This is a genomic window from Oryzibacillus soli (assembly GCF_051594765.1).
Taxonomy (GTDB): Bacteria; Bacillota; Bacilli; order Paenibacillales; family NBRC-103111; genus Paenibacillus_AR.
This window is the reverse complement of the sequence record NZ_JBPPGJ010000002.1, coordinates 230,687-288,357: the sequence shown is the minus strand read 5'-3', so window position 1 is coordinate 288,357 and position 57,671 is coordinate 230,687. Positions and strand designations below refer to the sequence as shown.

49 protein-coding genes and 3 tRNA genes (2 of these 52 running past the window's edge) are annotated in these 57,671 nt (G+C 59.8%); 40 read left to right on the top strand and 12 right to left on the bottom strand.

Annotated elements, in window-relative coordinates; genetic code table 11:
- Nucleotides 1–544: the 5' portion of a magnesium/cobalt transporter CorA gene (gene corA, locus ACSEXW_RS03235; RefSeq protein WP_438444656.1), read on the bottom strand. 389 nt of this gene lie to the left of the window's left edge; only the first 544 of its 933 coding nucleotides appear in the window; it begins with the start codon at nt 542–544; the stop codon falls past the left edge of the window.
- A gap of 134 nt (nt 545–678) precedes the next feature.
- Between corA and ACSEXW_RS03230 the strand changes: the two genes are divergently transcribed.
- The 13 genes from ACSEXW_RS03230 (at nt 679) to ACSEXW_RS03170 (ending at nt 10,273) form a co-directional block, all read left to right on the top strand.
- Nucleotides 679–750 (top strand) — tRNA-Glu (locus tag ACSEXW_RS03230).
- A 16-nt stretch (nt 751–766) separates the two neighbouring features.
- Nucleotides 767–839 (top strand) — tRNA-Lys (locus tag ACSEXW_RS03225).
- A gap of 17 nt (nt 840–856) precedes the next feature.
- Nucleotides 857–939, top strand: a tRNA-Leu gene (locus ACSEXW_RS03220).
- A 290-nt stretch (nt 940–1,229) separates the two neighbouring features.
- Nucleotides 1,230–2,795 carry a spore germination protein gene (locus ACSEXW_RS03215; RefSeq protein WP_438444837.1) on the top strand — a complete coding sequence of 522 codons (1,566 nt, stop codon included), beginning with the start codon at nt 1,230–1,232 and terminating at the stop codon, nt 2,793–2,795.
- Complete coding sequence (locus ACSEXW_RS03210) at nt 2,792–3,979, top strand: Ger(x)C family spore germination protein (RefSeq protein ID WP_438444655.1); 1,188 nt, start codon at nt 2,792–2,794, stop codon at nt 3,977–3,979. The genes ACSEXW_RS03215 and ACSEXW_RS03210 overlap by 4 nt, the downstream gene beginning before the upstream one ends.
- Entirely contained in the window at nt 3,976–4,194 is a 219-nt protein-coding gene (locus ACSEXW_RS03205; RefSeq protein WP_438444654.1) for a hypothetical protein, read from the top strand. Before ACSEXW_RS03210 ends, ACSEXW_RS03205 begins: the two co-directional genes overlap by 4 nt.
- 67 nt (nt 4,195–4,261) lie before the next feature.
- Nucleotides 4,262–5,335: a GerAB/ArcD/ProY family transporter gene (locus tag ACSEXW_RS03200; protein WP_438444653.1), complete on the top strand. Its 1,074-nt coding sequence runs from the start codon at nt 4,262–4,264 to the stop codon at nt 5,333–5,335.
- 77 nt (nt 5,336–5,412) lie between these two features.
- On the top strand, nt 5,413–6,165 hold the full coding sequence (locus tag ACSEXW_RS03195) for a hypothetical protein (RefSeq protein ID WP_438444652.1): 753 nt from the start codon (nt 5,413–5,415) through the stop codon (nt 6,163–6,165).
- Nucleotides 6,166–6,249: 84 nt separating this feature from the next.
- On the top strand, nt 6,250–6,801 hold the full coding sequence (locus ACSEXW_RS03190; protein ID WP_438444651.1) for a superoxide dismutase family protein: 552 nt from the start codon (nt 6,250–6,252) through the stop codon (nt 6,799–6,801).
- Between the two features lie 128 nt (nt 6,802–6,929).
- Nucleotides 6,930–7,571, top strand: coding sequence for a chromate transporter (locus ACSEXW_RS03185; protein WP_438444650.1), 642 nt, complete (start codon nt 6,930–6,932; stop codon nt 7,569–7,571).
- 15 nt (nt 7,572–7,586) lie between these two features.
- Nucleotides 7,587–8,126, top strand: coding sequence for a chromate transporter (locus ACSEXW_RS03180; RefSeq protein WP_438444649.1), 540 nt, complete (start codon nt 7,587–7,589; stop codon nt 8,124–8,126).
- A 49-nt stretch (nt 8,127–8,175) separates the two neighbouring features.
- The gene (locus tag ACSEXW_RS03175) at nt 8,176–9,339 is read left to right on the top strand and encodes an ROK family protein (RefSeq protein ID WP_438444648.1); all 1,164 of its coding nucleotides are present in this window, start codon (nt 8,176–8,178) and stop codon (nt 9,337–9,339) included.
- Nucleotides 9,340–9,544: 205 nt separating this feature from the next.
- On the top strand, nt 9,545–10,273 hold the full coding sequence (locus ACSEXW_RS03170; RefSeq protein WP_438444647.1) for a glycoside hydrolase family 73 protein: 729 nt from the start codon (nt 9,545–9,547) through the stop codon (nt 10,271–10,273).
- Nucleotides 10,274–10,380: 107 nt separating this feature from the next.
- On the opposite strand, the gene ACSEXW_RS03165 is transcribed toward ACSEXW_RS03170, so the two are convergent.
- Nucleotides 10,381–10,803, bottom strand: a complete 423-nt coding sequence (locus ACSEXW_RS03165) for a DUF2621 family protein (protein WP_438444646.1) — start codon at nt 10,801–10,803, stop codon at nt 10,381–10,383.
- A gap of 146 nt (nt 10,804–10,949) precedes the next feature.
- On the opposite strand from ACSEXW_RS03165, the gene ACSEXW_RS03160 reads away from it, so the two are divergent.
- Both ACSEXW_RS03160 and purU read left to right on the top strand, forming a co-directional pair.
- Nucleotides 10,950–12,077 carry a deoxyribonuclease IV gene (locus ACSEXW_RS03160; protein ID WP_438444645.1) on the top strand — a complete coding sequence of 376 codons (1,128 nt, stop codon included), beginning with the start codon at nt 10,950–10,952 and terminating at the stop codon, nt 12,075–12,077.
- A 128-nt stretch (nt 12,078–12,205) separates the two neighbouring features.
- The gene (gene purU, locus ACSEXW_RS03155; RefSeq protein WP_438444644.1) at nt 12,206–13,111 is read left to right on the top strand and encodes a formyltetrahydrofolate deformylase; all 906 of its coding nucleotides are present in this window, start codon (nt 12,206–12,208) and stop codon (nt 13,109–13,111) included.
- A 105-nt stretch (nt 13,112–13,216) separates the two neighbouring features.
- Here the strand turns inward: purU and ACSEXW_RS03150 are convergent, their stop codons facing one another.
- On the bottom strand, nt 13,217–14,329 hold the full coding sequence (locus tag ACSEXW_RS03150) for a GGDEF domain-containing protein (protein WP_438444643.1): 1,113 nt from the start codon (nt 14,327–14,329) through the stop codon (nt 13,217–13,219).
- A 252-nt stretch (nt 14,330–14,581) separates the two neighbouring features.
- On the opposite strand from ACSEXW_RS03150, the gene tkt reads away from it, so the two are divergent.
- From tkt to ACSEXW_RS03095, 11 genes are all read left to right on the top strand, one after another.
- Nucleotides 14,582–16,603 (top strand): transketolase, encoded by a 2,022-nt coding sequence (gene tkt / locus ACSEXW_RS03145; protein WP_438444642.1) that lies wholly within the window; start codon nt 14,582–14,584, stop codon nt 16,601–16,603.
- A 51-nt stretch (nt 16,604–16,654) separates the two neighbouring features.
- Nucleotides 16,655–16,972: a pyrimidine/purine nucleoside phosphorylase gene (gene ppnP, locus ACSEXW_RS03140; RefSeq protein WP_438444641.1), complete on the top strand. Its 318-nt coding sequence runs from the start codon at nt 16,655–16,657 to the stop codon at nt 16,970–16,972.
- 320 nt (nt 16,973–17,292) lie between these two features.
- Complete coding sequence (locus ACSEXW_RS03135) at nt 17,293–18,249, top strand: ABC transporter permease (protein WP_438444640.1); 957 nt, start codon at nt 17,293–17,295, stop codon at nt 18,247–18,249.
- 28 nt (nt 18,250–18,277) lie between these two features.
- Nucleotides 18,278–19,162 (top strand): carbohydrate ABC transporter permease, encoded by an 885-nt coding sequence (locus tag ACSEXW_RS03130; protein WP_438444639.1) that lies wholly within the window; start codon nt 18,278–18,280, stop codon nt 19,160–19,162.
- 66 nt (nt 19,163–19,228) lie between these two features.
- Entirely contained in the window at nt 19,229–20,773 is a 1,545-nt protein-coding gene (locus ACSEXW_RS03125) for an extracellular solute-binding protein (RefSeq protein ID WP_438444638.1), read from the top strand.
- A gap of 100 nt (nt 20,774–20,873) precedes the next feature.
- Complete coding sequence (locus ACSEXW_RS03120; protein WP_438444637.1) at nt 20,874–23,159, top strand: helix-turn-helix domain-containing protein; 2,286 nt, start codon at nt 20,874–20,876, stop codon at nt 23,157–23,159.
- Between the two features lie 35 nt (nt 23,160–23,194).
- Nucleotides 23,195–25,501 (top strand): GH36-type glycosyl hydrolase domain-containing protein, encoded by a 2,307-nt coding sequence (locus ACSEXW_RS03115; RefSeq protein WP_438444636.1) that lies wholly within the window; start codon nt 23,195–23,197, stop codon nt 25,499–25,501.
- A gap of 97 nt (nt 25,502–25,598) precedes the next feature.
- Entirely contained in the window at nt 25,599–27,218 is a 1,620-nt protein-coding gene (locus ACSEXW_RS03110) for an S-layer homology domain-containing protein (RefSeq protein ID WP_438444635.1), read from the top strand.
- Nucleotides 27,219–27,234: 16 nt separating this feature from the next.
- Complete coding sequence (gene uidA, locus ACSEXW_RS03105; protein ID WP_438444634.1) at nt 27,235–29,031, top strand: beta-glucuronidase; 1,797 nt, start codon at nt 27,235–27,237, stop codon at nt 29,029–29,031.
- Between the two features lie 79 nt (nt 29,032–29,110).
- Nucleotides 29,111–29,497 (top strand): hypothetical protein, encoded by a 387-nt coding sequence (locus ACSEXW_RS03100; RefSeq protein ID WP_438444633.1) that lies wholly within the window; start codon nt 29,111–29,113, stop codon nt 29,495–29,497.
- Nucleotides 29,498–29,570: 73 nt separating this feature from the next.
- The gene (locus ACSEXW_RS03095; protein WP_438444632.1) at nt 29,571–34,262 is read left to right on the top strand and encodes an immunoglobulin-like domain-containing protein; all 4,692 of its coding nucleotides are present in this window, start codon (nt 29,571–29,573) and stop codon (nt 34,260–34,262) included.
- Nucleotides 34,263–34,333: 71 nt separating this feature from the next.
- On the opposite strand, the gene ACSEXW_RS03090 is transcribed toward ACSEXW_RS03095, so the two are convergent.
- On the bottom strand, nt 34,334–35,590 hold the full coding sequence (locus ACSEXW_RS03090) for an NAD(P)-binding domain-containing protein (RefSeq protein ID WP_438444631.1): 1,257 nt from the start codon (nt 35,588–35,590) through the stop codon (nt 34,334–34,336).
- 155 nt (nt 35,591–35,745) lie between these two features.
- Here ACSEXW_RS03090 and ACSEXW_RS03085 point away from each other — a divergent pair, with 155 nt between their 5' ends.
- The 3 genes from ACSEXW_RS03085 (at nt 35,746) to ACSEXW_RS03075 (ending at nt 38,575) form a co-directional block, all read left to right on the top strand.
- Nucleotides 35,746–37,095: a glucose-6-phosphate isomerase gene (locus ACSEXW_RS03085; protein WP_438444630.1), complete on the top strand. Its 1,350-nt coding sequence runs from the start codon at nt 35,746–35,748 to the stop codon at nt 37,093–37,095.
- A 204-nt stretch (nt 37,096–37,299) separates the two neighbouring features.
- Nucleotides 37,300–37,932 (top strand): YigZ family protein, encoded by a 633-nt coding sequence (locus ACSEXW_RS03080; RefSeq protein ID WP_438444629.1) that lies wholly within the window; start codon nt 37,300–37,302, stop codon nt 37,930–37,932.
- 40 nt (nt 37,933–37,972) lie between these two features.
- The gene (locus tag ACSEXW_RS03075) at nt 37,973–38,575 is read left to right on the top strand and encodes a TetR/AcrR family transcriptional regulator (protein ID WP_438444628.1); all 603 of its coding nucleotides are present in this window, start codon (nt 37,973–37,975) and stop codon (nt 38,573–38,575) included.
- 140 nt (nt 38,576–38,715) lie between these two features.
- Here ACSEXW_RS03075 and ACSEXW_RS03070 read toward each other — a convergent pair whose 3' ends face one another.
- On the bottom strand, nt 38,716–39,864 hold the full coding sequence (locus ACSEXW_RS03070; protein ID WP_438444627.1) for a TIGR04053 family radical SAM/SPASM domain-containing protein: 1,149 nt from the start codon (nt 39,862–39,864) through the stop codon (nt 38,716–38,718).
- 179 nt (nt 39,865–40,043) lie between these two features.
- Between ACSEXW_RS03070 and ACSEXW_RS03065 the strand changes: the two genes are divergently transcribed.
- The gene (locus ACSEXW_RS03065) at nt 40,044–41,234 is read left to right on the top strand and encodes a radical SAM protein (RefSeq protein WP_438444626.1); all 1,191 of its coding nucleotides are present in this window, start codon (nt 40,044–40,046) and stop codon (nt 41,232–41,234) included.
- Nucleotides 41,235–41,335: 101 nt separating this feature from the next.
- Here ACSEXW_RS03065 and ACSEXW_RS03060 read toward each other — a convergent pair whose 3' ends face one another.
- Entirely contained in the window at nt 41,336–42,469 is a 1,134-nt protein-coding gene (locus tag ACSEXW_RS03060; protein WP_438444625.1) for an alcohol dehydrogenase catalytic domain-containing protein, read from the bottom strand.
- 25 nt (nt 42,470–42,494) lie between these two features.
- Nucleotides 42,495–44,354 carry an electron transport protein gene (locus tag ACSEXW_RS03055; RefSeq protein ID WP_438444624.1) on the bottom strand — a complete coding sequence of 620 codons (1,860 nt, stop codon included), beginning with the start codon at nt 44,352–44,354 and terminating at the stop codon, nt 42,495–42,497.
- Nucleotides 44,355–44,520: 166 nt separating this feature from the next.
- Between ACSEXW_RS03055 and ACSEXW_RS03050 the strand changes: the two genes are divergently transcribed.
- The 5 genes from ACSEXW_RS03050 to ACSEXW_RS03030 are packed head-to-tail and all read left to right on the top strand — an operon-like array spanning nt 44,521 to nt 48,738.
- Nucleotides 44,521–45,888: a spore germination protein gene (locus tag ACSEXW_RS03050; RefSeq protein ID WP_438444623.1), complete on the top strand. Its 1,368-nt coding sequence runs from the start codon at nt 44,521–44,523 to the stop codon at nt 45,886–45,888.
- Entirely contained in the window at nt 45,889–46,977 is a 1,089-nt protein-coding gene (locus tag ACSEXW_RS03045) for a hypothetical protein (protein ID WP_438444622.1), read from the top strand. It begins immediately after the preceding gene.
- The gene (locus tag ACSEXW_RS03040) at nt 46,974–48,098 is read left to right on the top strand and encodes a Ger(x)C family spore germination protein (RefSeq protein WP_438444621.1); all 1,125 of its coding nucleotides are present in this window, start codon (nt 46,974–46,976) and stop codon (nt 48,096–48,098) included. The genes ACSEXW_RS03045 and ACSEXW_RS03040 overlap by 4 nt, the downstream gene beginning before the upstream one ends.
- Nucleotides 48,099–48,148: 50 nt before the next feature.
- Nucleotides 48,149–48,403, top strand: coding sequence for a DUF1128 domain-containing protein (locus tag ACSEXW_RS03035; RefSeq protein WP_438444620.1), 255 nt, complete (start codon nt 48,149–48,151; stop codon nt 48,401–48,403).
- A 23-nt stretch (nt 48,404–48,426) separates the two neighbouring features.
- The gene (locus tag ACSEXW_RS03030; protein WP_438444619.1) at nt 48,427–48,738 is read left to right on the top strand and encodes a hypothetical protein; all 312 of its coding nucleotides are present in this window, start codon (nt 48,427–48,429) and stop codon (nt 48,736–48,738) included.
- Nucleotides 48,739–48,843: 105 nt separating this feature from the next.
- Here the strand turns inward: ACSEXW_RS03030 and ACSEXW_RS03025 are convergent, their stop codons facing one another.
- A complete protein-coding gene (locus ACSEXW_RS03025) occupies nt 48,844–49,980 on the bottom strand; it encodes an RluA family pseudouridine synthase (protein ID WP_438444618.1) in 1,137 nt (378 codons plus the stop codon).
- 312 nt (nt 49,981–50,292) lie between these two features.
- Between ACSEXW_RS03025 and ACSEXW_RS03020 the strand changes: the two genes are divergently transcribed.
- Complete coding sequence (locus ACSEXW_RS03020) at nt 50,293–50,481, top strand: hypothetical protein (RefSeq protein WP_438444617.1); 189 nt, start codon at nt 50,293–50,295, stop codon at nt 50,479–50,481.
- Between the two features lie 64 nt (nt 50,482–50,545).
- Here the strand turns inward: ACSEXW_RS03020 and cysK are convergent, their stop codons facing one another.
- Nucleotides 50,546–51,478 carry a cysteine synthase A gene (gene cysK, locus ACSEXW_RS03015; RefSeq protein WP_438444836.1) on the bottom strand — a complete coding sequence of 311 codons (933 nt, stop codon included), beginning with the start codon at nt 51,476–51,478 and terminating at the stop codon, nt 50,546–50,548.
- 240 nt (nt 51,479–51,718) lie between these two features.
- On the opposite strand from cysK, the gene ACSEXW_RS03010 reads away from it, so the two are divergent.
- A complete protein-coding gene (locus ACSEXW_RS03010) occupies nt 51,719–53,494 on the top strand; it encodes a B12-binding domain-containing radical SAM protein (RefSeq protein WP_438444616.1) in 1,776 nt (591 codons plus the stop codon).
- A gap of 57 nt (nt 53,495–53,551) precedes the next feature.
- On the opposite strand, the gene ACSEXW_RS03005 is transcribed toward ACSEXW_RS03010, so the two are convergent.
- The 3 genes from ACSEXW_RS03005 to mnmL form a co-directional block, all read right to left on the bottom strand.
- A complete protein-coding gene (locus tag ACSEXW_RS03005; RefSeq protein WP_438444615.1) occupies nt 53,552–54,517 on the bottom strand; it encodes a type I phosphomannose isomerase catalytic subunit in 966 nt (321 codons plus the stop codon).
- Nucleotides 54,518–54,618: 101 nt separating this feature from the next.
- Entirely contained in the window at nt 54,619–55,197 is a 579-nt protein-coding gene (mnmM, locus tag ACSEXW_RS03000) for a tRNA 5-(aminomethyl)-2-thiouridylate-methyltransferase MnmM (protein ID WP_438444614.1), read from the bottom strand.
- 32 nt (nt 55,198–55,229) lie between these two features.
- The gene (gene mnmL / locus ACSEXW_RS02995) at nt 55,230–56,192 is read right to left on the bottom strand and encodes a tRNA modification radical SAM protein MnmL/YtqA (protein WP_438444613.1); all 963 of its coding nucleotides are present in this window, start codon (nt 56,190–56,192) and stop codon (nt 55,230–55,232) included.
- A gap of 194 nt (nt 56,193–56,386) precedes the next feature.
- On the opposite strand from mnmL, the gene ACSEXW_RS02990 reads away from it, so the two are divergent.
- From ACSEXW_RS02990 to trmB, 3 genes are all read left to right on the top strand, one after another.
- The gene (locus tag ACSEXW_RS02990) at nt 56,387–56,965 is read left to right on the top strand and encodes a WGxxGxxG family protein (RefSeq protein WP_438444612.1); all 579 of its coding nucleotides are present in this window, start codon (nt 56,387–56,389) and stop codon (nt 56,963–56,965) included.
- Nucleotides 56,966–57,184: 219 nt separating this feature from the next.
- Nucleotides 57,185–57,385 carry a hypothetical protein gene (locus ACSEXW_RS02985; RefSeq protein ID WP_438444611.1) on the top strand — a complete coding sequence of 67 codons (201 nt, stop codon included), beginning with the start codon at nt 57,185–57,187 and terminating at the stop codon, nt 57,383–57,385.
- Nucleotides 57,386–57,544: 159 nt separating this feature from the next.
- Nucleotides 57,545–57,671 carry the 5' portion of a tRNA (guanosine(46)-N7)-methyltransferase TrmB gene (gene trmB / locus ACSEXW_RS02980; protein ID WP_438444610.1) on the top strand. 581 nt of this gene lie beyond the right edge of the window, so the window shows 127 of its 708 coding nt (coding positions 1–127); it begins with the start codon at nt 57,545–57,547; its stop codon lies off the right edge, out of view.

Sequence of the window (57,671 nt, the reverse complement as noted above, 5' to 3'; positions counted from 1 at the left end):
TCCGGAGATGGTGCAGGCGCCTCTTATAGCGGAAAATATCAGGCGCGACCCGGATATAAGGGTTCCGGTACACCAGCCGCTCGATCCGTTCGACCTGATCCTCGTAAAACTCGACAACCCTGCTGTATTCATCCACGCAGCGGTCGACAATGTGATAGAGGATCTCGCCGGAGTGATCCATCATATCGCCCTTGCGCTGGAATTCGTCCTCGAGCTCATGAAAGATGGGGATCTCATCCTGGGAGATGGTGATAACGTAGTTAGGCCCCAACACGATCCCGATCTCCTGCAGCTTCAGATCCTTACTCTCCACGGCGAATAGGGTAAGGAAGATATGGGTCCGGTACCGGTCCAGCTTGGGCCGCTGGTTCAGCTTGACGGCATCCTCCACGAGGAGGGGATGGCAGCCGAAGACGCCCTCCAGCACCTCCTTGACCTCCGACGGGGTGGGCTGCTTCAGCCGGATCCAGGCCACTTCCTGGTCCGCGGGCTTGCGTGTGGCGGTCTGGGTGATCGACCCGTCGCCGCTGTGATAGACGAGCATGGAGAGGAATCCGCCTCCTGAATTTACCTCATGATTTCCCTAGCATATCAGATGAAAAAGAGCTTGTCATTCTATGATCGATCTTATATAATAACCCTTGTCGCTTCAAAGTGCGGCGATTTTCGACATTATACGGCCCGTTGGTCAAGGGGTTAAGACACCTCCCTTTCACGGAGGTAACAGGGGTTCGAATCCCCTACGGGTCACTATCATTCTCCTTGCGAGCCATTAGCTCAGTCGGTAGAGCACCTGACTTTTAATCAGGGTGTCGTAGGTTCGAGTCCTACATGGCTCACTTCTTATTGCCAGTATGCGGTCGTGGTGGAATGGCAGACACGCTATCTTGAGGGGGTAGTGGGCTTACGCCCGTGGAGGTTCGAGTCCTCTCGCCCGCATCACGAAGAAATGACTATTCCGGAATTAAAAGCCTTCAGTGCCGAACGAATCGGTGCTGGAGGCTTTTTCGGTTTCCCGGATAAATGTGCATGCGGAGGTAATCCTAAGCTGGTATGGAACTGATTCGGCAAGGATTGAGGGGATCGGCGTGAGGCCTTTTACATTAAGACGGAAGCTGAAAAAGAAGAAACGGCGGCCCGATACGGAATTCGCCGAAGACCGGAAGCAGCCGGCCCAAGAGGGGAAAGGGAGCTCCGGGGAGAAGAAGCCGCAGCAGAAGCAGACGGCCATGAATAAGAATCAGCCTGCGCCTAATGCCCAAGCCCAAGGCGGCCAACAGGGAGCAGCGGGAGCTGCCGTTCCGGTCCAGCTGGAGACGGATTACCATATCAGTCTGCAAACGATGAAGAACGCCTTCAAGGATTGCTCCGACGTCATGTTCCGGGAGCTTCAGGTGTCCGGCGGGGTCAAGGGCTTCATCGTCTACATCGACGGCATGGTGAAGACGGAGGAGATCAGCGATCATCTGCTGCTGCCGCTGTTCCATTTTCCCCATCAGACCTCGGCCACCGACACGCTGAAGAGCCAGATCCTGCTGCCGCCCAAGATGTCCGACTGCACGACCTACCGGGCTGCAGCGGACGCGGTGCTGGCCGGGAACGCAGTCTTCTTCGTCCAGGGGCAGCCGAAGGCCATCGTGATCAATGCCAGAGGCGGAACCCGGCGGGGGGTGGAGGAGCCCCAGACCGAATCCGTGGTCCGCGGACCGAAGGAAGGCTTCAACGAGAATCTGCGCACCAACACGAGCCTGCTCCGGTTTAAGCTCAAGACCCAGGATCTGAAGATGAAGAGCATGACCATTGGAGAAAGAAGCCAGACCGCTGTGGCGCTCAGCTACATCGAAGGAGTGGCGGAGCCCAAGATCATCGAAGAAGCGGAGAGACGGCTGAAGGCCATCCAGATCGACGCCATCCTGGAGTCGGGCTACATCGAGGAGATGATCGAGGACCAGCCGTTGTCACCGTTTCCCCAGCTGCAGTATACCGAGCGCCCGGACACGGCGGCGGCGGCTCTCTTGGAGGGGCGCTTCGCCATCTTCGTGGACGGCACGCCGTTCGTGCTCATCGGCCCTGTTACCTTTTGGCAGTTCATGCAGGCCAGCGAGGATTATTACGAGCGTTATTTTGTCGGCAATCTGGTGCGGTGGCTCCGGATGTTCTTCATCGGGGTAGCCTTGTTCCTGCCGGCGCTCTATGTGGCCGTCACGACATACCACCAGGACATGCTGCCCACCACGCTTCTGCTGTCCATTGCGGCGGCTCGGGAGTCCATTCCCTTCCCCGCCTTGGTGGAGGCGCTAATGATGGAGATCGCGTTCGAAGCCTTGCGGGAGGCGGGCATTCGGCTGCCCAAGACGGTGGGCCAAGCCGTCAGCATCCTGGGCGCCTTGGTCATCGGGCAATCGGCGGTTCAGGCCGGGATCGTCTCGGCGCCGATGGTCATCATCGTCTCGCTGACGGGCATCGCCTCCTTCACGATCCCCCGGTTCAACATGGCCATCACCATCCGGCTGCTCCGCTTCCCTATCATGATTCTGGCGGGGGTCTTCGGACTGTTCGGCATCGTGGTGAGCCTCGTGTGGATCATGGTTCATCTCTGCACGCTGGAATCCTTCGGCGTTCCCTATCTAAGCGGCATCGCGCCCTATAAGAAGAAGGAACAGAAGGACATTATGGTCCGTGCGCCCTGGTGGGCCATGGTCTTCCGGCCCTCCACCTATTCGAGGCTCAGCCGCAGACGCTTGAACCCCGCTCCCCTGGGAAGCAAGAAGCAGCCGGGAGGGTCAACGCCATGAAGAACCTACATCGGACTGTTAAGCTTCTAGGCGCAGGAGCCGTTGGAGCCGTCCTCTTGACGGGCTGCTGGGACCGGAGGGAAATCAATGATGTCGCCATCGTGACTGGAACCGCCATGGACAAGGTAGGCGGGAAGTACCGGGCGGCGGTCCAATTTCCTCTGCCCGGCCAGCTGGGGGGGCCCGGAGGAGGGGGCGGCGGCACCAGCGGCTCCAAGGCCTCCTATGTGGATTCCGCCACGGGGGAAACCGTGCGGGACGCGAACGGTCAATTGCAGCGGTCGTTGTCGCGGCAGCTGTATTTTGCCCATCGGCGGGTGCTGGTCATCGGGGAGGAGCTGGCCAAGAGCGGGATCGCACCGGTTCTCGACGTGACGGTCCGGACCGCGCAGAACCGGATGTCCGCCTTCGTGGTCTTCGCTAAGGGAGAGGCCATCGACCTGTTGAATGCCGACGCCGTCATGGAGAAGCTGCCGTCGGAGATGCTCCGCGAGCTGACGGTGAATGCCATGAAGTCGCCTCGAACCCTTCGCAACGTAGTGGACACCCTGCTGTCGGACGGGCTGGATCTGGCAGTCCCCTATTACATCTCAGAGAAGAACCGGGTTGGCGAGAAGGGCCAGCCCAAGACGACCATCACCCAAGAGGGGATCGCCGTGTTCCAAGGGGACAAGCTGACGGGACTGATGAAGGGGGAGGCCGCCAAGGGGGTCCTCTGGGCCATGAACCAGGCGAAGCGTCCGTCGGTGACGGTTGCTGTTCCCAAGGGGGAGGGCAACATTACGGTTCAATTCTCGGAAAATCAGGTGGACCTGAAGCCCTCCGTCCAAGGGGATGAGGTGTCGATGGAGGTCCGCATCCGGGCTGTCGGGAATATCTTCGAGAATACCTCAACCTTTAAATCCAGCTCGGATAATCTGGTGACCGTCCGCGGGCTTGCCTCCGATAAGGTAAGGAGCGAGGTAGAGAAGGGCGTGAAGCAGCTGCAGGAGTACGGCTCCGATGCCTGCGGCTTCGGGGATACGATCTTCCGGGAGAAGCCGGGAGAGTGGAAGCGGCTGAAGGAACGGTGGCGGGAGCTGTATCCCCAAGTGAAGGTCAGCGTCCATGTGGAGCTCCAGATCGAGCACTCCGGCAATCTGCTGGAGCCCGCCGCGCGGAAGAGGGAGAATCTGGTCCAATGATCATGATCTTGAGCGTGACATTCTTATTCTTGCTGGTCCTATACCTGTTGCAGAGACCGGCATTGAAAAAAACGAACCGGCTGACCCATTGGATGTCCATCCTCCTGCTTCTGGGCAGCGGGGCCTTGTGGGTCTACCTTCGGCTGACCATCGAGATTCCCCGTCCAGTCGATTGGCTGAGCCAGGCGCTGTCGCCGTTCGTCCCCGTCCCCTAAAATAACGTTGCCGATTCTACCGCTTTCGTCAGATTCGACAGGTACAAGTAAAGAGGAGTGAAGGTCCATGGATTCCGTATCCAAACGCCAGGTGGTCATCCTGGGCATCGCCTTGGTGTTGGAGGCCAATCTGGTCAGCCTGCCCAATCAGATTATCGGCGCGGCGCGAATGGACGCCTGGTTGTCATACCTTATCGGCATGGGCTGCATCCTGGTCCCCCTGTGGCTGGCATCCAAGGTTCTGGCCAGCCACCCGGGCCAGGATCTCTTCGCCATTCTCGTGGGGCGACACCCCATGCTCGGGAGAGCGGCCGCCGTGGTGGTTCTGTTGTTCATCTTCATCCTCCTGGTCCGGGACATCCGGGTGCTGACGGAGTTCGTCAGTATTGCCCTGCTGCCCGCCACTCCCTTGGTGATGATCAGCCTCCTGATCGTCATCAGCATCGTGTTGACGACCCGGGGCGGCATACAGGTCATCGCTCGGATGATGGAGATCTGGGTCCCGCTCTTCATTCTCTTCCTGCTGTTCCTTGCCGTGCTCCTGTACACCGAGTTTGAGCCCCGGAACCTGCTCCCGCTGTTCAACCGGGGGCTCGGTCCGCCTTTCGCGGGCAGCTGGTACGCGGTGGCTTATATCGGCGAGATCATGCTGTTGCCCTTTCTGTTCGGGGCGGGTCCACTGCGCTTCCGTGAAGGTCTGCTGGGACTGGCCATCGGGACTGGGCTGCTGCTCCTCGTCAACTTCTATCTGCTCTTGACCTTAGGCGCCAATCTGTCGGGCAAGATACTGTTTCCCTTGTATGAGATCGTGCGGATCGTCCGGGTGACGGACTTCCTGGACCGCTTCGATCTGCCGTACATCCTGATCTATCTGCCGATGATGATTACGAAGGTCGGCCTGCTCTTGTATGCCCTATGCCACGGCTTGAAGCGGGTTCTGCCGGCCTTGTCGATCCGGGAGTTCATGCTGCCATTAGGGGTCTGGTGCTTCGTCTCCTCCTTCTGGTTCTTCCAGAATTCCGTTCAGCTCTATAGCATGAACCGGAGCTGGCCGGTATTCGCCCTCCTGTGCGAGGTGGCGCTGCCCGTGCTGTTCTTCCTGCTGCTGTACAGGAGGAAAAAAGAAAATCGCGCTGCCTGAACCGCGCATGTATAAACCTTCTAGAATCCGTCTACCCTGTTACTAGATTCATAGGAACGGTAAAGGGGTGTTGGGGGATGAGACGGAAGACAGGATGGGGATGGATGGTGCTGGCGGTAGCGGTGGCGTTCGGCGGAATCTGGGCAGGACGTGCGGATGCCACAGAAGCGCGGACCGCCGGAGTCCCGACGGCCGAGTCCCAAGCCGGGACGGTTCTGGACTATGCCTCCGGTATCCTGTCGGACGATTATAGGTTTACCCTGCAGCATTATGGGGAGATCCGGGGACAGGCAGCCGTAGGGCTGGTCCGCGAGATCGCTTCTTCCACCGCAATGGTGAAGCTGGAGACTCGGGCACCGGAGCTGCAGGAGGCGTACCGGTTGGAAGAGGCATCCGGTACGCTGACCTTGATCCGGGAGCCGAATACGGATCGCATCTCAACGCTGCTGGTGCTGGAGGGGACGAAGGATTCCCGGGAATCCGTGCTTACGCTTCGCGATCGGCTCGATGCCGCATTGGAGAAGGCATCCGCCGGCGGCCGCTGGAGCACCAAGGTCACCGGGAGCCTGAACCGTCCGGCCGGAGAAGCCGTCAGCGGGCAGGCAGCGGAGACGGCAGTCACGTCGGCGGCCAGCCGGTTGCTGGAGGCCCGGTCCAACGGGGTCTACCGGGACCGGGGCCTCGTCAACCTGACCTTCGCCAGTGGACTGCTTCCGGAGAAAGCCTCCGGACGGGATGATACGGCGCTCCAGATCGCACTCCGGCTGGATACGGAGAGCGGCTCCTGGAAGGCGGCCGTCGGGGCTCCGATGCTGACGGGAGAATTTTGACGGAATCGGGTTTAAATCGGAGGCTTCGGGAACAAACTGTTGGTTAGTATGGAAGAGTCAGCTTAACCAACAGGAGGAAGGATCATGAGGAAGCAAGTATGGACGGCGGCTGCGGCGGCCGTTCTGGTGCTGACGGGCACCGCCTGCCAGGCGAAGGAAGATGCAGTGAATGCGAGTGCGGCGGTGGGAGCCAAGCGGATCGTCGAGCTGGCGGGACCGAATGGAGAGAAGATCGGCAAGGCCGAGCTGACCCAGATGTCCAAGGGAGTCCACATTCATGTGGAAGCCTCCAATCTGGTGCCGGGCAAGCACGGCTTCCATATCCATGAGACGGGCCTGTGCGAAGGCCCGGACTTCAAATCGGCGGGGGGGCACTACAACCCGACGAACAAGAAGCATGGCTTCGAGAATCCCAAGGGTCCCCACAGCGGAGACCTGCCCAATCTGTCCGTCAGCACGGACGGAACGGTAACGGCGGACATGGTGGCCAAGTACGTGACGCTGGAGGAGGGCAAGCCGGGCTCGCTGTTGAAGCCGAGCGGGACCTCGCTCATCATCCATGCGGGACCGGACGACTACAAGACGGATCCGGCGGGAAACTCCGGAGGCCGGGTGGCCTGCGGGCGGATCCAGTAAGGAAGGAACGGCATCGTTTTTAGGGCGATGTCGTTTTTTTGTGCGAAAAGTTTATTCCAAAATGGTAAAAAGTCGAGTATAATAGTCTTTGCAGGGCAAAACCGCGATCTATGGAAGGGGAGATGAGGATGGGAAAGAAGGGGCGTATACCGTGGAAACTGCTCGGGCAGATCTTCTGGTCGTTCTTCAAGATCGGGCCCATCACCTTCGGCGGGGGATACGCCATGATCCCCGTCTTCCACAAGGAAGCGGTAGAGCGCCGCCGATGGCTCCAGGAGGAGGACGTGGCGGATATTCTCGCCATCGCCCAATCCACTCCGGGGGCGGTGGGAGTCAATGCCTCCACCTTCGTAGGCTACCGGGTCGCCGGCGTCTGCGGAGCGCTGGCCGCCTTAACGGGCATGCTGCTGCCGACCTTCCTGATCGTGCTCACGCTGTGCGTCTCCTACCTGTTCGTGAAGGACCAGGAGAAGATCCAGGCGGCATTCCTGGGCATCCGACCGGCGGTGGCGGCTCTGATCGCCTATGCCGGCTACCGGATCTGGCGAACGTCCGTCAAGGATGCGGCGACCCTGATGCTGGCCGTATGCGCGCTGGGGTTCCTGCTCCTGACCGGAGTGAATCCGGCTTACGCCATTGCCGCCGGCATCGTAGCGGGCATCACGCTGGCCTCCGTCCAGCTCCGCTGGTTCGGACGGGACGTGCTTCGCCGGCCCTTATCGCAAGAGAGCTACAGCTGTGACGATTATTACATCGGAGATGGAATCTAGCGAGGGGGTGCCGGCATGGTTTTGTGGGAGTTGTTTCAGACCTTCTGGATGATCGGGCTCGTATCCTTCGGAGGCGGCTATGCCATGATTCCGGTGATCCAGCATCACGTGGAACGGAATTCTTGGATGACGAATACGGAATTTACGGATATGATAGCAGTAGCAGGCATGTCGCCGGGTCCGATCGGCACCAACAGCGCCATCTTCGTAGGCTACCGGGTGGCCGGGTTCCCCGGAGCGTTGGCCTCCGCCGCCGGCATGACGCTGCCGTCGCTGCTGGTCATTCTGGTCGTTGCGGCTTTTTTTATGAAGATGCATCATTACCGCCATGTCCAGGCAGCCTTCTATGGCCTTCGCCCGGTGGTGGCGGGATTGATTCTATACGGCGCAGTCCGTTTCGCAACGGGAGGGAGCTATTCCTTGCCGATGCAGGCGGCCGCGCTGATTCCGCTGGGTATATTTGCCGTGTCGCTGACGGCGCTGATCCGGTACCGCGTGCACCCCGTCCGCCTGATTCTCTTGGCGGGCCTGGTGGGGATGGCGATCTACGGATAAGCGCTGCGCAGCCGAGCCGGGCTTAGAGTCCCGGGTAGGGGGAGTAGGAATGTTGTACCGGATCGAAGACCGGATTAGCACCCGGAAATCGAAGGATATCTATGAGCTGGTCCGGCAAGAGGGAACGGTGGACAAGCTGCTGCTGCTGGAGCGGAGCGGGCTGACGCCGAGCACCTTGACCCGGATCCTGGAGGAGCTGACCGGCAAGGGGCTCCTGGAAGAGGTGGGCTTCGGCGAGTCTACGGGCGGTCGAAGGCCGATTCTTTATCGCACCAATCCCCAGTATGCCTATGCGTTCGGTCTGGAAATATCGCGGACCCGATCCATGCTGGTGCTGGCGGATCTGCACATGAACGTCATCGGCTCCACGGTCTGGCGCATGTCGGAGAGCTATACGCCGGACAACCTGCTGCGGGAGGTCATCGCTTCCGCCGCTTATATGCTGGAGACGCGGGGAATCCCGAAGGAGCGGGTGCTGGGCATGGGCGTCGGCGCCGTCGGGCCGCTGGACCCGGAGGCGGGGATCATCCACAACCCGCTGTATTTCCCCAGCTCCGGCTGGGAGAATGTGCAGGTGACGGAGCGGCTGTCCCAGGCGTTAGGGATTCCGGTGCTGTTGGACAACGGCGCCAACACCGCCTTGACCGGCGAATACCGGGCGGACCCGGTCAAGCGGAAGCACCTCTTGTATCTGCATCTGGGCGCTGGTCTGCGCTCCGCCATGATGACCAACGGCGCCTTGGTGTACGGTGCGGTGGACATGGAGGGAGCCGTGGGGCAGATGGTCATCGAGGCGGAGGGCGTCCCGCACCGGGAGCCGGGAGGCAACCGCGGAGCTCTGGAATCCTACGTCTCCATCCATGCGCTGGAGCGGGAGTGGAGCAGGGCCGGTGGGGGGAACGGCTTCGCCGGCCTGCTGGCGGGATTGGCTGATGAGCAGGAGACGGCGCTGGCCGTCATGAAGGAGGCGGGCCGCTTCTTCGGCATCGGCCTGGCCAACCTGCTGAACGTGCTGCATCCCGAGAAGGTGGTGCTGGGCGGCCCCGTGGCGGAGGCCCATCCGGTCTTCTTCGAGACGGCGGTGCCCGAAGCGCTGCGGAGAACCTACTATTATCCTTCGGCCTATGAAGTCGAGTTCGCCCGGGGCGAGCTTGGCGAGTCGGCCATTGCCGTCGGCGCTGCCGTCATGACCGTCAACCGCTTGACGGTATGATGAGTCGGCTTGCCGGTGAAGAGCCGGCGTCCCGGCCATTAGCCGGACGATCCCCCTCCTATATGCGCCTGGGTTCCGCATCGGAGCCCAGGCGCATATGCTGAAGGGAGGACGGTGGAGCTCCCGTTCTTGCCGCGCTTGCGGCGGAGCGGGAGCTCCTGCCGTCTGCGGGAGATACGGTGCATGAGAACGGGAGGGGAACCGGTTGGCCATCACGCAGGCGGAAATGATCGAACGGGTTGCGGCCGTCGCCATCGAGCTCCGGGTGGGAGGCTCGAAGATTTTTCCTTCGGTTCGGCTGGCCCAAGCGATTCTGGAAACAGGCGGCGCCGTGCCGCCTTGGAATAATCTCTTCGGCATCAAGGTCGGGACAGGCACACCGAATGCCTATTGGGATGGCAGGTTCGTGGACCGGACCACCCGGGAGGTGTTGGATGGACAGGTGTACGAGGACGTGGCCGTTCAATGGCGCTATTACCGGACCCTCGAGGACAGCGTGCGGGATCATGAGCAGTTCCTTCAAAAGGCGCTGTACGCGCCAGTCCGGGCGGCAGCCACCCCGTATGCCCAATGCCTGGCCCTCTATGCATCCGGTTATGCCACGGATGCGCCGACGGAGGTGGACGGGGACCCGTCCTACGGCGAGAAGCTGTGGGCGGTCATCCAGAGCCGGGGTCTGCTCCGCTATGATGCGGAAGCGGTACGGCTCGGGCAGGAGATCGAGGCCCGGCTGTCTCGCCTGGAAGCGGATGCCGGCAGCCTGGACGGACGGGTGGATGCGCTGGAGGATGAGGCCGTCCGACCGGCACCGCCGGATTGGGCCCGGGATGCGGTGAACGCCGCTGTGGCGTCGGGCTTGGTCAATACGCCGAACGGCGGCTCTTACGACTTCTACCGGATTCTGACGGTAATGAAGCGCAGGGGGCTGCTCTAAGAGCAGCGGGTCCGAAGGGTCGTAAGGAAGAACAAAAAGCGGCACAGCTGCGCTCCCTTTCATCAAGAGGGGAGCAAGGCTGTGCCGCCGTCATGCCGGGCGGGCTGTCACTTGGCCAACAGATGCTGGAACGGACGGTAATCGATCCCGTTCTTATCCAGGTGGGAGATGAGACTCTTGTAGTCGCGCCGCGGCGTCGCGAGAATATAGCCCTCGAGACAGATTTCCCGGGTGATCTCGGACACGCCCTTCTCCAGTCCCAGCTCCCCGATCCGGGCGGCGATGCTGTGCCGGGCAATGTCCCGGAATGCGGAGGGGACGGGGGAAACCAGAAGGTCCAGGAATTCCTTGGCGTCCTCGGTCCACAGGTGGCGGGAGGCTTCGATATAATGGTTCTGCCGGTCCAGCTTGGACTTGCCGTCGTCGCCCTGGGGCAGCACCTTCATAAATTTGCGGAACATGAAGAAGCCGCCGATGCTCATGAAGACGAGCAGGACAAATCCCCAAAAGACGAGAAAATACATGAACATACCGCACAACTCCCCATGTATGCCTTTGCGGCGAAATTGTGAATTCTCTCTTATTATAGCGGATAACCGTCCGGTTTTCGAGAAACCCGAACATGTGGTACAATAGGTCAGACTGTACCCCATACCAGAAAGGCGGAATTCCACATATGTTGAAGATCGGTTCCCACGTTTCGTTTTCCGACAAAGGTTTGTTGAATGCCGCCGAAGAAGCGGTAACGTACGGCTCCAGCACCTTCATGATCTATACCGGCGCTCCTCAGAACACGCGGAGAAAGCCGATCGAGAACCAATACATCGAAGAAGGCAAGGCGCTGATGGACAAGCACGGCATCGGCGAGATCATCGTGCATGCTCCCTACATCATCAACCTGGGCTCTTATAAGGAAGACACCTTCGAGCTGGCGGTCCGCTTCCTGCAGGAGGAGATCCGACGGACCCAGTACCTGGGCGTCAAGAACATCGTGCTGCATCCCGGCGCTTACACCGAGAAGGACGCGGAATACGGGCTGGCCCGGATCTCCGAGGGGCTGAACGAGGTGTTGAAGGGCACCTCCGACACCGAGGTGAACATTGCGCTTGAGACCATGGCGGGCAAGGGCACCGAGCTGGGCCGGACCTTCGAGGAGCTGGCGCGGATCATCGAGAAGGTGGAGGACAATGACCGCCTGACCGTCTGTCTCGACACCTGCCACGTTCATGATGCCGGGTATGACATCGTGAACGACCTGGACGGGGTGTTGGAGGAGTTCGACCGTCTGATCGGCCTGAACCGTCTGGCCGTCGTGCATCTGAACGACAGCAAGAACCACCGCGGCGCGGGCAAGGACCGTCATGCTCCCGTCGGCGGCGGACTCATCGGCTTCAAGGCCATGCACAACATCGTGCACCATGAGAAAATCAAGCATCTCCCGCTGATCCTGGAGACCCCGTGGATCGGCAAGACGGACGGCTCCGAGCGTCCGATGTACGAGGCCGAGATCGCGCTGCTCCGCGGAGATGCGGCGGAGCGCTTCGGTGCCGAGTTCGTGGACCATGTGGAGCGACTGGACCACTTCTTCAAGAAGAGCGACGTCCACCACCGGGACTTCGTCGTCAGCATCTGGGATCTCTTGAAGAACGATCCCAAGGCGAAGAAGGCCGACAAGCGCGAGCCTATGGAGCGCTTGTACGACATGATCGCCGAGGAGGCGCTGTTCCCGGAATTGACCGAGGAACAGGTCAACCACCGCCTGACAGCCTGGCTGTCGGGAGCGGAAGCGCTGATTACGGCTTAAGGGCCGGAATAATCTTTGGATAAGTTACCGTTAATACGTGAAGTTCGACTTCCGGGTAAACGCACGGCGTCATCAGGACCCCGTGAGGCGTTTGTCCTTGGTTCATCTGAATGGAGGCAAATAGAGGTATGAATCGTATGGTTTCCCAAGCAGGGCGCAGCTGGTCCGAAGGTAAGAAGGACCGGGCCTGCATGCTGATTTCTTGTCCCGACCAGCCCGGCATCGTGGCGGCGGTATCCCGTTTCCTGCATGAGCATGGGGCGAACATCGTCCAGTCGGACCAATATACCATGGATCCGGAGGGCGGCATGTTCTTCATCCGCATCGAGTTCGACCTCTCCGAGCTGGAGCGGCGCCTCGATACGCTGGAGATGGATTTCGCCGAGGTGGTGGCGGCCAAGTTCCACATGAACTGGAGCATCTCCCAGGAGAGCCGCAAGAAGCGGCTGGCCATCTTCGTCTCCAAGGAGGACCATTGCCTCCTGGAGCTTTTATGGCAGTGGCAGGCCGGCGACCTGAACGCGGACATCGCCATGGTCATCAGCAACCATCCGGATATGAAGGACATCGTGGAATCCCTCGGCATTCCGTTCCATCATGTGCCGGTGACGGCGGACTCGAAGCAGCAGGCGGAGGAAACCCAGCTGAAGCTGGTGGCGGACGGCCGGGTCGATTGCATCGTGCTGGCCCGCTACATGCAGATCATCTCGCCGAAGTTCATCGAGCATTATCCGAACAAGATCATCAATATCCATCACTCCTTCCTGCCGGCCTTCGTCGGCGGCAAGCCCTATGCCCAGGCATACCAGCGCGGGGTGAAGATTATCGGCGCCACGGCCCACTACGTGACCGAGGAACTGGACGGAGGCCCGATCATCGAGCAGGACGTTCAGCGGGTAAGCCACCGGGACAATGTCAATGATCTGAAGCGGATCGGCCGCCACATCGAGCGGATCGTGCTGGCCCGCGCTGTCTCCTGGCACGTGGAGGACCGGATTCTGGTGCACGAGAACAAGACCGTCGTCTTTAATTAACGGTTCGACAATAATAAGAAGCCCTCCCTGGAGTAATGGATGCGTCGAGCATCCATCCCCAGAGAGGGCTTCTATTACGTACATCCAAGGCCTTCATTCCCGCAGCTAGACGGGAACCGACTCCTTGATGGCGGACATCCCTGTAGAGGAGATCTGGTTCTTGCCTCTCTTCTTGGCTGCATATAAGGAGGCGTCCGCATTTTTGAACAAGAAATCCTTGCCTGTTCCCCGCTGGTACTCCTCCAGACCGATGCTGCAGGTTACGGCCCGGAAGCCCAGCTCCTCATGGGGCAGACGCTCCATCTCCGCACGGATCCGCTCCAGCACCCCGTAGCTCTCGCCAATCGTCTTCTCCGTGAAGATAATGGCGAATTCCTCTCCGCCGTACCGGGCGACAAAATCATTGGGCGTCACGGCCTGCCGCAGCACCGTTGCGGTTCGCATCAGCACGATATCCCCCACATGGTGTCCGTAGGTATCGTTGACCTTCTTGAAATTGTCCAAGTCCAGAATCGCCAGCTGTAGCGGAAGACCGTTCCGCTCGCTCTGCTCGATGAGCTTCTCCAGATATTCGTGGAACGTCTTGTGGTTGTACAGCTCGGTTAGCGCGTCCAGCTTGAAGAGCTTATCCATGATGATGTTCTTGACGAGAAGCTCTTGGTGGGCGGAGTGAGTATTCTCCAGATGACGGAGAATCTCTTCGCCGCGGGCGACGAACCGGTACGCCATGCAGACCAGGGTAAGGAAGAACCCGCTGAAGGTGGCGAGGCTGGCGCCATGCTCCGCGATGGCCATGCCCGGCAGGAACAGCAGGGCCAGGTAGGACGGACCCGACAGGCAGAAGGAAAAGGCGATGCGGCTCTTCTTATAGGTTAGGGTCCCCAGCAGCAGCGGAACGAGAACCAGCACAGGGATCAGGATGACGTCCCGATGGATGACGATCAGAATCATCATAACCGCGTGGCATCCGGTGATCAGCGTATAATCTGTACGAAGCCTCTGGAAGAGGCTGATCAGCTCGGTCAGGACGAGGGCGGCGGCCAGCAGAGACCCTTGCTGGATCAAGTAATAGCGGTATTGCCCGGATAGGGAAAACTCTTCCGGCAGGAACTGCAGCCGAGCAGATTCCACCAGCAGAATACCGACGACGAGCAGCCAATGAACGTTTAATGTCCTCCGATACCATACCGGGGACGGGGTTAACTCCTTTGCTCCCATTTCTCTGCGACACTCCCAAAATGGAACCGAATCCGGTGTAATAAATGAAAAGAACCTGAACATAGATACTTTCGATCAAACATACCAAGATCCTCTCCTATTTGTCAAAAATCGTGGATTTTTTTAACAGCCGGTCGGAAGTTTTGGAAGCGGGGCGGTAGCGTTTCGGAGGACGGAATGATAAAATGTAAGGAATGAAAACCCGAGCTCTTCGTTTAATGGGTAAACCAACCTAAGGAGGATTCCATTCTCATGACAGCAAAAAGTCAAAATGTCGAACAATTGGCCGTCAACACGATCCGGATGCTGGCCGTTGACGCGATTGAGAAATCCAAGTCCGGCCACCCGGGCATGCCGATGGGCGCCGCTCCCATGGCCCACGTGCTGTGGTCCAAGCACATGAACCATAACCCGGCCAATCCCGAGTGGTTCAACCGGGACCGCTTCGTGCTGTCCGCCGGTCACGGCTCCATGCTGCTGTACAGCCTGCTGCATCTGTTTGGCTACGGTCTGACCGTCGAGGATCTGAAGGAGTTCCGCCAATGGGGCAGCAAGACGCCGGGTCATCCGGAATTCGGACACACCGCTGGCGTTGACGCGACGACCGGACCTCTGGGTCAAGGCGTTGCGATGGCCGTAGGTATGGCCATGGCCGAAGCGCATCTGGGAGCGACCTATAATAAAGAAGGCTACGACATTGTCGATCATTATACATACGCCATCTGCGGCGACGGCGACCTGATGGAGGGCATCTCCAGCGAGGCGGCGTCCCTGGCGGCCCACCTGAAGCTGGGCAAGCTGGTCGTGCTGTACGATTCCAACGACATCTCCCTGGACGGCGAGCTGAACCTCTCCTTCTCCGAGAACGTGAAAGCCCGCTTCGAAAGCTACGGCTGGCAGTACCTGCGGGTTGACGACGAGAACGATCTGAACACCATCTCGGCGGCGCTGGCGCTGGCCAAGTCGGACAAGTCCCGCCCGACTCTGATTGAAGTGAAGACTACCATCGGCTTCGGCAGCCCCAACAAGGGCGGCAAAGGCGGACATGTAGGCCCTCACGGCTCCCCGCTGGGCACTGAGGAAGCGAAGCTGACGAAGGAAGCATTGGGCTGGCCGCAAGAGCCGGACTTCTACGTGCCGAATGAAGTGGCCGCCTTCTATGCCGAAGTGAAAGCCGCCGGACAAGCCAAGGAAGCCGCATGGAACAAGCTGGTGGAGCAGTATGGCTCCGCATACCCGGAACTGGCGAAGCAGTTCGGCCGGGCCGTCCGCGGCGAGCTGCCGGAGGGCTGGGACAAGGACATCCCGGTCTTCACCTCCGCCGAGAAAGCCTCCGCAACTCGTGCCAGCTCGGGCGCTGCGCTGAACGCCATCGCTCCGAATCTGCCGACCCTGATCGGCGGCTCCGCAGACCTGGAGTCCTCGACCAATACCCACCTGAAGGGCATCGAGAACTTCACGCCGAAGAATTATGCCGGCCGCAACGTCTACTTCGGCGTGCGGGAGTTCGCCATGGCGGCTGCCACCAACGGCATGATGCTGCATGGCGGCGTACGGGCCTACTGCGGCACCTTCTTCGTCTTCTCCGACTATCTTCGTCCGGCCGTCCGTCTGGCTGCCCTCATGAAGGTGCCGTCCGTCTATGTCCTGACCCATGATTCCATCGCCGTTGGCGAAGACGGACCGACCCACGAGCCGATCGAGCAATTGCCCGCCCTTCGGATCATTCCGGGCATGACCGTCCTCCGCCCGGCCGACGCCAACGAAACCATGGAAGCCTGGCGTTATGCCGTAGAGAACCAGGAAGGACCGGTCGCCCTGGTGCTGACCCGGCAGAACCTGCCGGTGCTGGAGAATACCGGCGAGCTGGCCCGCGAGAACGTACGCCGCGGCGCTTATGTGGTCTCCGATGCCAAGAACGGCAAGCCGCAGGCCCAGATCCTGGCCACGGGCTCCGAGGTCAGCCTGGCTGTAGAGGCTCAGAAGAAGCTGGCTGCAGAAGGCATCGAGGTTCGCGTCGTCAGCATGCCGAGCTGGGAGCTGTTCGAGAAGCAGCCGCAGGAGTACAAGGATTCCGTGCTGCTGCCGGATGTGAAGGCTCGCCTGGCCGTCGAGATGGCCTATCCCCTCGGCTGGGAGCGTTATGTCGGCGATCAAGGCTCCATCCTGGGCATCAGCATCTTCGGCGCATCCGCACCGGGACCGAAGGTCATGCAGGAATACGGCTTTACGGCAGACAATGTCGCCGCACGGGTTAAAGCGCTGTTGAAATAAGATTCCATCCGCACAGAACCATCATCCATCGTATATAGGGGGCAGGAGAACATGTCGCAGTTTGAGAATGTAACCGTGGTGAAGAAAGCGAACGTCTACTTCGACGGGAAGGTGACCAGCCGCACCGTGCTGTTCGCAGACGGAACCAAGAAGACCTTGGGCATCATGATGCCGGGCGAGTACGAATTCGGCACCGATGTGAAGGAAGTGATGGAGATTCTGGGCGGCGACTTGAAGGTGCTGCTCCCGGGCGACTCCGAATGGATCACCATCAACGGCACAGGCGAATTCACCGTGCCAGCCGGCCAGCGCTTCAAGCTGGAGGTTCAGACCGTAACCGATTACTGCTGCTCCTATATCGCGGAATAATCCTCCGCGAAGCCAAGCCCCGGATGACCGGCTCTTCATGAGCCGGTTGTCCGGGGCTTTTTGTTATGCCCGCCCGTCTATCACATGCTTCCGCCGCTTCCAGATTGCAGGAGAATGAAACCCGTCAAACAATGACTATCCCACGTTGCGAAATGAATGCCGGAGCGGCGCAAACCCTTGCGGGCTCTGGGGTTCGCATCTCGTAGCGGAATGACTATGGACGGTAACGCTCCCCCGAACTTAAGATGCAGATGTAAAGCCGGACCGGGCTGCCGTAACAGAATGCGGCGCCGACTAAACCATAGAAAAGGAGAAACCATATGGATCAACCTTCCATTGCCGTCCATGCGCCATCGTTGGGCGCCGTACACCGGAAGCAGAGGCTGAAGCGGATGGTACGCAACCGTTGGCTCTATCTGATGCTGCTGCCGGGAGTCCTCTACTTCCTGATCTTTAAGTACGTTCCGATGTACGGAGTGCTGCTGGCGTTTAAGAATTATCAGCCGTTCCTGGGCTTCATGAAGAGCGACTGGGTGGGGATGAAGCACTTCAACCGGTTCTTCGGAGACCCCTTGTTCTGGATGCTGCTGAAGAACACCTTCATCCTGGCCTTCTACAACCTGGTCTTCTTCTTCCCGCTGCCGATCATCGTCGCGCTTCTCTTGAATGAGCTTCGGATGGAGGCGTACAAGCGGATCATCCAGACGCTGGTCTACATCCCGCACTTTATGTCCTGGGTCGTCATCGTCTCCATCGCGTACCTGTTCTTCACGACGGAGGGGGGACTCGTTAATGAGGCCATTCATGCCTTGGGCGGAGATAAGATCAACTTCCTGCTCAGTCCGGGCTGGTTCCGGGGCTTCATCACCGCCGAGGTCATGTGGAAGGAGACAGGCTGGGGCACCATCATCTTCCTGGCGGCTTTGGCCGGCGTAGACACCCAGCTCTATGAAGCGGCCCGGATGGACGGAGCCAGCCGGTTCCGCCAGCTGTGGCACATCACGCTTCCTGCGATCCGCTCCACCATCGTCATCCTGCTGATCCTCCGGCTCGGACACTTCCTCGACACCGGCTTCGAGCAGATCTACCTCATGCTGAACTCCATGAACCGGAATGTCGGCGAAGTCTTCGACACCTACGTATACTCCACAGGGATCTCCCAAGGGATGTACAGCTATAGTACGGCCGTAGGCTTGTTCAAGTCCGTCGTCGGCCTCGTGCTGGTATCCGTATCCAACTACCTGTCCAAGCGCTTCGGCGAGGAAGGCATCATCTGATACAAGAAGCGAAAGGAGGCTTCCCCCGATGGTTCAAGACAAATCGCTAGGCAACAAAATATTCGACAGCGTCAACGTCCTCGTACTCGGCTTGTTCGCTCTCGTCACCATCATCCCGTTCGTCTATATCGTAGCAGGCTCCTTCGCCACCCAGGAGGAGCTGCTGTCCAAGGGCTTCATCCTCTTCCCGACGGAGTTCTCGCTTGCCGCCTATGAATTCATCTTCTCCACCAGCACGCTGATGCGCAGCATGGGGGTTACGATCTTCATCACCGTGGCCGGCACGCTGATCAATATCATCATGACCTGTCTGATGGCATATCCGCTGGCCCGCAAGGACCTGGACTTCCGCCGCCCCATTCAGTTCCTGGTCATCTTCACCATGCTCTTCAGCGGCGGGATGATTCCCACCTTCCTGGTGGTGAAGCAGATGGGCTTGATCGACACTTATTGGTCCTTGCTTCTTCCGGGCGCCATCAGCGCCTTCAATCTGATCGTCATGCGGAGCTTCTTCCAGCAGCTTCCGGATGGCTTGGAGGAATCGGCCAAGATCGATGGAGCCAGCGACCCCGGCATTCTGGTCCGCATCGTCATTCCGCTGTCCCTGCCGGCCATCGCCACCTTCTCCTTGTTCTACGCAGTCGGCCATTGGAACACGTTCTTCAACGCCGTGCTCTACATCAACGATTCGGCCAAGTGGCCCATTCAAGTGCTGCTGAGACAGATCGTCATTCTGTCCGAAGGCGGAGGGCTGGGGGATACGACCTCCTTCGACGCCACCCATGTGGCACCGCCCGAGCAGTCCGTGAAGATGGCCGCCATCGTGGTATCCACCATTCCGATTCTCATCGTCTATCCGTTTCTTCAGAAGCATTTCGCCAAAGGGGTATTGTTGGGGTCTGTGAAGGGCTGATCTGCCTGATCCGGCTCCAATCCGATATACTACAATTACAGAGGGTTAAAGGGAGGATCATCGAAGATGAAGAAAGCGAATCAACAAGGATGGCGCAAGCCGGTTGCGATGATGGGAGTTATGGCGATGGCAGCAGGTGCTCTGGCCGGCTGCGGCGGGTCCAAGGATGAAGGGGCAGCATCTCCGGCCGCTTCGGCTAAGGCGGGAGCCGCCACCCAGGCCGCTCCGAAGGGCCCTTACAAGATGTCCATCATGCTCCCCAGCTTCAACCCGGAGGCCATGTCCACCGACGGAGAAATTTACAAGCGCCTTCAAGAGAAGACCAACACGGAGCTGAAGCTCACTTGGGTTCCGTCCTCCACCTACTCCGATAAGCTCAGCGCCACCGTGGCGTCCGGCGAGATGCCCAGCGTCATCACCGTGCTGAACCAGAAGCTGCCTTATATCGTGAACTCGGTCCGCTCCGGCATGTTCTGGGAGGTCGGACCTTACCTGAAGGATTATCCGAACCTGAGCCGCATGAACAAAATCGCCCTCGATGCCATCTCCATCGACGGCAAAATCTACGGCATCTACCGGGAGCGCGATCTGGCCAAGGACGGACTCATGCTCCGCAAGGACTGGCTCGACAACCTGGGTCTGAAAGCTCCGAAAACCATCGACGAGTTCTACAATGTGCTGAAGGCCTTCGTCAATGACGATCCAGACAAGAACGGCAAGAAGGACACCGTGGGCATGGTCGAGCAGCAGGTTGCCGCAGGCTGGAGAAGCATGGTGGTCTGGTTCGGCGGTCCGGCGGATTGGGAGATCAAGGATGGCAAGGCCAGCCCGGCGCATCTGTCCCCGGCTTATCTGGAAGCGATGAAATTCTACAAGAAGCTGTACGACGAGAAGCTCATCAACCAGGACTTCGCCGTTGTGAAGGACGGCCGCCAGGTGTTCAACAAGGGCACCGCCGGCGTATGGATTGCCAACATGAATGACGGCCAGGGCATGGAAGAGACCGTGAAGAAGGTCATTCCGACCGCTGCGGTCACCATGGTGAACGCTCTGCAGGGACCTGCCGGTCTGCGCAGCGCAGGCGGCTCCGGCTCCTACGGCATCTTCATGATCCCAAAGACTACGGTGAAGACCGAAGGCGAACTGAAGTCCATCCTGAACTTCTTCGATAAGGTATCCGACGAAGACATGCAGAACATGCTGATCAACGGCTTGGAAGGCCGCCAATACACCATCGAGAACGGCGAATACAAGAAAACCACGGATTCCAAGATGCTGGTGGAATACGGCATGGGCGACTCCACCCAGCTGGCGGTTTTGCGTGACAAGGTGAAAACCTTCGGCGGCCCGCTGGTCCATCTCCGCAATGAAATGTATGCCGCCAACGCCAAGATCGCCGTGGGCAACCCGATGAACGCCTTCATCTCCGACACCTACAGCGAGAAGGGCTCCGAGCTGGATAAGCTGATCGAGGACTCTCGCGTGAAGTTCATCATGGGCGCCATCGACGAAGCCGGCTGGAAAGCAGCCGTGGCCAAGTGGCGTCAAGACGGCGGCGACAAGATCATGGACGAATACACCAAAGCTTACAACGCCGCAGGCAAGAAATAAGACAGGACGCTGCCCGACCGGCAGCGGACAAGGGCCGCCCGCCGGAGGGGTACGGGTTATGGTAGAATAAAAGCAACAACGGTGCCGGGGGTAGTGGAACATGCGAAGATCCAGCTATTTGCTCAAATTGGTGATTCTCACCTTAATGGTGGGTACATTCCCGGTGTTGATCCTGGGCTGGTATTCCTACCACTACTCCTCCCAATCCGTCCTGAAGCAGATGGAGGAGGGCAATGCCCAGGTGCTGCGGCAGAGCCAGCTCCGGGTGGAGCAGACCCTGAAGATGATCGATTATTCCACCTCCCAGGTGCTCAGCGTGCCGGCGGTATCCAAGGCGATCCCGCTGCGGCTGGGCACAGGGGAGACGGCGGTCATCCAAGAGCTGTACAACATCCTGGCCTCGATCCAGACCTATGAGCTTGGCATCAAGGACGTCTACCTGTTCAGCCTGCAGCAGGACTGGCTGATCACAAACGGCGGGATGGAGGAATACAGCCAGCCCGGACTGAAGGAGAAGCTGCGTTCCTACGCATCGAATCTGCAGGGCTCCTTCTGGACCGCTGCGGAAAGAGCCAAGCTGCCGGGCTCGGAGGGCATGGTGGAGCTGGAGCACGCCGTCATGAGCGTGAAGAAGTGGCCCATCAATTCGGCCAACCCGAGGGGCATGATCTGCGTGGTCGTCTCCGCCAGCCAGCTGAAGCAGCTGATCGACAGCGATCCGCTGCCGGGCGGGACCACCTTCATCCTCGACGGCAGCAACCGGGTCATCGCCCATTCCGACGATACCAAGCTGGGGACGGACCTGTCCGGCACCTCTTATATTCAGACCATCCGGGCCAGGCAGGATCTGTCCGGTGTCTTGAAGGACAAGGAAGGCAAGGAAGCGGTATCCATCTCGTTCCGCAAATCATCCTACAACGGCTGGACCTACGTATCCGTCGTCCCGACCCAGGCTATTACCCGGGAGGCGACGGCCATCGGCTGGACCTCGATTCTCGTCAGCATCGGCGTGTTGGCGGCTACGGTAGTCGTCTCCCTGATCGGCTCCAGACGGATGTACAGTCCGGTGCGCCGGATTTCCCGGGTGCTCCTGGATGAGAAGGATGCGGGGCAGCGCAAGGACGAATTCGTCGCTATCGCCGACCGGATCGAGGGGATTCTGTCCGATCAGACCAAGCTCCGGTTCGAGCTGGAGGGACAGCAGAAGCAGCTGGTGGAGCTCTTGGAGCGCAAGCTGCTGCTGGGCGAGGTGAAGGGCAAGGAGATCCGCGAGAGACTGCACTATTACGGCTTCGGCCATACCGAGCAATGGGAAAAGATGCGGGTCATGCTTCTGCAGATCGACCGTCTGGAGACCGGCAGATTCTCCGAGAAGGACCGGGATCTCCTGCTGTTCGCGGTGAGCAACATCGCGGCGGAGCTGGTGCCGGAGGGCGGAAGATTGCCGCCGATTGTGATCCAGGAGTCCGTTGCGGTGCTGATCGGAACCCGGGCCCAATCGGAGGAGGCTTTTAAGGAAGCGGTCTATGGAATGGCCGTGAAGGTCCAGAGCTCCGTGAAGAGTTATCTGGAGCTGCAGACGAGCATCGGCATCAGCCGTCCGTTCAGCGACTGGGCGGAGGCGGGCCGCGGTTATGAAGAAGGGGAGAATGCGCTGAAGTACCGGGCGCGTCTCGGCGAGGAGGCGGTCCTCTTCATTGAAGACGTGCAGCCGCATCAGAGCAAGGACATCGTCTACCCCAAGGAACTGAGTGATGAGCTGCTGGAGGCGATCAACAATCTGGATACGGAACGGGCCCGGACGGCGCTGACCGTTATGATGGAGTCCCTGTCGAAGCAGGATTACGACCACAACGATTACCAGCTGTCGCTGGTCCGGCTGCTGATGGAGCTGGTCCGTCTACTCCAGGATGCGGGCATCTCGCTCCATACCCTGGAGGTGGGAGAGGGCTCCTTGTTCGAGGAGCTGCTCAAGCTGCATACGGGACGGGAGATTGAAGCCTGGTTCGGTGAGCATATCGTGGAGCCGGGAATCCGCCTCTTGGAGGAACGGAGACAAGCCCAATTCTCCTCGATCTCGCAGGAGGTGAAGCGGCTGATCGAAGAAGCCTTCGATACGGACCTGACCCTGGAGAAGTGCTCGGCCCGGATCAATTACCATCCCCAATACATCAGCCGGGTGTTCCGGCAGGAGACGGGGATCAACTTCGCGGACTATCTGGCGCAATACAGGCTGGAGGTGGCGAAGAAGTGGCTGAAGGAAACGGATCTGACGATTACGGACATTGCAGAGAAGCTGAAATACAACAATCCCGCCAACTTTATCCGCTACTTCCGCAAGATGGAGGGAATGACCCCCGGGCAGTTCCGGGATAAGATCAAATAAAGGCAGAGGCGGGGAGACGGAAGGAGTCTAACGGATTGAACGGTACGAACATCTACGGACATTGGGAGGACCGGGGACAGCGGTTTGTCATCATGACGCCGCAGACGCCGGCCCGGTGGTTCAATTATCTGTTTAACGACACGTATTACATGGAAGTCGGGGAGACGGGCCAGGGAAGCAGCACGGCCTTCAAGCCCAAGCATCGGGTGTATACGCGGGGCTTCCGGTTTTTTTATCTGCTCGACCACGATACCGGGGAGGTCTGGTGTCCGGCCTACCGGCCGCTGAAGAGCGGAACGGAAACGTTCACCTGCACCCATGGCCTGGGCTATACGGAGATCCGTTCCGTCAGCAGGGGCATCGAAGCATCGGTGCATGTGTTCGTTCCCAGGGAGGGACAGCAGGAAATCTGGACGGTCACCTTGACGAACCGCAGCGGGCGGCCTCGGGAGATATCCTTGTTCTCGGTCTTCGCGCTGGAGAACGGCGGGGTGATGGGGAGCAAGTGCAGCTATGACGAAGAGAAGCAGATTCTCGCCAGCTTCTCCTTCCCGTACCATGTGACCTACGACGACAAGGCCAAGGTGGACGGGGACCATACGAACTGGGTCTACGTCTACTCCGACCGGCGTCCGGATTCCTGGGACGGCAGCCAGCGGCGGTTCTTCGGCGGCGATGACCTGACGGAGATCCCCGCGGCCGTGAAGAACGGCGAGTGCTTCAACAAGCGGGCGGAGGCGGAGAACCCGGTAGGTGCCATGCAGCATGCGCTGACGCTGCAGCCGGAGGAGGAAGCGGCGGTACGCTTCGTCGTAGGCTGTGCCGGTTCGCCGGAGGAGATCGTTGCGGGCAGAGCCGCGTTGGCGGCGAAGGGCTGGGATGTGCTGCTGCAAGAGGTGGAGCGGCATTGGGAAGCCATCAGCGCCACCTTCGACGTGGATACACCGGATCCGAACGTGAATGCATTCATGAACTTCTGGCTCAAAAAACAGATCGTCCTTCAGACTCGGACGAACCGGATGTCCAATTACTGCCCGATCCGCAACCAGCTGCAGGATGCCCTGGGCTATGCGATGGTGGACGGCCCCGGCGCAGCGGAATATATGATATCGGTGCTTCAAGGACAAGAGACAAGCGGCTTCATCAAACAATGGATCATGACCGACGGCTCGCCGCCCAAACATCTCTGTCTCTTGAATCACACGGACGGACCGGTCTGGCTGCTTCTATGCTTCACAGCTTTGATTAATCAATGCGGTGATGTGGAACTGCTCCATCGCCAGGTAGGTTTCAAGAACAGTGATGAAACCGCTTCCATCTATGAGCATCTGCTGCTGGCAGCCGATTATATGGCCTCCGCCACCGGAGCCCACGGTCTGTGCCTGATGGGAGACGGGGACTGGAACGATCCGATCAACGGTCCCGGCCGTCTGGGCAAGGGCGAGTCCGCCTGGAACACTATGGCGCTTGTGTATGCCCTTCGGTCCATGCTTCCGTTCTGCACGCTGCTGAATGACGAGTCGAAGGCCCGGCATCTGGAGGGACTTGCGGACCGTCTGGCGGAGGCCGTCAACCGTACCTGCTGGGACGGCGACTGGTATGTGGCGGGCTTCGACGATTTCGGCGAACCCTTCGGCACGGCCAACGATCCGGAAGGCCGGCTGTTCCTGAACACGCAGACCTGGGCCATCATGAGCGGCATCGCTGCGGGCGAGCGGCTGGAGAAGTGCATTCGGGCCATCGACAGCCTGGATACGCCGTTTGGTCCGAAGCTTCTGGAGCCTGCCTTTAGCGAGTGGAATCCGAAGTGGGGGCGGATCAGCATCAAGCTGGCCGGCACGACGGAGAACGGCTCCATTTACTGCCATGCCTCCATGTTCAAGGCATTCGCCGATTGTGTGGCCGGACGGGGCGCTCAAGCCTTCGATACCATCGCGAAGACGCTGCCTACCAATCCGGACAATCCGCCGTCCGTGAACCTGCAGGTGCCGATCTTCGTGCCGAACTTCTACTTCGGGCTCGAGGATTCTCCGAATTACGGACAGTCCAGCCACCATCACTCGACGGGCACCGTCGGCTGGATGCTGTGGACGACGCTGGAATATGTGCTGGGTACCCGGGCCACGGTACGGGGACTCACGGTGGATCCGTGTATTCCTCCGGAATGGAACGGATATGCGGTGGACCGCACCTTCCGAGACGCCCGGTACCGGATCGCCGTGAAGAATCCGGGAGGCACCGGCAAGGGAGTCAAGCGGATCGTCGTGGACGGCCGGGAGTGGACGGAGGATGTTCTTCCGTACGAGAGCGGCCGCATCTATGAAGTGGAGGTCTATCTGTAAAGGAAACCGGAACCCGGGGATAAGCGAACAGTGTCCATCAGACGCGGGTATCGTTTATCCCCGGTCTTCCATGTGAAATCAAAATGGAGAGCGGGGTATGAACTTGAAAGCGATGTATAAGACATTCGTCGTGATGCTGGCCATGCTGATGCTGTCCCTGCCGGGAACCGTATTTGCGGGAGAGGCGGCATCCACCTCCTTGCAGCCGATCGGAACCGTGAAGCCGGGAGAAGCTTTCACCGTCAAGGGCACGACGAGCCTGCCGCAGCTATTGGTCCGCATCCTTCGTCCGAACAAGACGGTGCTGGAGCTGGATCAGATCACCGCAGGCGAGCTGGCGGCGGGCAAGACCGTTACACTGCCGGCCTCGGCTCCGACGGGTACCTATACCGTTGAAGCGGGAATCGGCACGGATGTGACGTCGGTGAGCTTCACGGCTGGAGCCGGGACACCAGCCCCCGGCGGAACGGAGGATCCGGGCGGCACCGAGGAACCGGGGCCATCGGCTCCGCCCCCTTCCGCTCCGATCCCCGGCGGGCAAGTGCCTCCGGCACCCGGTCCTTCCTCAGGGCCGATTGTGCTGAAGCCGGCTCTGTCTGGACCGTCCGGCTTGGCGGCCGCCCGATTGTCGGATATGGAATGGGACCAGGCTATCGGCCAAGCAGCGGACGGCAAGGTTGCCGTCGTGTTGGAGAAAGCGGCAGGGGCCAAGTCCTACGAGGTTCAGCTTCCGGCAGTCTCCCTTAACGGCACGAAGCCGGAGGTCTCGCTTCACATCAAGAGTGAATTTGCGGAGCTGACCCTCCCGGGCCGTATGCTGGGGAATTCGAATCCCGGGCAGACGGGTACCGTGGTGCTTCGGATCACCCAGGCGGCTCCGTCGGGGCTGCCGCAGGAGGCGAAGGCGGCCGTCGGCTCACGGCCTGTCCTGAACCTGTCACTTCAACTGAACGGACAGGATGTGGCCTGGTCCAACATGCAGGCGCCGGTGACGGTGTCCGTTCCTTACTCGCCGTCCGCGGCGGAGAGAAGCGCCCCGGAGCAGATTACCGTCCGGTACATCGACGGTATGGGCCGGGCCTTGGCGGTACCAAACGCCAAGTACGATCCTACCGCCGGAACCGTCACCTTCCGGGCGACCCACTTCAGCGTCTACGCGGTGGCCTACATACAGCCGACGTTCACGGACTTGGGAGCGCATGCCTGGGCTAAGAAGCCCATCGAGGTGCTGGCGGCCAAAGGCATCATTCAAGGGATGACGCCGGCCTCCTTCGCGCCGGAATCGAACATCACGCGGGCGGACTTCATGCTCCTGCTGGTCCGGACGCTGGAGCTCGGCGCCGCTTTCAAGGATAACTTCGCGGATGTCCGGCCGGACGATTACTACTATGGGGCGCTGGGCGTGGCCAAGTCCTTGGGGATTAGCCAAGGATCGGAGGGGAACCGGTTCCTTCCGCAGCAGGAGATCACGAGACAAGAGATGATGACGCTGACCGCCAGAGCGCTGAAGGCAGCCGGGAAGCTGAAGCAGGCCGGATCGGCCTCCGAGCTGTCACGGTTCGCGGATGCGGGCTCCGTAGCGCCTTATGCGGCGGACAGCATCGCGGCCCTGCTGAAGAACGGGATCGTCACGGGCGACGGATCGGGCATCCGCCCGCTGGGCCAAGCGACACGCGCCGAAACGGCGGTCATGATGTACCGCATCTATAACCAATAAGAAGGTGGAGACAACCATGCTGTATCCCAAAGACACACAGACACGGGAAGTGAAGGATTTATCCGGAATTTGGAGGTTCAAGGTAGACCGCCATAACACGGGCCGGGCGGACATGTGGCACATGCAGCCCCTGCAGGACACAATCCCCATGCCGGTTCCGGCCAGCTACAACGATATGACCCAGGACGCTTCGATCCGGGATCATATCGGGGATGTCTGGTACGAGACCTTCTTCCGGATTCCCCGCTCCTGGAGCGGAGACCGGATCATGCTCCGGGTCGGAAGCGCCTGTCACCATGCAGTCGTATGGGTCAATGGCCGGCAGGCGGCCGAACACAAGGGAGGCTTCCTGCCCTTCGAGGCGGATATCTCAGAGGCGGTCGAATACGGCATGGAGAACCGGGTTACCATCGTCGTCAACAACGTGCTGACCTGGCAGACGCTGCCCCCGGGGCGGATCAAGACCTTCGACGATGCCAAGCATCCGGAGGGCTACCGCATCCAGGAATACTTCCATGACTTCTACAATTATGCCGGCCTGCACCGTCCGGTGAAGGTATACCGCACCCCAGCCGCCCATATCCGGGACGTGACCGTCACCACGGATGTCCAGGACGGCACGGGCCTGGTGACGTACCGGACCGAGGCCTCGGAGGCAGGAGCCGCCGTACGTGTCCGGCTCGTGGACGAGGAAGGCCGGATGGTGGCGTCGGGAACCGGTGCCCAGGGCACACTGCGGGTAGAGAACGCCCGTCTGTGGAAGCCGCTGCAGGCTTATCTGTATACCTTGCACGTAGAGCTGGTAGGAGATGACGGCGAGACAGCCGACCATTACATGCTCGATATCGGCATTCGGACCGTCCGGGTGGAGGGCAGCCGGTTCCTGATCAACGGCGAGCCATTCTACTTCAAGGGCTTCGGCAAGCACGAGGACAGCGACATCAAGGGCAAGGGCCTGGACTATGCCGTGAACGTCAAGGACTTCAATCTGCTCAAGTGGATCGGCGCCAACTCCTTCCGGACCTCCCACTATCCGTATGCAGAGGAGATCCTGGACCTGGCAGACCGGGAGGGCATCGTGGTCATCGGCGAGGTGCCGGCGGTAGGCTTCACCTTCTTCAATTACAACGACAAGGTCTACACCCCGGACCAGGCCAACGACGAGACACTGGCCCATCACCTGGACGTGCTGAACGACATGATCGCCCGCGACAAAAACCACCCCTCCATCGTCATGTGGAGCGTCGCCAACGAAGCGGCCACGTTCCAGGAGGAGGCGGTGCCTTACTTCCGGAAGGTGGCCGAAACGGCCCGGGTGCTGGACGCCACCCGTCCGCTTACGCTGGTCCAGTGGGCGCTGCCGGACAAATGCCAGGTGGCTCAGTTTTTCGATGTGGTGTGCGTGAACCGGTACTATTCCTGGTATGCGGACCCCGGCTGTCTGGATCTGGTGGAGCACCAGGTGGAGTGGGAGCTGTCGGGCTGGCACCGCAACTTCAACAAGCCGGTCATCATGTCCGAGTATGGGGCGGACGCCATAGCCGGCTTCCATCAGGACCCGCCGGTCATGTTCACCGAAGAGTACCAGTGCGAGATGCTGCAGCGGTACCATAATGTGTTCGACCGGCTGGATTATGTGATCGGCGAGCACGTGTGGGCCTTCGCGGACTTTGCGACCAAGCAAGGAACCACCCGCATCAACGGCAACAAAAAAGGGGTGTTCACCCGCCAGCGCCAGCCGAAGGCAGCCGCCCATATGCTGCGCAGAAGGTGGGAGCAGATGGCCGTAACCCCGAAGTGGAGCGGCCGCTGATCCGGCATTACGGTGCCGAACAAGGCTCCGGACCCGTTGGAAGACGTGGGCCGGAGCTCATAAGGAGGAATCCGTGAGGATGTCACAGGAAAGGACCCATTTCCCGATGGTCAAGCGCTGGAGCGCCATCGCGCTGACGGCGGGCATCATCTCTTCGTATTGGACCGGTCTGGCGGGGACGGCGGAGGCCGCCGCCGTACTGCCGTCCAACCGGCTGGTCCGGCTGGAGGTGGATGCCGCGTCTCCTGCTGCCGCCCGCGCCAAGGCGGAGCAGTACAACAATTCGAACAACATCAACAAGAACATCAACAACGTCGAGCAGGTGGTGGAGCTGTCCGCAGGCTTCGATGCCGGCGATCCGGAGAACCCGGCCTATTCGGTGAGGGTATTCGTGCTGGACCGTCTGACCCTGGACGGCACCGCTCTGCCCGAGGTATTGTCCAACAAGCTGATCATCAGCGAATAATCGTGCACATCGAGGGCGAAAGGCGGCGGTTCTTCCGCCGTCCTCGCACCGTGCAGAGGAGGCAACGAGCACTATGAATAATACCAACCTGTTCCGATCGGTCTGCAGGCCGGTCAGCATGCTGGCGGCTGTCGCCATGCTGGCTTCCGCCGCTCTGGGGCTTGCCCCGCTGCCGGCCGGCAAGGCCCAAGCGGCCGCAGCGACTCCGGCCATCCCGCTGGAGGCAGACTTCGGGGTATCCCAAGGAACCCTGATCCGGACTGAGCAGTTCAATAATACCAATTACAGCCCGCTGCCGGTTCATGCGGTGGAGGCGCTGGACGGGATCGGCACCAAGGTGGTGCGGGATTTCGTCAAGATCAACTGGTATTACAATAAGGATCCGAACAACCCCGAGCGGTTTGCCTATTCCATCAACACGCCCGAGAATCTGGCCACCAACCCGGACCTCTTAAGCGCCCGCAAGGAATCCTATGACTTCATGTCCCAGTTCACCGATTCCATCCTGATCTCGCTGGCCTACTCCTACGGCGGGGATACCAACCCGGCGAAGAATCGGCTCCTGACCGGAGAGACGGAGATGAACTGGCCCGAATTCGACGCCGCCATGAAGACCATCATCAAGACGCTGAAGGAGAAGAATCCTAAGCTGGAGTATATCGAGGTGGGCAATGAGCCCAATCTGGAGCCGGCCTTCTATGGCCATGTGAAGGACGACATCCCGGGGTATATGAGAATGTACAAGGGGATGTCCGAGGCGGTGGTCTGGGTCAACCAGCAGTTGGGCTTGGGCGATACGCCCGGAAGCCGGGGCGTTCGTCTGAAGGTGGGCGGACCGGTGCTGTCCGGCTATAATTTTGCCAAGCAAAAGGAATTCGTCGACATCGCTTACGCCAACCATTATCAGGTGGACTTCGTGTCCTGGCACCGGTACAAGACGGAGGTGAAGGATAACGAAACGCAGGAGCGGGAGATGAAGACGTACCTGCGCCAGTTCTATCCCCAAGCCATCACGGTCGTCAGCGAATACGGCTATAAAGGCGGCGGAGGCCTGGACGATTCCACCAACAATGTAGCGCTTGCCAAGCAGGCGGCGTTCATGACGGACTCGGCGTATTTCTATGAGAAGGGCGGCACGGATATTCCCATGAACTGGGTCGCCGTACATACCTTGAACGCCTACTTCAAAAACCAGTTCGACGTCGATACGGCGACGAGCAGCGGAACGGCGGGGTGGCAGACCTACCGGACCTCGGATCCCCGGCCCCTGCAATACTTGAACCTGCGGGGGTGGAGGGAGTCGGCGACCTCCAAGCTGATGAAGATCAAGGAGATCCGCTTCTTCGACAGCTCGGAGACGCCCATCCCAATTCCCAATGCGGCTAACGATCCGCTGATCGCGGCCGTGACGGACAACAACGAGGCCACCGAATTCCTGCAGGGGGACTATTGGAACTGGCTGAAGTTCGATATGGGTCCCAATGGGCCCGCCATCGCCCGCGTGGATATTCTGTGGGGCAATACGGACATCAACAAGTTCCAGCTGATCGGAACGAATGACCGGCTGCACTATTACGAGCTCCTGGGCAAAACCTTCTTCACCCCGTACTTCAACACCATGCGCATGTTCTCCCGCCTGGGGGACCAGAAGGTGCAATCGACGGGCGGCAGCACGGCGAATACGGGCGTGAGGATGCTGGCAACGAAGAACAGTGACTCCAAGGTGACGATGATGGTGTGGAACAACCAGATGGACGGCACCGTCAGCTCCGACGTCAGCATCGGCGTACAGAATCTGCCCTCCGGGTTCCAGGGCAAGATGATGAAATACAAGAAGTATCTGGTGGACGAAACCCACAGCAATTATGCCTATAACAAGATTGACGAGCTGGAGCTGGTGGATGAGGGAGTCCGGGCCATTACCGGACAGGACCGGTTCGACGCCACGCTAGCGAAGAATGCGGTGATGCTCTTCGAGCTGGAGGCGGTGGATGCCAGCATTAAGAACATCATCTCCGCAGGCAAAGCAAGCACCGGAACCCTGTCCGGCCTGCCGGCGCTGACCGACGGCAATCCTGCCACGGCAGCTGTTGCGGCAGACGGCAGCTATCCGCAGTCGGTTACGCTGGACCTGGCCCGGGAGTACAGCCTGACGGGGATGGAGACCCGTTGGACGAACGCCTTCTCCACGCTGTACCGGTATAAGATCGAAACCAGCTTGAACGGGACGGACTTTACGCCGGCGGCCGACCGGACCCAGGGGGCGCAGGCCTTCGGGAACGGGCTGGATTGGTTCGCAGCGAAAGCACGGTATGTGAGGCTGACGGTAACGGGAGCCTCCGGTAGCGCCCCGCTCTCGATTAACGAGATGAAGGTGTTCGCAGACGGCATGTACAAAAGCGGCTTCGACAAGCCGGAGGATCGGAATATCTCCGCTTGGACCATGCTGGGCTACAGCAGCACCAGCACACCCTGGACGTTCACGTCCGATACGGTGACGGGCAACACTTATCTTCATCCGGTATCCGCATCGTCCTCCGATACCTCTCCCCGTTTCGCCATCTTCGGCGAAGCGCTGAAGGATTATGGCGTTGAGGCGAAGGTGCGGCTGGCCGATCCCGTTTACACGGGGGATGCTCAGCTGGGGGTACTGGCGCGTGCTCCGGTGACCTCCGGAAGCACCAAGGGCTATAACAGCCATTATTATTTCATGCTGGAGCGCAAGGGAGGCGTGCTGAAGGCTGTGCTGGAGAAGCGGCTGAACGGCTCCTCGACGGTCGCGGCTGAAACGGTGCTGCCGGCCGGCTTCGATCTGGCTGCCTGGCATAAGCTGAATCTGGAATGTGTCGGTACGGCCATCACGGGTTATGTGGACGGTGTCAAGACCGTAGAGGCGGCGGACGATAGCCGGACCAACGGCCTGCCAGGCCTCCGCAGCCACAAAGCCATGGTTCAATACGACGACGTCCGCGTCTATCCCATCATGCCCTTGCTCGGAGACATTCAGGTCAATGGAGTGACCATCGAGGGCTTCCAGCCGGGGATCGGCCAGTACATGGTGAAGCTGCCGGCAGCGGTCAGCACGGCTGCAGTGACCGCCTCCGTGTACGGAACCGCCAATGCGACGGTAAGTCCCTCCGCATCGGGTCAGGTGCAGCTGGGCGGAGTCGGGCAGTTGGCGGTCTACAACCTGGCGGCTCTCTCCTCCGAGGGGAACGGAGCGACGTATTACACGCTGACCCTTAGGACTGCCAGCGATGATGCGACGCTCTCCAGCTTGAAGCTCTCTGTCGTTCCGGACCAGGGTCCCTATAATCCGCTGGTCCTGGCGCCGAGCGACATCGCCCTGCAGCCCGGTGTGTACGACTATACGGTGAAGGTGCCGTCCCGGACGTCCTATGTCTCCGTTCTTGAGGCGGTGCCGACGGTGAGCAACCTGTCCACGGCCATCGCTACGGACGCCGTGCTGAATGGCGGGCAGGGGACGATAACCGTAACGGTAACGGCAGAAGCGGGCAACACCCGGACCTACACCCTTCACCTGGTGACGAATCCGGAAGCGCCCGTGGGAACCGTGCTGTACCAAGAGGACTTCGAGAACGGCACCTTCAACCAGGACGGCGCCACAGGGTGGAAATTGGGAGCGGCCGTGGATACGTCCAATCTCCGGGTCGTCAACGATGGCAATGGCAAGGTTCTGGAAAAATTCACCACACCGAATCAAGCCTTCACGGTGGGCTCCGGCTCCTGGACCGATTATGAGGTGCGGGCCCGGGTGAAGCCGCAGGTGGATAAAAGCTTGCCCGGCGTCATCGCCAGAGCTTCCGATGACGGGCGGAACTTCTACATGCTCCGGATTCATAACGAAGTGAACGGGCTGGCCGGCGGAAGCACGGGCTACATCGCGCTGGGCCGTGTGGTGGACGGCAGCTTGAAGGAGCTTGCCGTCAAGATGCCTTATCCTTACAAGGCGGGCAAGTGGTATCAGCTGCGCCTGCTCGTCAACGGTACCCGGCTGATGGGCTACGTGGACGACAAGCTGGTCTTCGACGTAACGGATGACGGCAAGCTCTTCGGGAATTATCCGGCGCTGACCGGCGGCAAGGCGGGCATCCGGGTGGCCAACAATGTGGCCCGGATCGATGACTTTACCGTCGCGGCGCTGACGGGTCTGCCGGCGGATACCGTGAAGCCGGTCATCACCCTGGCCGGTCAACCGACGGTTACGGTGCAGAAGGGCTCCACTTATACGGACCCGGGCGCCACCGCTTCGGATGACCGGGACGGCGACCTGACCTCCCGCATCGTGCGTACGGGGACGGTGGACACCGGAATGCCGGGAACGTACCTCTTCCGCTATAACGTCCGCGATGCGGCGGGCAATGCCGCGTCCGAGGTCATCCGCACGGTAATCGTCTCCGCACCGGCTGCCGGGAAGCCCTTCACCGTCTCCCTGGACGGGGCTCTCGACCGGACCCAGGGCATCGGCGTGAAGGTCCGGATTGCCCGGACTCCGGACACGGCGGATCATGACGGCAGAGAAGCCGTCTACTTCCAGCTGCTCCGCGGCCATATGCCGGTCAGCCATGTGTCGGTTGCGGCGGATATCGGAACGGACGGCAGCTATGCCGCACACTTCGATGTGGAGGATCCGCAGGATGCCGGCTATACCGTCCGGGTGATCGTGCTGGACACGTTCAGTCCCACCGAAGGGAGCCTTCCTGTTCCACTCTCGGAGAAGCTGACGGCAGGCGGCACCAACTAAAGGAAACGCCAAAAAAGGGACTGTTCCAGCCGTTACCGGCGGGCAGTCCCTTCATCTATAAGCGGATGGAATCACTTCTCCGTCTGAAGCTTGATGTACTCCTCCAGCTTGATCCGCGTGTAGGGGGGCAGTCCGGAGAGCATACAGCCGTAGCGGAACTCGCCTTCCTTGGATTCGATGCGGATGATCTTGCCGGTGATCGGAGGCAGGTTCGCTTCCCTCGGGAAATGGATCACGACGAACATGTCCAGGCTTAAGGGGAAGCGGGAGCCGATCTGAATTCCGCTCTCCGACAGGTCATGAAGCACACCCTCGATATTCTGGCCGGAGAAGCTTCCCTCCTGCTCCCATTGATAGACGGACAGGAGAAGCTTGATGCCGAGGCTGATCCGGTTGGCGCGGCGGCGGTCGGAGCTCTTCGGTCCGGCGGCGCCCGGAGGAGCCTTCACGATCTTCTTGTTCATCCATTCCTCGTAGCATTGGATGACGGAGCTGAGATCCTGGTCTCCCAAGCCCTTGGAGAGTCCCATCTGGAAGACGGAGGTGGCCGCCTGCAGCATGGGGGCCGGAAGCTGGAACCCGCTGGTCAGCTTCTGGGCCAGCAGCAGATCCTTCAGCATGAGAGCGGTCGAGAATTGGTTGGAGAAATCCCGGTTGATGATCTTCATGCCCTTCAGCTCGGCCTGGCGGCTGTTGGCTCCGCCGGCGGTGACGATCTCCAGGAATTGGTTCGGGTCCAGGCCTGCCTTGGCGGCCATGGACATGCCTTCCATCAAGCCGACGGCATTGATCCCGACAATGGTGTTGTGGGCCAGCTTGGCATAGGAGCCGGAGCCGGTAACGCCCATGTGAAGGGCTTTGCTGCCCAGCACCTCGAACAGGGGAAGCTGCTCTTCGAATACCTCCGGCTTGCCTCCTACCATGAAGACCAGGGTGCCGGCTTCGGCGGCGGGCTTGCTGCCTGTTACGGGAGCATCGAGGAAATCGGCGGCATGAGCCTCCAGCTCGGCGGCCACCTTGCGGCTGGTATCCGGGGAAACCGTGCTGCAGTCGATGACGGTCAAGCCGGGACGGATGCCTTCCATGAGACCGTCCTTGCCGAATACGACGTCCAATAGGGCCTGGTCGTTGCTTACGTTCGTGAAGATGACATCCGCTTCCTTGGCCAATTGGGCCGGGGTCTTAGCAATGGAGGCTCCCATTGCCTGAAGGCTCTCCGCTTTGGGCGCCGTCCGGTTGTAGACGGTCAGCGGGTAGCCGTTCTTGAGCAGGTTGACGGCCATGGGCATTCCCATGGTGCCGAGGCCGATGAAACCGATATTTTTCATGAGTAGTCACCCCTTGTCCCTATATTACCATGCGGCGACAATCGTGTGAAAGTGGTCACTTGCATTTGTCCGTTCCATTGACGTATTCTTATCTGTAGACGTAGACCGCCCGGCCATAGAAGGCCGGAGTGCAGGCTAAGGAGGCTATTAATCGGATGAGTGGAAAGTTGAAGTTTGATTACAGCAAGGCCCTTGGTTTTGTGAATCAGCACGAAGTGGACTATTTGGCAGCCCAGGTGCGCACGGCCCATGAGCAGCTTCACCAAGGAACGGGAGCAGGCTCCGATTTCCTGGGATGGGTCGATCTTCCGGTGAATTACGACAAGGAAGAATTCGCCCGCATCAAGAGCGCTGCCGAGAAGATCCAGGCCGACTCCGACGCGCTGGTGGTCATCGGCATCGGCGGTTCTTACTTGGGCGCCCGTGCAGCCATCGAGATGCTGACGCACTCCTTCTATAACATTCTGCCCAAGGGCAAGCGCAAGACCCCTGAGATTTATTTTGTCGGCAACAACATCAGCTCTACATATACCGCCCATCTGCTGCAGCTCTTGGAGGGCAAGGAGATCTCCGTCAACGTCATCTCCAAGTCCGGCACCACCACCGAGCCGGCCATCGCCTTCCGGATCTTCCGCGAGCTGATGGAGACCAAGTACGGCAAGGAAGGCGCCCGCAAGCGCATCTATGCCACCACCGACCAAGCCAAGGGCGCGCTGAAGAAGCTGGCGACCGAAGAGGGCTACGAGACCTTCGTTATCCCGGATGACGTAGGGGGCCGCTATTCCGTGCTGACAGCCGTTGGCCTGCTGCCGATCGCTGTGGCGGGCGTGGACGTGGACGCCATGATGAAGGGCGCGGCGGATGCACGCGATGCGTACTCCAGCCCGAACCTGGCCGAGAACGAGGCCTACCAGTACGCAGCCGTGCGCAACGCGCTGTACCGCAAGGGCAAGACCACCGAAATTCTCGTGAACTACGAGCCGTCCCTCCACTTCGTATCCGAGTGGTGGAAGCAGCTGTTCGGCGAGAGCGAGGGCAAGGACTACAAGGGCATCTACCCGGCGTCCGTCGACTTCTCCACCGACCTGCACTCCATGGGCCAATTCATCCAGGAGGGCAACCGCACCCTGTTCGAGACCGTCATCCAAGTGGCGGAGGTTCCGGAGCACATCTCCATCGGTACGGACAAGGACAACCTGGACGGCCTGAACTTCCTCTCCGGCAAGACCATGGACTTCGTCAACAAGAAGGCGTTCCAGGGCACCATGCTGGCCCACAGCGACGGCGGAGTGCCGAACCTGATCGTGACGCTGCCGGACATGACCCCGTATACCTTCGGGTACATGGTCTACTTCTTCGAGAAGGCCTGCGGCGTGAGCGGCTACCTCCTCGGCGTCAATCCGTTCGACCAGCCCGGGGTGGAGGCGTACAAGAAGAACATGTTCGCACTGCTTGGCAAGCCCGGCTTCGAGAAGGAAAAAGCGGAGCTGGAAGCTCGGCTGTAAGAGCAAACCTGACAGGAACCTGACGAATCTTCGGATTCCGAGGGTTAAGCGGTTCCCTTCTATGGCGGGGGGAGCCGCTTTTTTCTAAAAATGGAACACTCATGTAAGCATATGTCACAAAAACGATCGAAATCCTTATGGAAAATGATTCCCTTTTGTGCTACAATGCTTTAAAGCGACTCTACATAAAGGTGGATGCTGCTGATGCTTCCTCAGTATAAGACCGTGAAACAATGGGGATCCGACGAGATCGTCATCAAGAAGTCCCGTTTTATCGGGCAGGCCCAACCGGTGGAGACCGAGGAGGAGGCGCTGGCGTTCATCGAGTCCGTGCGCAAGGAGCACTGGTCCGCCACCCACAATTGCTTCGCTTATGTCATCGGCGAGCGGGACCAGATCCAGAAGGCGTCGGACGACGGGGAGCCCAGCGGTACGGCGGGCAAGCCGATCCTGGAGGTCATCAAGCACCAGGGCTTGAAGAACACGGTGGTGACCGTCACGCGTTACTTTGGCGGAATCATGCTGGGAGCGGGAGGACTGATCCGGGCTTATACGGATGGAGCCGTAGCGGGATTGGCCGCGGCCGGGCCCGTGCGGATGGTGCTGCACCGGGACGTGTACGTCACCGTAGACTATACCTGGCTCGGCAAGCTGGAGAACGAGCTTCGCAACCGGGGAACCCTTCTAGGCGAGACGGAATTTACAGATAAGGTCACTCTGCATTGCCGGCCCTTGGACGAGGAGGCGGAACGGTTCGTCTTGTGGATGATTGATTTGACCCAGGGTCAATCAGAGATCGTCCAAGGGGAGGCTGTCTATATCGAACACCAAGATTGATCCCATATAGATAGAGTTTGAGAGGAAAGCGAGTGGAGCCATGATGTGTGCCAGAAGAGTAGTCGATCAGGAGTTGAGCCGGGACCGAATTTTGGATGAAGCGCGGGGTTTGTTCGCCACGCGGGGATATGACACCCTGACCATGCGGAGTATTGCCAAAGCTTTGGGCTACAGCCATGGTGCCCTGTATTACCACTTCCGCGACAAGGCGGAGCTGTTCTACGCGCTGGTGGTGGAGGACTTCAACTTCCTCCTGATGCGGCAGAAGGAAATGCTGGACCGGACAGAGCCCGGCAATGTCAGCCACCTGAAGGAAATGATGCTGGAGTTCATCAAGTTCGGGATGGAGAACCCCCACCATTACGAGATCATGTTCATGGTGCGGGACAGCGAGCTGCGCAAGTACTCCCGAACCAAGCAGGCCCAGTGTATGGACCTGTTCGCCTCCGTCGTCCGTGAGGTTATCCGCAATGATCCGGATGCCGAGAGAAAGACGTTTAATCTTCCCTGGAGCTTGTTCATGTCTCTGCACGGCTTTATCTCCTACAGCATTCATTTCTACGAATCCTATCCAGAGGTCGAGAGTCTGGCCGAAGCCCATGTTGAATACCTGTGCGGCGGAATTCACGGCGTGAATGGTTAGCGCACCTTGATACTTTAGCGGTTTAAAGGTTTTAAACGTTTAAGTGTTGAATGGGAAAAGCTGTTTGGATGGATCCCGCCGGGGTGGGGGATAAATCCAAACAGCTTTTTCACGCTCTACTTCCTGCAGGAGCGGAGCCGTTATACGCTGGCTTGCAGCTTGACCCATTCGTCCGGCTGATAGGCGCAGGCCGGGTCACTGCCCATGTAGTCGCCGGTGGCGGTGTAGGCACGGGCCCTGGAGCCGCCGCAGATGCCGCGGTATTCGCAGACGCCGCACTTGCCGGCGTAGAGCTCCGGCTGGCGGATGCCCGTGAACACCGGGTGCTCCCGGTACACCTGGGCCAAGCTCATGTCCCGCACGTTGCCGCAGTCCAGCGGCAGGAAGCCGCTTGGCGAGATGTCCCCCGTGTGGGAGACGAAGACGAAGCCGCTGCCGTCGGTGACGCCGCGAGGCGCCCGCATGGCGGCTTTGCCGTCTCCGGCGCCGAAGGGGCTTTTGCCTGTGGTGGTGGCGAAGGCGGGGACACCGATCATCTTGCCGGCTGCGGCTTCAGGAGGCTTGCCGGCCGCCTTGGCGCGCTGAGCCAATACCCGGCGGTAGAAGGGAGCGGCCGTGGTCTTGACGCCGAAGGAAACCTTCTCGCCCAGCTCAGCCAGCCAGTGGAGGATCTCCTCGCCCTCCTCCGGCGTGATCATGTCGTCCTCCTTGCCGCGGCCCGTAGGCACCAGGAAGAAGACGCTCCACATGACGACGCCCATCTCGCCCAACATATCGGCGATATTCTGCAGATCCCGCTTGTTATGCTCGCAGACGGTGGTGTTGATCTGCAGAGGCATGCCCAGCTTGCGCAGGGTGGCCAAGGAGCGCATGGTCAGATCGAAGGAGCCGGAGGTACCCCGGAAGCGGTCGTGGATCTCCGCCGTGGAGCCGTCCAGGCTGAAGGCCCAGCGGTCGAGCCCAATGTCCACGGCTTTGCGCATGGCCTCCTCCGTAACGCGCGGGGTGGCGCTGGGCGTAATGGAGGTGCGCAGTCCGATGCTCTTGGCGTAAGAGGCTAACTCGAACAGATCGTCCCTCATGAGAGGATCCCCGCCGGTGAAGACGAAGAGAGGCGAGTCCATGCTCTGGATCTCGTCCAGGAGGCGCTTGCCTTCTTCGGTGCTGAGCTCCATCGGATGGCGGCGGTGCTGGGCTTCGGCCCGGCAGTGCAGACAGTTCAAGGCACAGGCGCGGGTCACTTCCCAGACAACGATGAACGGATTCTGATTATAATCGGCGGCAATCATGTAGATTTCACCCTCCAGTTGGATATATTACCAAATATGCGCACTTTCACATTGTAACCATAACAAATCTGCCCTATTTCTATTATGATAAGAATCACAGAGAAACCGGGACGAATTGGTTAAAATGTTAGATAGTCCATATTTGTTTTTAGGAAGAATTACTAAATAGGAGTGATTATATGCTGGCCGTCTCCCATTTGCTGGCGGACGTCGAGTCCTTCGGCGACAAGCTGCGTTACACCGAGCATTCCCGGGGGCACCGTACCGGTACCCATGCCGGCGCAGGCCCGGTGGTGGTCTGGAGCGTCACCCGTTCCTGCAACCTGAAGTGCATGCACTGCTACGCCAACTCCGAGAATAAGAAGTATGAAGGGGAATTGACTACGGAGGAGGCCCTCGGGCTCATCGACGAGATGGCGGCCATGAAGGTGCCGGTCATCCTGTTCTCCGGCGGCGAGCCGCTGGTGCGCCCCGATATCTTCGAGCTTGCGGAGTACGCCATCGGCAAGGGCATCCGCATCACCTTTTCGACCAACGGTACCTTGATCGACCAGGAAACGGCCCGCCGCATCAAGGAGATGGGCGTCGGCTACGTAGGCATCAGCCTGGACGGCATCGGGCAGGTCCACGACTATTTCCGGCAGAAGAACGGGGCCTTCGACGCAGCCATCCGCGGCGTTCGCAACTGTATGGCGCAGGGGCAGAAGGTGGGCTTGCGCTTCACCATGAATCGGCATAATATCGAGCAGCTGCCCCTGATCTTCGACCTGATGGAGGAGGAAGGCATCCAGCGGGCCTGCTTCTACCATCTGGTATACTCGGGCCGCGGCTCCCTGGAGGACGACATCTCCCACGAGGAAACCCGCCAGGCCCTGGATCTGATCTTCTCCAAGGCCCAGGAGTTCACCCGCCGGGGCATCCAGAAGGAGCTGCTTACCGTCGATAACCATGCGGACGGCGTCTATCTCTATATGAAGGCGCTGGAGCAGGATAAGGAGAAGGCGGCCTCCATCCTGAACAAGCTGCAGATGAACGGGGGCAACCGGACGGGCATCGCCATCTGCAATATCGACCACCTGGGGAACGTGCATCCCGACCAGTTCACGCCGTCCATCACCTTTGGCAATGTGAAGATGACTCCGTTCCGCGACATCTGGCACGGCACCCATCCGGTGCTGGAGGGCTTGCGCAACCGGAAGCCGCTCTTGACCGGACGCTGCAGCCAATGCAAGTACCTGGACATCTGCAACGGCAATTTCCGCTCTCGCGCCTTGGCAGTCCATGGCGAGCTGTGGGCGGAGGATCCGGCCTGCTTCCTGACGGACGAGGAGATTGCCCCGGGCCCGGCCCGCGAAGCGGCCGGGTTATGAATAAACCTTAGGAGTACGTCATAAGAGTATAGGGAACGTAAACAAGCACCGGTAAAGGACGCCTCGTCCTCGCCGGTGCTTTTCACTTTCCCACAGCCTCTCTATGGCTGCAGCAGGACCTTCAGGCATCCGTCCGCCCGATGGTCGAAGAGCCGATAAGCCTCCGATGCCTCGGACAGGGGAAGGGTATGGGAATAGATGTCCGTGTCCAATCGTCCGGATTTCAGCAGCTGGTACAGGGGCTCCATATATCGGATCACCGGTGCCTGCCCCATTTTCAGAACTACGTTGCGCGCGAACAAATCCCCCAGCGGAAACTGGTTGTAGCGAAGGGCATAGATGCCCACCAGCTGGATGGTGCCCCCCTTGGCTACGGTCTGCTGAGCCATCTGGAAGGCGGATAAGCCGCCGCCTTGGACCTGGAAGAAGGTTTGGGCAAGCTCTCCGGGCGTCATCAGACCGTCTCCCCCCACACAATCGAGTACGACGTCGGCGCCGCCGCCGGTGTTCTCGTACAGGTCTCCCGCCAGATCCGCATATTCCGTCAGATTGTAGACCTCCGCCTTGTTCACCCGCCGGGCATATTCCAGCCTCTCCGGCACCAGGTCCACGGCGATGACACGGGAGGCCCCCTGGAGCCAGGCGCACTTCTGAACCATCAGCCCGATGGGCCCGCAGCCGATGACGATCACCGTATCCCCCGGCTTCACCCCGCTGTGGTGAATAGCCCAATAGGAGGTGGGCAGGGTGTCCGACAGCAGAAGCAGCTTCCGGTCATCCAGCTCATTGTCTTTCGGCACGGCGAAGGAGGTGAAATTGGCAAACGGCACCCGGACGTATTCTGCCTGGCACCCCTCATAATCGCCGTACAGGCGGGAGCAGCCAAAGTAGGCACCGGCCTGGCCTTTTTCATTGGCCGTATCACACTGGCTCTCCAACCCGTTCAGGCAGGGCCGGCAGTGTCCGCAAGCCACGTTGAAGGGGAGAACGACCTTGTCTCCCTTGCGGACCTTCACCACATCGGGGCCGGTCTCCACCACCTCGCCGACGGCTTCGTGACCAATGATGGAGCCTTCCGCAAGGCTGTTCACGAGCCCATGGTAAAAGTGAAGATCGGAGCCACAGATGGTGGTGGCCGTCACCCGTACGATCATATCCTCCGGATGCTGGATCTTCACATCGGGCACCTCGGCATACTTGATCTGCCGGAAGCCGGTATAGACGGCTGCTCTCATCGTCTCTTACCTCCACATATGTGACTTACCGGCCTGGAATGGTCAGCAGGTAACGGATGAGCGCATCCTGCTCCTCCGGGGTGAAGCCCGCTTCCTCATCCACCCAGAAGGCATGGCCTTCGCCGGTTACATGAGCGGGGGCGAGAGGCTTGTTGGCCTCCATCACCCGTGCCCGCTGACGCCGGTCCAGCAAGGCTTGGAGGCTGTTGTAGGCATCCGGGCCCACGCCCTTGTTCCAGGTTCCGGGAATCCCCAAGTCCCGTTCCCGGTCCGGTCCCACGGCCACACCGCCGTCATGAAGGTATGGAGGGCTCCACGATAACCCGAAGAGGCTGGGCACCTTGTATCCCCCCTCGGAGCCCTTCTGAGCCCAAGCCAACTGCAGGGCGGCCCGCTGCTCCTCGGTCAGCTCAATAGTCCGCACCTCGGGGCTGTCAGGCAGAGGGACGGGAACGTTCGGTGCATACATCCGGGGAACGGGATCGAAGAATTTCTCGGCGACCCGGAAGCCCGCCGCACGGGCCGGTTCCGTTCCGATCTCCTTCACCGGGATGATCTTGTTATTGGTGAAGAAGGCTCCGGCATGGCAGGAGACGCACTGGGCTTTCCGGAACACGCCTTCCCCCATGGCCACCGTCCGTGCATCCGCCTCCACCCGGGGCTTGGGCGGCACCAGCGTGTTCATCCAGGCTGACATGGAATTCACCTGCTGCCAAGCCGTAAAACCCGGCTCGCTGTTGAACAATCCTACCGCGGACATATAGGAGGACCGGGGATAGCTGGGAGCCGGGATGACCTGATTCACCCCTGGCATGCCGGGTGTCGGGTCCACGGAGGCGAAGAAATCCGACGGCTTCCTGCCCGAAGCAGGGTCGTAACGGTACTTGGGTGTGGCGGCCCGCTGGAGCAGGGTTCCGATATACAGCTCCTTATCCACGTCCTTGACGGGCCAAGCCAGCTCCGATTGGGTCATAGCATCCATATTCTGCGCATGGGCGTTGTTAATGGCGGCCGACAAGCCCTTGAAGGGGCCGGCGACTCCTTGGCCGGACCAGCCGTAAGGGTGGTCTCCCAGTGTAATGGAGTCCGGGATCTGCACCGGATTGTTGGTGGAATCCAAGGTGGTGTCGTTACTGCCCCTCGGCCAGCGGATGATGTCCCGATCCACGGCATCCTCTAAGAGCTCCGGATCGGGCAGCACCTTGTCCTGACCGTCCGAGCCCTTCACCGTGCGGGTCAGATCCCGCATGTAGGTTTGGAGCGTGCTGATCTGGGTGTGGGTGAAATAGGCGGAGGTGTTGGTGGCCATGGCCAGCAGGTAGCCGACGTTCAGGTCCCGGTTGGGCACCCCCAGCGCCACCTTGCCGGTCCGGTCATCCACGGTGGCATGGCAGACAAGGCAGGAGATGCCGGCCTTCAAGCGGCCGTCTGCGTATTTGATCCGTACTCCCAACGGGGCTGCAGCCCCCTTGGGCACATCAAGTCCGGTCTCGATCAGATCGCCTTCATGAATGGTCTGCCCGGCGATGGTAGCGGTTTTGGCTGCCTTGACCTTCAGATTGTCCGTCCCTTGACCGCGAAGCCCGACCACGGCTTGAATGACGTTGGGAAGCGTGAAGGGGCCGTCGAACAGGCCCATGATATCCGTGAAGAAGACCTCGTTGCCGAAGGTGCTTCCGTAGAACGAGGTTTTCCCCAGGGCCGGATCACCGGACTCGTCCCCTTCGGAGGCGGCCCGCACCGAGCCTCCGCGCTCAGGGTTCAGGACTTTATCGTCCGAGGGCCGGTATACATACTCGGGGCCGGAGGACAGCCAGACCGCCGCCCCCAATGCCACCGCCGCAACGAAAAGATATAGACCGAACAAGATCCGAAATCTGCGCATGAATGAACATCCTCCCGCGTCTTTCTTCGGATGTAGTATGGGAAAGCTGTGGGCTGTAAATTCTGGATTCGAATGGAAAATGTCGGGCGGCTCCAAATAATGCAAGCCCGCTTGGGAGACTCTAGGAGGGAAGGGATTCGCATCCATGATCACGGAGGGATGAAGCATGAGGGTGGAATCTGCGCAGATCCGGCGATTCATCGAGGAAATGGAGAGTGCCGGGAATGACGATCTGGTCAGCAAGGAGCTCCGGCATCGGGATTATTCGCTGCATCTCTTGTATCTGCGCTCCATCTGCGATGCAGAGCTGATCCGCAAGGAGCTAATCCGGCCGTTCGCCGATAATCCGGACTACGGCTCCTTCGCCCTGTATGTAGATGCGCTGCCCGAAGCCGAGGAGACCGGCATCAGGGAGCAGGAGAGCTGGATCGGACTCCTGTATTCAGGACATGTGCTGCTGTTCGGAAGCGAGAAGGTATGGGGAATCCGGACCCGGTTCTTCGAATCCAGTCCCATTGGCGATGCGCGGGTGGAGACGGTGTTGCAGGGGCCCCAGGATGCCTTCAGCGGCAGCTTGGATAAGAACATCAATTTGCTGCGCAACCGGTACAAGAATCCGTCGCTCATCGTGAAGAAAAGGAGAGCGGGCCGTTCTCCAGTAAGCCAGATGGCCATGCTCTATGACGGGAACAGGGTGCGCCCAGGCATACTTGCAGAGCTGGAGTCTCGTCTGGAGGGGATCGGAGCCGACATGATCCAATCGTTAGGCCAGCTTCAGCGGCTTCTGAACAAGAGGCACATCTGGACACCGTTCCCCAATATGCTGATCACGGAGCGGCCGGACCGCACGGTCTTGAATCTGGATTCGGGCAAGGTGGTGCTTCTCCTGGAGGGGGACAACTTCGCTTTGATCGCTCCCACCGTATTTCTGGACTTCTTCTCCTCCATGGACGATGTGTCCCAGCGGAAGCCGGTCGCCGTCTTCCTGAACACCCTGCGGAGCATCGCCTTATTCATAGCCGTCACCCTGCCCGCCTTCTACGTGGCCGTGGCCAGCCACAATCCGGAGCTTCTGCGGATCCAACTGGCGCTGGTTATGGCGGGAACCCGAGCGTCGGTTCCTTATCCGCCAAATCTGGAGCTTCTCTTCATGCTGGCCATGATGGAGCTCTTGAGTGAAGCCAGCGTCCGTCTGCCGAAGGCTATCGGTCCGGCCGCCACCACGGTCGGCGGCTTGATTCTGGGGCAGGCGGCTATCTCCGCAGGGCTGGTGGGAGACATCATGATCATTATCACCGCCGCAGTGGCCATCAGCAATTTTACGGTTCCCGTTGCCGCCATGAGCTTTGCGGTCCGGATCCTGAAGTACCCGCTGGTGCTTCTGGCCAGCCTGTTCGGGCTGAACGGGATTCTGGTCGGGCTTCTGGGTCTTCTCATGTATCTGGTTCAACTGACCAGCTTCGGAGAGCCCTATTTCCGGCTGTTCCAGAAGCGCTCGGAAGGCAAGGGAGAGCCTGCGGAAGGAAGGAATTAAATGGAGCGGAGATATTTCTTTTACTTATTCTCGGTGAACCAGATCACCAATATCGGCATGTTCGTCCCCGTATTCCTGGTCCGCCACCGGTTCCAGGGCTCGATCACGGGCATTCTGACGGCCGTGCTGGTGGGGACACTCCTGGTAGCGGCCTATCTGAAGCTGAGCGAGCGGCTGCCACTCTTAACCCTGCCGGAGCTTCTGGACCGTTACATGCCGTCTTGGGCGGCCTGGGGCAGCAAGCTGCTGATGCTGGTTATCTTCTATTGGGTTGGCCTGATCACGTTGATGACCTTCGATAAAGTGGCCTCCTTGTTCTTGAACCCGGGAGTCTCGGAATACGCCATCCTGACCTTATATCTGCTCTTGGTGCTGACTGCCGCCCAGATTCCCTCCAAGTCCATCCTAATGGGTCTCGAGGTGCTCTTAATCATTAACGTCCCTCTCTTGGCAGGCTTCTGCTACAAGCTGTTCACCGATGTCCATATTGAGCCGGACGGGGTCGTGGATATCTTCACCCATATGGGACACATGCCGGAGTTGGAAACGGTGGCAGCAGCAGCGTTCGTCTTCTCCGGCTACGCGAATATGATGGCCTTCCAGAAGAGCTTCGCCAAACCGGTGGGCTTCCGCCATTTCTGGATCGTTCCCCTGGCGGGTCTGCTCAGCCTGGGCTTCTGCTTCCTGGTGCCGGTGCTGTACCATGGGACCATGGGTATCGAGATTTATTCCTATCCGTTCACGAGTACGGCGGATTCCGTACGGATGGAGCTGTTTATCATCGAGCGGATGCTTTTCATCTATCTGTTCATCTACATCAGCATCTGCCTGTTCAGCATCATCGTCCACTGGCACGTGTCGTTAACCGCCTTCAACAGCATGATCTCTTCGGTCGCTAAGCTTCGGCATCCCTGGAGCTTCCTTCTGCCGCTGTTGCTGTATGCCGCCCCCGCCTACGCCATAGTGGGGCACATGAGCTATGACAAGATCATCGAGCAGAGCCGGCTGTTTATGCTTGCTCGCTTTTTCTCTGAGTTTGTGATGATCGGGGTTCTCGGACTGATGGCTTGGAGGAGGGCGAAGGAATGAAAGGGCCGCGTTGTGTGGTATGGACTGCCGCAATCGTACTGCTGCTTCTCCTCCAAGGGTGCAGCAACAGTTCCAGCAAAGCGATCGACAATCGTTTCTTCGTGGTATCCCTAGGAGTGGATGGAGGTTCGGAGGGGAAGATCGTTGTAACCGCTAAGCTGGCGGTGCCGAAGGGAATTCTTCGTGATAAGGATTCGGAGTTCGTCATCTTCAGTGAGGAGGATGAGACCATCGAAGGAGCGCTGAATAAGATCCGAACCCAGGTGGACAAGGAGCTGAACTTCGGTCACCTGAAGCTGATCGTCTTCGGGGAAGAGGTGGCGCGCAAGGGGCTCCGGACACATATGGATTGGATGCAGAGAAACCCGGAGGTCCAGAAGATCTGCTGGCTGGCCGTTGGCAAGCCAACTGCCCGGCAGACGCTGGAGATTAAGCCCCGGTCGGAGCGGTTTCCCTCAAACCATGTGTTCCTGGTCTTCTCCCGGTCGGGGATGGAATCCGATCTGGCGGTGACCCAGCCCCTCTATTCCTTCTATCGGGAGATAACGGAGGTGGGTGTGGACTCCGAGCTTCCCGTCCTCGAGAGGGTGAAGCAGGGGTTGGCCATCACCCATACGGCGCTGTTTAAGGACGATAAGCTGGTTCTGGAGCTGTCCCCGGATGAAACCCGCCTCTTGAACCTGCTCCATAGCAACGGCAGGCTTGCCGGGGCGGAGTGGGTGGTAAGGGGGGACGGAGGGGATCCCGTGGCCGATGCCGTTATTCTGTCCAAGCAGCAGAAGGCCAGCTACAAGATTCTGGAGGGGCCGGAGCCGGAGGTCAAAGTGCGGATCCAGATCAACGGCGATCTGAGGGAAGTGGTTCCTCATCGGGTAATGACCCCGGACACGAGAATGACAATCGAGCGGCTGTCCGAAGAGAAGATCACCCAAGTGGCGAATACCCTGCTGAAGAAGTGCCAATCCGCCGGAATCGATCCGGTGGGCCTGGGCCTTCGGTACCGAGCACGGCACTGGGCCGGGGTGGAGGAGGAAAAGCAGGCTTGGGAGGCGCTGTATCCCCAGCTGATCTTCAAGGTGGAGACCCAGGTGAAGGTCAAGAATACCGGCAATATGAAATAATCGGTCGGAGAACGGGCCAAACCCCCATTCTTCATGGTACAATGGAGGACATGAAGCGAAAAAAAGGTGGTGGCAGACAGATGGATTTGTCCCGCAATACGACGGAGAATATCGCCTACATGATCGACGCCATCAAGAACAAGCTTCGGGTAGCCAGCGGCGCGGCCATCAAGGCTGAGTTTTTTGACGAGTCGCAGTATGAGGATCTGAAGGATATCTACGAGCTGGTGGACAGCAAGGACCGGTTCAGCGTCAGTGAGATCGACGCGATCGTGTCCGAGCTGGGGAAGCTCCGCAAAGCTTAGAAGCGCAGGAGGAATCGCAACGGATGGATACGATGTTTCAGTTCGGCAGGAAAGTCGTCTTGACGAAGGAAGAGCTGGATGCGAAGCTTGGGGCTCACGAGGAGGCCTACTACGACGAAGAGCGCTTCCTGACCGTTTCCGGTCAGAGGTACGCCTTGCGGGGCCGCTCCAAGCAAGAGAAGCCGGCTTGGGAGTACAGCGAGCTGCATGAGGTCTCCCGGGACCAGGTTACGGCTTACCATGTGACGACGGATTACCGCGACGAGTTCGACAAGGAGGACGGGGAGCCGAAGAAGTGGGAGCCGTCCAGCGAGCCGGAGAAGGACAAGGAGTAAGGAAGCAAGTGAATAGAAGAAAAGAAGCTCCGTTCAATCGGCGCCGTCCTGCAGCAGGATGGGCCGGGTTGAGCGGAGCTTTCTTGTTGTCCGGGGGTAGGCCAATTACGGCTGGTCCACCGTCTTGGTGAAGGACTTGGGAATCTTGGTCTCGAAGCGGAGAAGCTCGCCTGTAATCGGATGATGGAAGGCGATGGCCTGGGCATGCAGGCCCAGCCTTCCGATCGGGCTTGTGCGGGAACCGTATTTCTTGTCGCCGACGATAGGGTGGCCGATGTCCTCCATGTGGACCCGGATCTGATTCTTGCGTCCGGTTTCCAGCTCCAGCTCCAGCAGGGAGAAGTCCCGTCCCGCCTTCAGCACCTTGTAATGGGTGACGGCTTTCTGCCCGTCATTGGGGTAGGGACTGGAATACATCTTCAGCGTTTTGCTCTCCTTCAGCCAGGAAGTAATGGTTCCCTCCGGCTTTCGGACGGCTCCTTCCACCAGCGCTACATAGGTCCGGGCCTCGACGGCCTCGTTCCAGGCATTCTGCAGAGCTTGTTGAACCTCTTCGCTCTTGGCATAGAGCATGACGCCGGAGGTGTCCCGGTCCAGCCGGTGCACCACGTAGATCCGGTTCTTCGGATGGGTGCGGCGGACGTACGCGGTCAGCATGGCGTAGGCCGTCTCAGCCTTCTCCTGCTCCGAGGCGATGGACAGGAGCCCGGCTTCCTTCTCGACGACCAAGAGATGCGGATCTTCATGCAGAATATGCACACCGCGCAGGATCTCCGCCTCGAAGGTTTTGGTCCAGGAGACCGTCACCTGCTGTCCCGGAAGCACCGGGTAATCGAACTTGGTGGTCGGCCGTCCGGCGACGGATACCTGGCCCCGGGAAAGAATGGCCTTCACGTGGTTGCGTCCTCCCGGAAGACGGGACAGGAGCAGCTCCAACAGCTCCGTCGGCTCTGTAGAGGTTAACACCGTGTCCGGCTGGGAGCGGTTTGGCTTGGGTCCGCGGGTGTCACGTGCGCCTGGAGCCGGATCCTGTTTCGGGCTGCCGCCCCGGTTCCGTGCTGCGGGCTGCTCCGGCTTGGCGCCTGGCACGCCCCGCCCGGGCTTGGTTCCCCGGCCGCCGCGGGGCGCCGGGGGGCTTTTTGGGGAGCTGCGGTCTCCGCGTTCGTCTGCGGCACCGTTCGGCTTCTTGCTGCGTATGCTGCGTTGGGGTGTTCGTTTGTTGTTGTTGCTGCGTTGGTCCATATTCCGCCCTCATTTTGTGGTTTGGGATTCAAATGCTTTTACTATATCCTAATCCGAAGGAAATTGCACCTGGGGCACGTAGGATGTCTCCATGAACGGCAGGTATATGATGGGGTAGACAAGGGAAATGTAAGAAGGTGTAAATGACAGCGGTTTCGGCCGGGGCCAGAGGGATAATCTTCATCTTCCCTTGACCCGTATTTGATCCACGCTTCACATTCGGGGCGTACAATAAATGTAGGATCGGCGAATAAGACAAAAATTCCCATGAATACACTGTATGACCCCATAAAGAAGGAGTGTTCAAAGCAGATGCTGTTGTACCGGTATACAAAAATGATGGAGGAACAATCCCGTCTAAAAGGTCTGGACCGGACGGAGGGGGCACAGGAGGATGAGAATCTGGCCGAGCTGCTGGAGCTTCGCCAGCGGATGTCCGGCGAGGTGCTGGCACTCCTGGAGGAAGACTGCAGCGATTGGGCGGCGGAAGCCACCTATTAGCGCGCAAAGGAATGCTTGAAGAAGGGGAAAAGCCGCTGCGGGTGCGCAGCGGCTTCTTCGGCGTTCAATCGAACAAGCCGGGGACGGACAGATACCGTTCGCCGGTATCGGGGAGAAGCACCGCGATGGTTTTCCCTCTGTTCTCGGGGCGGCGGGCCAGGATGGTGGCGGCGAAGACGGCCGCTCCTGACGAGATGCCGGCTAACAGACCCTCCAGCCGGCCCAGCGACCGGGTGGTCTCGTAGGCGTCCCTGGCGGGGACGGGCAGAATCTCGTCGCAGACCGCAGGGTTGAATACCCGGGGGACGAAGCCGGCGCCGATGCCTTGAATCCGGTTCGGCCCCGGCTTGCCGCCGGACAGCACCGGGGACTCCATCGGCTCCACCGCCACGACCCGGATGCCGGGGTTGCGGCTCTTCAGCGCCTCGCCGACGCCCGTGACCGTTCCACCGGAGCCGACGCCGGCCACGAACACATCGATCCGGCCCTCCGTATCCCGCCAGAGCTCCTCCGCCGTGGTGCTGCGGTGAGCAGCCGGGTTGGCCGGATTGTCGAACTGCTGCAGGATGCAGGAGCCCGGCAGCGCCGACTGAAGCTCCTTCGCCTTGCGGATGGCTCCTCCCATGCCTTCGGCGCCGGGCGTGAGCACCAGCTCGGCCCCCAGCGCCTTCAGCATGTTGCGGCGTTCCTCGCTCATCGTATCCGGCATGGTCAGGATGAGCCGGTAGCCCTTCGCCGCCGCCACGCTGGCCAGGGCGATGCCGGTGTTGCCGCTGGTGGGCTCGATCAGCACGGAGCCAGGCCTGATGAGCCCCCGCTCCTCGGCATCCTTGATCATGGCATAGCCGATCCGGTCCTTGACGCTGCCGGCGGGGTTGAAGGATTCCAGCTTGGCCAGCAGAGTAGCCTCCAAGCCGGCGTGCGAAGCGTAGCGGGCCAGCTCCAGCATGGGGGTATTGCCGATGAGATCGGTGATGGAGCGAGCGATCCGTTCCATTGGGGTCATCACCGTTCCTTCCTGATAGAGATGGGATGATTTTTTTTGATGGAGTAAATCCGACGTGATAACTAGGTATAAATGTAGATCTATCTCTCGTTTCTGTCAATATGGAATAAAGTAAGAGAGGCATGTCCGGTTTTGAGTTTGCCGGCACGAGCATGTATGATAGAGGCTGAAGACTCCCGCTTCGGACAGCCGGCGGGAGGTTCGACCAAGAAATAGAGGGATGTGCCTAACATGAATATTGTCGTCTCCACCTTAAACGCCAAGTATATCCATACCTCTCTGGCCCTCCGGTATCTGAAGGCCTACAGCGGGCGGGAGTTCGACGTGGAGATCGCCGAATATACGATCAAGGACCCGGTCATGAACGTCGTGACCGACCTGTACCGCCGACGCCCGGACGTATTGGGCTTCTCCTGCTACATCTGGAACATCGAGGAGACCATCAAGATCATCCAGATGCTGCGCAAAATCATGCCGGAGCTTGTCATCATCCTGGGCGGTCCGGAGGTGTCCTACGACACCGAATATTGGATGAAGCGGCTGCCGGAGGTGGACTTCATCGTGATGGGGGAAGGCGAGGAGACCTTCCACCATCTGCTGACGGAGCTCCGGGACGGCACGGCCAAGTGGCATATGGTCTTCGGTGCCGCCTACCGCAAGGGCTCTGAGGTGATCGTGAACCCGCCCCGGCCCAAGCTGGAGCTGGATACGATTCCGACGCCTCACCGTTTCGCCGAGGATGTGCCGCAGCTGCCCAACCGCGTGGTCTACTTCGAGACCAGCCGGGGCTGTCCGTTCAGCTGCCAGTTCTGCCTCTCCAGCGTGGAGGTGGGCGTCCGCTACTTCGACATCGAGCGGACCAAGCGGGACCTGGAGTATCTGGTGGATTCCGGCGCCAAGCTGGTGAAGTTCGTCGACCGGACGTTCAACATCAAGCGGGATTATGCGATGGATATTTTCGGCCATCTGATCAAGAACCACGGGGGCTGCACCTTCCAGTTCGAGATCACCGCTGACATCATGAGACCGGAGGTGCTGGACTTCCTGGCGGGGAATGCGCCGAAGGGCCTGTTCCGGTTCGAGGTGGGCGTGCAGTCCACCAACGATCTGACGAACAAGCTGGTCCAGCGGAAGCAGAACTTCGAGAAGCTGTCGCGGACGGTGCGCATGGTCAAGGAAAGCGGCGTCATCGACCAGCACTTGGACCTGATCGCGGGACTTCCGGAGGAGAATTACGATTCCTTCAAGAAGACCTTCAACGACGTTTTCGCGCTGCGCCCGGAGGAGCTGCAGCTGGGGTTCCTGAAGATGCTGCGGGGCACCGGCATGCGGCGGGACGCGGAGAAGTACGGGTACCTGTACATGGATCAGGCGCCTTATGAGATCCTGGCCAACGATATTCTGCCGTTCGAGGATATGGTCCGCATCAAGCGGGTGGAGGACGTGCTGGAGAAATATTGGAACGCGCACCGGATGGACCGCACCATGGAGTATCTGCTTCGGGAGGAGTTCCCGACGCCCTTCGATTTCTTCCAGGACTTCGGGGATTATTGGGAGGAGCGGGGCTGGTCCAAGATCGGCCACCAGCTGGAGGATCTCTTCATCCGGCTGGACGCTTTCTTGAAGACCCGCAAGCTGAAGCGGCCGGAGATGGCGTTGGGGCTGATGAAGCTCGATTACTTCATGAACCACAAATACAAGCCCCGCAAAACCTGGTGGACCTTCGCCATGGACAAGCAGGAGCAGGCCGAGCTACTCCGCGCGGCCGCCGCCGATCCGGCCGCGTTGTCGGAGGAGCTGGCGGGAGCCGCCTGGAACGAGCGGGAGCTGCATAAGTCGGCTGTGGTTGAGGTATTGCCGTTCCGGGCCGATCTCTACCTGGCTGACGGTACCTTGCACGAGGAGCCGACCCTGCTCCTCGTGCATTATGGCCTGGAGCCGGGCGATGAGCCGAAGGCCCGGTATTTCGCCGCGCCGGTCCGGCAGGTTCTGGTGCAGCAGATGTAAGGATTGCCGGATAACAAACAAGCCTCCGATGCCGCATGCGGCCGGAGGCTTGTCTTATTAAGGCACCAGGCTTCGCAGCATGGTCAGCTTGCCTTCGAAGGAGTAGGCGCCTTGGTTGGCCGGGATCAGGAAGCAGTCGCCGGGCTTCACGGCGAGGGAGCCTTCCGCCCAGATCAGGGTGCCGGTTCCTTCGCAGATGATGTGGATGATGAAGCTGTCACCGGATGTGGCCAGCTCCCAGCGTCCCGAGGTCTGGCCCTTCTCGACGGTGAAGTACGGGGACTGCGCGATGGCCAGCCACTGGTTGTCCGCCGCAAGCGCCGTGGTCATGCGGGTGGCGCCGGAGCCTTCGTAGGCAATCACGTTCAGCGAATCCTCCACGTGGAGCTCTCGGGGCTTGCCGTCCAAGCCCGGACGGTCGTAGTCGTACAGGCGGTAGGTGGTGTCCGAATTCTGCTGGATCTCCGCCACCAGCACGCCGGCGCACAGTGCATGGACCGTACCGGCCGGGATGTAGAAGGTATCGCCGGCAGAGACGGACACCTCGTTCATGGTATCCATGATCCGGTTCTCGGCGATGGCCTGGGCAAGACTCTCACGGGTGACGTTGTTCTTCAGCCCGTAGATGATCTTGGCGCCCGGCTTGGCGTCCAGCACGTACCACATCTCGGTCTTGCCCAGCTCGCCCTGGGGCAGGCCGGCGTAGTCGTCGTTGGGGTGAACCTGGACGGACAGATCGTCCTCACAATCCAGCAGCTTGATGAGCAGCGGGAACCGTCCCGTCTTCTCGGAGAAGCCCTTCGGCCCGAAGAAGTCCTTGCCGTACTGCTCCCGGACCTGATCCAGGCCCAGTCCGGCCAGCTCGCCGTTCATCACCTTGGTGGTGCCGTTCGGATGGTCGCCGATGGTCCACGCTTCGCCGATCTTGCCTGCCGGCATGTCGAAGCCGAAGCGCTCCAGATTGCGGCCGCCCCAGACGCGATCCTTGAATTCCGGCTGAAATTGCAGCGGATATGGTTTCACTCCACAGTCCCTTCTTTCTCTTGTAAAATCAACACTTTCCCTATTGTAACCAAGGGGTGCAAGAGGCGTAAAGGGGCAAAATGCATTTCCGATAACACGTTTTATCGTTTTTCGACCGCGAGCAGGTAGGGGGGGCGGTTCCGCTGATTCAGGAAACGGTAGCTCATGGACTGGAAGCCGCTCTGAGGCAGGCCGGATGCCCAGGCTTCCACGGCCTCCGCCTCGGCCAGCCCGCCATCATGTCCCGGATATACGGCGATCGTCAGCACGCCGCCTCGGCGGAGCAGCTCCAGCGCCGCTTCCAGGGCGGGAAGGGTGGTGGCCGGAGTTGTGATCACCGCATGGTCGGCCCCCGGCAGATAGCCCAGATTGAACATGACGGCAGCCGCGGTTTCGTGAAGCTCCTCCGGTATCCGGAGCTTCATCTCGTCATGGGAGGCCAGATGGAGCACCACCCGGTCCGAGCCGTCCGGCAGCTCCTTCTCCAGCCGAGCCGCTGTCGAGGCCAAGGCCGCCTCCTGAATGTCAAAGGCATGAACCCGGCCGCCCGGCCCCACCGCCCGGGCCAGGAACAGCGTGTCCACCCCATTGCCCGCCGTAGCGTCGACGGCGCAGTCCCCGGGCCGGATCCGCGCCGCGGCCAGTTCATGGGCAAAGCTTAATACCGATAAAAATCCCATCTGATTTTTCACCTGCTTTTCTTATGACAGTGTTATGGCCTCCATAGCTTACCCTGCCAGGTGTTCCTCTGCCGGAGCTCATCGTCGATGGCGTTCAGAACCTCCCACTTCTTCAGGCTCCACATGGGTCCGATGAGAAGGTCGCGGGGGGCGTCGCCCGTCAGGCGGTGGACGATCATCTCCGGAGGCAAGAGCTCCAACGTATCCGCAATGAGCCCCACATATTCGTCCTTCTCGAGGAAACGAAGCAGCCCCGCTTCATATTGCTTCACCATGGGAGTCTTGCGCATGAGATGAAGCAGATGGATCTTAATGCCCTGCACGTCCATTCTGGAGACGGCCCGTCCGGTGTCGAGCATCATCTCATGGGTCTCCCCAGGGAGACCGTAGATGATGTGGGCGCACGTCCGGATGCCGCGGGAGCGCAGCTTGGCAACGGCCTCGTAATACGTCTGCGTGTCATGGGCCCGGTTGATCAGCTGTGAGGTCTCTTCATGAACCGTCTGCAGCCCCATCTCAACCCAGAGGTACGTTCGTTCATTCAGCTCCGCCAGGTAATCGACCACGTCATCCGGCAGACAGTCCGGACGGGTGGCGATGGACAGTCCGACGACGCCGGGCTGCTGGAGAATCACCTCATAATATTCCCGCAGCTCCTCCACTGGGGCAAAGGTGTTGGTATAGGCCTGGAAGTAGCCGATATATTGGGCTTCAGGCCACTTTTGGTGCTGAAGGTCCCGAATGTTGTTGAATTGGGTGATCAGATCGTCGCGGCGGCTTCCGGCGAAATCCCCGGAGCCCCTGGCGCTGCAGAAGGTGCATCCGCCGGCGGCGATGGTTCCGTCCCGGTTGGGGCAGGTGAATCCGGCGTCCAGCATCACCTTGAATACCTTCGTGCCGAACTGCCGCCGCATCTCGTAATTCCAGGTATGAAACCGCTTGTCCCCCCATAGGTAGGGAACGGTCGAATCGGACAGATGGATCGAGGGGGTCATAGTCAGCGCCCTGCCTTTCGTGTCGGAATGCGTACGTTCTTCATTGTACCGAATGCCAGGGGAGATTGCGAACAATCCCTTTAGTAAAATTGACTAGTGTTCCAGCAGGTGCCTCGGATAGCTCCGGCCGCGGGAAGCATCCTAAGCTTGTTCCCGCACCACCATTCTGGCTTATCGAAAGGGGCACTCATCCAATGCGTAAAACAGCAGCCATCTCCGCAGCTCTGGCTCTCGGCTTGACATTAGGCGGCACCGCATTTGCTCAAGGCGAAGCCGACACGACTCAGAGCGGGGGCATGAGCAACTACGGGACATCCGGATCCTCCGGCACCACGGGCTCCAACTATTCCAGCGGCACGACCGGAACGACAGGCACGGTGGGGACTTATGACGCCCGCACGAACAGTGATTTGGGCACTGGCATCCTGAATTACCATGGCAGCCGGATGTTCGGCAACGGGGCCAATAACGGCGGTGGCGGCACCGGCATGTTCGGCCATGGGGGCTTCATGGGCACCACGTGGGGCGACGGCGACCATACCAACAACGGTATCCACATGAGAGGAACCGACGGGAACCGGGACGGCACCACCGGCACCCATGGTACGGACGGTACGTACCGCAGCTACGGTACGGATGGGACCTCCACGGGCAGCAGCTATACCGCAGCGGCAACCGATAACGACGGTATAGACTGGGGCTGGCTGGGTCTTCTCGGCCTGTTGGGCTTGGCCGGTCTGCGAAGCAAGAGAGAAGACCGCACCAACATCTAAGAGGCATAAGAAGGCATCCGTTGCTTCCTTCGGGGGAAGCCGGATGCTTTCTATTTTCAAAAATTTAGGCGAAAATGTGAACGGTTCCTCTTGATAAACCTAACATAAAGTGTTATATTAGAAGTGAGATATATCAACGGTTTCAGCCGAATCGCCCAACCGAACACACCTATTCGACACCCTATAATGGAACCCATTTCATGCGGAGGTGCATTCAGAATGAGTGCTACGATCAATCAAGGCGAACAAAAGGTCACCGTAGAGCTCACCTTGAAGGAAGCCATGGCATTGACCGGCTTCCGCTTCGGACAGAACAGCAGGCAGCACGACGTTGCCCGGGAGAAGGTCAGGAAGGCCCTTGATAAGGAGCTCTTCCACGAGAGCAACGACTCGATCCGCTACGAAGAGCTGGCCCATTAATGGGGCGTTCCTCGAGCGCGATGATGGAATCCGACCGCATGAACAGCGGCTCGGATTTCTTTTCGTTCGGGCGTTTATGCTCGCTGCGGTCATTTTGCAATTTCGGTTGCGATGTTCTATGCTGGGAATACAAATAGAGAATTTGGAGGAATCGTCAGAATGCGTTTGAGAGGTCGTAAGGGGATCCAGGAGTCTCTGGAGAGGCAGCCCGATCTGGTCGTGTTGGATCCGAAAGTCCGCAAAGGAGAATGGGCCGCAAACTTCGGAAACGGCAACCCGATCCATG

Coding starts and splice junctions, on each gene's coding strand:
- ACSEXW_RS03195 (WP_438444652.1), top strand. CDS start 5,413: ATGAGACGGAAGACAGGATGGGGATGGATGGTGCTGGCGGTAGCGGTG.
- ACSEXW_RS02990 (WP_438444612.1), top strand. CDS start 56,387: ATGCGTAAAACAGCAGCCATCTCCGCAGCTCTGGCTCTCGGCTTGACA.
- ACSEXW_RS03135 (WP_438444640.1), top strand. CDS start 17,293: ATGGATCAACCTTCCATTGCCGTCCATGCGCCATCGTTGGGCGCCGTA.
- mnmM (WP_438444614.1), bottom strand. CDS start 55,197: ATGGGATTTTTATCGGTATTAAGCTTTGCCCATGAACTGGCCGCGGCG.
- ACSEXW_RS03215 (WP_438444837.1), top strand. CDS start 1,230: ATGAATAAGAATCAGCCTGCGCCTAATGCCCAAGCCCAAGGCGGCCAA.
- ACSEXW_RS03020 (WP_438444617.1), top strand. CDS start 50,293: ATGCTGTTGTACCGGTATACAAAAATGATGGAGGAACAATCCCGTCTA.
- ACSEXW_RS03160 (WP_438444645.1), top strand. CDS start 10,950: ATGTTGAAGATCGGTTCCCACGTTTCGTTTTCCGACAAAGGTTTGTTG.
- ACSEXW_RS03055 (WP_438444624.1), bottom strand. CDS start 44,354: ATGCGCAGATTTCGGATCTTGTTCGGTCTATATCTTTTCGTTGCGGCG.
- ACSEXW_RS03185 (WP_438444650.1), top strand. CDS start 6,930: ATGGGAAAGAAGGGGCGTATACCGTGGAAACTGCTCGGGCAGATCTTC.
- ACSEXW_RS03030 (WP_438444619.1), top strand. CDS start 48,427: ATGGATACGATGTTTCAGTTCGGCAGGAAAGTCGTCTTGACGAAGGAA.
- ACSEXW_RS03210 (WP_438444655.1), top strand. CDS start 2,792: ATGAAGAACCTACATCGGACTGTTAAGCTTCTAGGCGCAGGAGCCGTT.
- ACSEXW_RS03070 (WP_438444627.1), bottom strand. CDS start 39,864: ATGATTGCCGCCGATTATAATCAGAATCCGTTCATCGTTGTCTGGGAA.
- ACSEXW_RS03085 (WP_438444630.1), top strand. CDS start 35,746: ATGAGTGGAAAGTTGAAGTTTGATTACAGCAAGGCCCTTGGTTTTGTG.
- ACSEXW_RS02985 (WP_438444611.1), top strand. CDS start 57,185: ATGAGTGCTACGATCAATCAAGGCGAACAAAAGGTCACCGTAGAGCTC.
- ppnP (WP_438444641.1), top strand. CDS start 16,655: ATGTCGCAGTTTGAGAATGTAACCGTGGTGAAGAAAGCGAACGTCTAC.
- ACSEXW_RS03090 (WP_438444631.1), bottom strand. CDS start 35,590: ATGAAAAATATCGGTTTCATCGGCCTCGGCACCATGGGAATGCCCATG.
- ACSEXW_RS03010 (WP_438444616.1), top strand. CDS start 51,719: ATGAATATTGTCGTCTCCACCTTAAACGCCAAGTATATCCATACCTCT.
- ACSEXW_RS03075 (WP_438444628.1), top strand. CDS start 37,973: ATGATGTGTGCCAGAAGAGTAGTCGATCAGGAGTTGAGCCGGGACCGA.
- ACSEXW_RS03165 (WP_438444646.1), bottom strand. CDS start 10,803: ATGTTCATGTATTTTCTCGTCTTTTGGGGATTTGTCCTGCTCGTCTTC.
- ACSEXW_RS03065 (WP_438444626.1), top strand. CDS start 40,044: ATGCTGGCCGTCTCCCATTTGCTGGCGGACGTCGAGTCCTTCGGCGAC.
- cysK (WP_438444836.1), bottom strand. CDS start 51,478: ATGGAACGGATCGCTCGCTCCATCACCGATCTCATCGGCAATACCCCC.
- tkt (WP_438444642.1), top strand. CDS start 14,582: ATGACAGCAAAAAGTCAAAATGTCGAACAATTGGCCGTCAACACGATC.
- ACSEXW_RS03050 (WP_438444623.1), top strand. CDS start 44,521: ATGAGGGTGGAATCTGCGCAGATCCGGCGATTCATCGAGGAAATGGAG.
- ACSEXW_RS03060 (WP_438444625.1), bottom strand. CDS start 42,469: ATGAGAGCAGCCGTCTATACCGGCTTCCGGCAGATCAAGTATGCCGAG.
- ACSEXW_RS03150 (WP_438444643.1), bottom strand. CDS start 14,329: ATGGGAGCAAAGGAGTTAACCCCGTCCCCGGTATGGTATCGGAGGACA.
- ACSEXW_RS03100 (WP_438444633.1), top strand. CDS start 29,111: ATGTCACAGGAAAGGACCCATTTCCCGATGGTCAAGCGCTGGAGCGCC.
- ACSEXW_RS03040 (WP_438444621.1), top strand. CDS start 46,974: ATGAAAGGGCCGCGTTGTGTGGTATGGACTGCCGCAATCGTACTGCTG.
- ACSEXW_RS03130 (WP_438444639.1), top strand. CDS start 18,278: ATGGTTCAAGACAAATCGCTAGGCAACAAAATATTCGACAGCGTCAAC.
- ACSEXW_RS03205 (WP_438444654.1), top strand. CDS start 3,976: ATGATCATGATCTTGAGCGTGACATTCTTATTCTTGCTGGTCCTATAC.
- ACSEXW_RS03175 (WP_438444648.1), top strand. CDS start 8,176: ATGTTGTACCGGATCGAAGACCGGATTAGCACCCGGAAATCGAAGGAT.
- ACSEXW_RS03025 (WP_438444618.1), bottom strand. CDS start 49,980: ATGGACCAACGCAGCAACAACAACAAACGAACACCCCAACGCAGCATA.
- ACSEXW_RS03080 (WP_438444629.1), top strand. CDS start 37,300: ATGCTTCCTCAGTATAAGACCGTGAAACAATGGGGATCCGACGAGATC.
- ACSEXW_RS03200 (WP_438444653.1), top strand. CDS start 4,262: ATGGATTCCGTATCCAAACGCCAGGTGGTCATCCTGGGCATCGCCTTG.
- ACSEXW_RS03120 (WP_438444637.1), top strand. CDS start 20,874: ATGCGAAGATCCAGCTATTTGCTCAAATTGGTGATTCTCACCTTAATG.
- ACSEXW_RS03180 (WP_438444649.1), top strand. CDS start 7,587: ATGGTTTTGTGGGAGTTGTTTCAGACCTTCTGGATGATCGGGCTCGTA.
- ACSEXW_RS03125 (WP_438444638.1), top strand. CDS start 19,229: ATGAAGAAAGCGAATCAACAAGGATGGCGCAAGCCGGTTGCGATGATG.
- ACSEXW_RS03035 (WP_438444620.1), top strand. CDS start 48,149: ATGAAGCGAAAAAAAGGTGGTGGCAGACAGATGGATTTGTCCCGCAAT.
- purU (WP_438444644.1), top strand. CDS start 12,206: ATGAATCGTATGGTTTCCCAAGCAGGGCGCAGCTGGTCCGAAGGTAAG.
- ACSEXW_RS03190 (WP_438444651.1), top strand. CDS start 6,250: ATGAGGAAGCAAGTATGGACGGCGGCTGCGGCGGCCGTTCTGGTGCTG.
- ACSEXW_RS03110 (WP_438444635.1), top strand. CDS start 25,599: ATGAACTTGAAAGCGATGTATAAGACATTCGTCGTGATGCTGGCCATG.
- ACSEXW_RS03045 (WP_438444622.1), top strand. CDS start 45,889: ATGGAGCGGAGATATTTCTTTTACTTATTCTCGGTGAACCAGATCACC.
- uidA (WP_438444634.1), top strand. CDS start 27,235: ATGCTGTATCCCAAAGACACACAGACACGGGAAGTGAAGGATTTATCC.
- ACSEXW_RS03095 (WP_438444632.1), top strand. CDS start 29,571: ATGAATAATACCAACCTGTTCCGATCGGTCTGCAGGCCGGTCAGCATG.
- mnmL (WP_438444613.1), bottom strand. CDS start 56,192: ATGACCCCCTCGATCCATCTGTCCGATTCGACCGTTCCCTACCTATGG.